The sequence below is a fragment of the Micromonospora sp. NPDC006766 genome (assembly GCF_040636055.1).
Lineage (GTDB): Bacteria > Actinomycetota > Actinomycetes > Mycobacteriales > Micromonosporaceae > Micromonospora.
The window spans coordinates 1-55,251 of the sequence record NZ_JBEYIX010000022.1; the positions used below are offsets into that span (position 1 = coordinate 1).

Here is a 55,251-nt window from a genome sequence, read left to right on the forward strand (position 1 = left end):
ACGCCGGCATCAAGCCCGAGCCCGACGAGCCCACTACAAACGACGCCTCAACGCCGAACTTCAGCCATGATCCCGAACGGCGGCTGCCGTACTAGGCAGACGTCTGTGACGCTTGGGCGTGCCTAGCTCGGGAGATCCTGGGCGGCGCGAACGATGAGCCTGCGGGCGTCTTCTCCGGTGACAGCTTCGTTCCAGAGTCGTTCGCTGGCCTTGGCGTATGCGGCGGCTTCGTCGTCGCGGTGGGTGGTCTCGCCGACGAAGGTTTCCACGATGGCTACGTCGTCGTACATCTGGAAGGAGTTCTGCGGGGTGGTGGCGAGTGGGACGCCGAGCGGCAGGATGCCGAAGCGGATGTTCGGCACGCCGACCACGGTTTGCAGGCGGTCGAGTTGGCCGCGCATGACATCGGACGGGCACAGGAGCCACCGCAGCACGGGTTCGGCTAGCAGGAACTCGAACCGCTTGTTGGTGTCGTAGAGAAGCTGCTGGCGCTGCATCCGGGTGGCTACGGCGGCATCCACGTCCGCGATGTCGAGGCTGTGCAGCTCGACCATCTCGGTGAGGACTCGGCGCGCGTAGTCGGCGGTCTGGAGCAGGCCCGGTACGTACACGGTCTCGAAGTGCCGGATCAGGCGGGACTCGGCGACGAGTTGGTTGTAGCTGTCCTGGACGGCGGCCTGTCCTTGGCGCATCCGGCGACGCCAGTCGCGGTGCACGGCCTGGACTTCACCGAGCATCCGCAGTAGTTCCTGAGCGGCGGTGTCGTCGGCCCCGCAGGCACGCGCCCACGCGTGAATGTCGGCGGGGGCTGGCATCTGTCGGCCGTTCTCCAGCCGGGAGACCTTCGATGGTGCCCAACCGTTCGCCTCGGCGAGCTGCTTGCCGGACAGGCCGGCCTGCGTGCGCAGGGCACGCAGGCGATCGGCCAGTCCTTCGGGCTGGGTCAGCCATTCTTCGATCGGGTTCACGGGATGACTCCCTTGTGCTAGGCGGCTGCGCTCCGTGCGTTGGTCGGAGCGGCGTAGTGGACTGCCAGGTCCCGCCACGCACACGCCTGCACCACGGTCGGCGGGTCGGTCACCAGTTCGTTGCTGATCCGGTGGCCTACCTCGTCAAACCGCATCATGATGAGTCGGCTGGAGTCGAGCAACCACCAGTCGACCTTGCCGGCTGCGGGCAGCAAACCAATCTCGTGCGCCCTCGCCCGTGTGAGGTAGTGGATCTCTTCGCCGGCTTCGACGTTCCACCGGCCGATCCAACGTTCCCACCGCTGGTACTCGGTCGGCGGGTCCTCGTGCACCCGCACGCGTTCGATCCGCTTGCCCTGCTGCGTCAACGCGGTGATCTGTTCGAACCAGGCAGCAAGCCCGGGAACCTCCGTCGGCGGCTCCGGGTCGCCGGCCAGGAACTTCGCCACCGTGTCGTGCTCGCTGGGCTCCAGGTACGCCGGCTGAAGCTCCAGCCGGAACGCGGTGTGGTCGAACGTTCGGAGCTGCTCGGCGAACTCGTCATCGGTGAGCGGGATACCCATGCTCAACCGATCTCGCGCAGTCGGTCGAGCACGTTGGCCGGGACGAACACGCCGTCCTCGTCGTCGGCCAACTGGCGGAGCTGTGCGCGGGTCGCGTCATCCAGCTTGATCCCCTGCACGACGTAGCCGCCCTCGGTCTTGTACAGCGCCGGGCACCCGCCGCCGCCAGAGGTGGCGTCCTTCCACAGGAACTCCAGGTCACGCATCCTCAGACCCCTTCCGTCGCTGCGCCTCGTGGCGCAGATACCTCGATGCTGCACTGTCGCGCATCTTCACGCAATCGCCCCGGCTGCCGATTAGGGCAACCGGGGCGATCTGGTGCGGGTGACGGAACCTGGCGACATCAAGTCTAGAGCAATTGCGCGCAATTGCTTGACGGTGCGCGAGATAGCGAGCATCATCGAAGTGCGCCGGAAACCCGGCGCGCCAGAGGTCAAGGCCGGGGAAGCCGGCCGACTGAACTAGGAGGCAGGGGCATGGCTGTCCCGAACACGATCAAGGTTCCGGTTCCGTTCGACTACGTCTTCCCGCACGGCGCGCTGTGCCTGGGTGTGGAGCCGGTGACGGACTTCGACAAGCGCGGCCAGGGCGACGACCAGGCCCGCGACAAGGACACGGGCGAGCGCCTGTGGGTGGTCAAGGTCCTCGACCTGGACCCCGAGGCCGGGAAGTTCGGCGCGTCCAAGGAGGTCAAGGTGAAGATCGCCGCCCCGGTGCAGCCGGTGCCGCCCGCGTCGAAGATCCAGGGCTATCCGCCGGCGGTGGAGTTCACCGACGTGACGCTGACGCCGTACGTCGACTCGCAGCGGTGCAAGGGCTCGGGGAAGTGCCGGGCGCGTCAGGCGTGGTCGATCCGCGCCGGGGCGATGACCGAGCCCGCCGACGTGAAGCAGGCGGCCTGACCAGATTCGGATGCGCGGGGCGGGCCTCTTCCGCCAAGTCGACACCCGCCCCGCGCTTCACCTGTTCTCCCTCGAAAGGAGTTGGGCTGATGCCCACGCTAGCTGACGCTGCCCGCATCGTCGGGAACCCGCGTCCCGCCCCGCGTCGCAAGACGCACCGTCGCACCGTGATGCGCCTCGCCGGTCCTGGCATCCGGGCCGTCCGTGAGGTCTACACCACTGTTCCCGCCGACGCCGTCCGCGTAGCCGCCTTGGTCGAGATCTCCGCCGCCGCTGCTGCTCTGGCGCGGACGGTGGTGAAGCTGCGCCACCTGGACCCGGATCTGATCGCTCCGCACGTCTCCGACCGGGTGGACCTGCGCGCGGTGCTCGGGCGTGGCCGGTGGCTGCCGACCATGACCCGTCACGTTCCCGCCCCGGAGTCGGGGCCGGTCGACCTGGCCGCGCTCGTCCCTGCCCGTCCGATGCGCCGCCGGCTGGTCCGTCGTGCCAGCGTGCCGGGTCAGGCATCGCTGTTCGCCACGGTGGGGGAGGGCTGAGCGATGCCGTTGGTGAACGTGATCCGTGGTGAGCGGATCGATCCGGCTCCGCTGAACGTGCGGACGCCGTTCGTGCGTATCCCGCTGTGGCTGGCGTTGTCGTGGTGGGGTGCCAAGGCCGTGGGCCGGATGACGGTCCTTGCCGGCCGGTACTGGTACGTGACCGCCCCGGCCACCGGCCTGACCTGGCTCTACGCCGAGTACGGGTGGGCTGGTCCCGCCCTGACCGTGGGCGGTGTCGGGTCGGCCGCTGCCGGCTGGTGGTACGGGCATCGGCCGTCGTTCCTGCGCTTCGGCTGGTGGCCGGTGCTGTCCCGGTACCGGCGGATGGTCTACCGGCACCGCTGGCACGCCGCGATGGCCACCGCCAAACTCGCCGTGGCCTTCGACCGACACACCGTTCTCCCCGTCCTCAAGACGGTCCGCTGCGGTGCCGGCGTCGACGTGGTTACGGTACGGATGGTCACCGGCCAGATTCCCGACGACTTCGCCAAGGTGGCCGAACGCCTCGCCCACACCTTCGGCGTCCGGCAGGTCAAGGCCACGCCCAGCAACCGGCCCGATGTGGTGCTGCTGCACCTGTTCCGCGGTGACCCCCTCGCCAAGCTCGTCCGCCCGCTGCCCGTGCCGGCCGTGCCCGAGTTCACCGCCCTGCCCGTGGGCCGGCGGGAAGACGGCGACTGCTACGACCTGCGCCTGTTCGGCACGCAAGTCCTGGTCGTGGGTGCCACGGGTTCGGGGAAGGGCTCCGTGATCTGGTCCGTGGTCCGGTCCCTCGCCGCCGGGGTCGCCTCCGGCCTGGTGCAGATCTGGGGCCTGGACCCCAAGGGCGGCATGGAACTCGGGATGGGCGCGCCGATGTTCACCCGGTTCGCCCGCAAGGACTACGCCGCGATGTGCGAGCTGATCGAGGAAGCCGCCACCGTCGCCAAGGACCGCGCCGCCAACCTGTACGGCCGGACCCGCCAGCACACCCCGACCCCGGATGAGCCGCTGATCGTCCTGGTGATCGATGAGCTGGCGAACCTGACCGCCTACCTGACCGACCGCCAGTTGAAAGACCGGATCAAGGCCGCCCTGTCCATCCTGTTGTCCCAGGGCCGCGCCGTCGGCGTCCACGTCGTCGCCGCCATCCAGGACCCCCGCAAAGAGGTGCTGCCGTTCCGCGACCTCTTCCCCACCCGCATCGGCCTGCGGCTGGCCGAAGCCGCTCAGGTGGACCTCGTCCTTGGCGACGGGATGCGCGATCGGGGCGCACTGTGCGACCGCATCCCGCAGTCCCTACCAGGTGTCGGGTTCGTGGCCATCGACGGCAACCCGACCCCGATGCGGGTCCGCTTCTCCTACCTGACCGACGACGAGATCCGCGACATGGCCCACACCTACGGCCGACTCCGCGTCATCGACGGCGAAGTCCTGGACGGTGCCGCATGACCACCACGCCTACCACCACCGGTCCGGTCACGGGTGAGCCGCGCATGGCTGCCGCTGCCTCCTGGGCGGTGCTGTCGGCCTCGTTCGGCCTGTCGGCGGCTACCTGGATCGCCATGGCCCGCCTCGCCGGCTTCTCCGCCAAACTCCACCTGCCCTTCCTCGACATGGCGGCCGACCTCGCCTGGCTGATGCCCGTCGCCGTTGACGGCTACGTCGTCGTCGCCCTGGTCCTGTGGATGGCCCCGGTCCCGGCCCGGGTGGCGGAGTTCGCCCGGATCAACACCTACGCCGCTGCCGGCATCGGCGTCGCCGCGCAGTCCGCCTATCACGCCCTGGCCGTCTGGTCGGCGCAACCGGCCACCGACCGGACCATCTGGCAACCGATCCTCGCTGCCGTCGTCGGCGCGCTCCCGCCGGCCGTCGCCGGCCTCGCCGTGCACATGCGCGCCCTCATCCGCCGCGAGAGCCGCCCGGCCGTGCCCGGCCCGGGCCACGTCCCGGCCAACTCGACTACGGTCCCGGTCCCGGCCGACCCGGACCCGATCCCCACCGCCACCGTCCTCACTGCCACCGTCCCCACCGTCACCGTCCCCACCGACCCGGCCCCGGCTGCCCCGGTCATCCCGGTCCTGGCCCCGGTCCCGTCGACCGCGTTCGCCCGCCGCAACGGCACCCCGCTGACCCGGGAGGTCACCCGATGACTGACCACCTGCTGTCCGGCGTGTTCCTGGTCGCCGGCCTCGCCCTGTTCTGCTGGGATCAGTACCGGCTCTCCGTCGCCCGCTACGAACTCGCCGCCCTCCAACGCGCCACCCTCCGCGACCCGCTCACCGGGATCGCCAACCGCGCCGGCCTCGCCGCCGCCTGGACCCAGCTCGCCCCGCACCGCCCGTGGGTGGTCGTGATCGACCTGGACGGCTTCAAGCCCGTCAACGACACCCACGGCCACGCCGCAGGCGACATCGTGTTGACCGTCGTCGCTCACCGGCTGCGCACCGTCCACGGCGTCGCCGCTCGGCTCGGCGGGGACGAGTTCGCCGCGCTCCTGCTCGACTCTGACCCGACGCACGCGGTCCGGCACCTCGCCGCCGCGATCGCCGCACCCGTCCGGCTGCCTTCCGGTGTCGTCGTGTCGGTGACCGCCAGCATCGGCCTTGCCCCCGCCAGCCCGGCCGGCCTCCCGGCTGCCCTCGCCGCCGCTGACGCCGCGATGTACCGGGCGAAGACCACCGGCACGGGCGTCGCCGTGTTCGACCCCCGCCGGGATGACCACGCGACCGCCGACCCCCGTCCCGCCGTCCGGGTCCGCAACCTCGCCTCGGTGGAGGTGGGCCGATGACGCTCGCCCCGACGCTGCCCGGCCTCGGCCCCGCCACCCCGGTGGAGCCTCGGCCGGGCTCCCGGGCCGCCCGGATGCTCATGCCCCGCTCCGTCGACGTGGTCAAGGACCTGGCCGCCGACTACGGCGTCTGCACCCGCCCCGTCTCCCTGCGCCGCACCGATCTCGACTCGGGTCAGACTGAGGTCATCGACATGCCCTGCGGCGCGACGCAGGAAGCCAAGTGCCCAGCCTGCGCCAAGCGGGCGAGGAAGCTACGGCAACAGCAAATCCGGGAAGGCTGGCACCGTACCGACGAACCCGACCCCGGCCCCCAACCCGCCACCGAGGCGCAACGCGGGCTGATCGTGGCCCGGGCTCACCTGGAGTTCGCCCGCGATGAAGCGGCTCGCGCGTCGCAGTGGGATCAGGTCGCGGACCTGGACGACGCCATCGGGGAACTGGAAGGCCAGATCACCACCGAAGGCATGCGCGGCCGACCCGCCCCGCCCCACGCCAGCCACGACCAGGACGACGGCGACGGCGACGGCAAGCGCCGGGTCCGCTCCACCAAACGGCGGCAGGATGCCCCGGACCTGCCCCGCCTCCCCGTCGAAAACCGGACGGTGGGCCGCACCTACGAAGGGCATGGCGGGCAGGTGTTCCGGCCGTCGATGTTCCTCACCCTCACCCTCGGCTCCTACGGCCGGGTCCACTCCGACGGCACCCCCGTCGACCCCGACAGCTACGACTACCGGCGGGCCGCCTGGGACGCCGTGCACTTCCCCCGCCTCCTAGACCGGTTCTGGCAAAACCTACGCCGCGCCGTGGGCTGGAACGTCCAATACGCGGGCGCGGTCGAACCGCAACGCCGGCTTGCCCCTCACGCCCACTTCGCCATGCGCGGCACCATCCCCCGGGCACTCGTCCGCCAGGTGGCTGCCGCGACGTACCACCAAGTGTGGTGGCCACCCGCCACCGAGCTGGTCTACGAACCGGGGATGGCGCCGCAGTGGGACGCGACCGCGGGCGGCTACACCGACCCGGACTCGGGTGAACTGCTGCCTTCGTGGGATGACGCTCTGGACCTGGTCGACGCCGACCCCGACGCCGAACCCGTGCACGTCGTCCGCTTCGGCACCCAGGTCGACGCCAAGGGCGTGCTCGCCGGCACCAAGGACGCCGACCGGTGCGTCGGCTACATCACCAAGTACCTCACCAAGCAAGCCGCCGACTGCCACGACGTAACCACCGGCCGGCAACGCGCCCACCTCGAACGGCTCTGGCAGGAGCTGCGGCACACCCCGTGTTCGGAGCGGTGCGCCAACTGGCTGCTCTACGGCATCCAACCGAAGAAGGCCCGACCCGGGTTGAAGCCGGGCAACTGCAAGAACAAGGTCCACAAGCGGGAAACCCTCGGCATCGGCGGCCGGCGGGTCCTGATCTCGCGGCAGTGGTCGGGGAAGACTCTCGCGGATCATCGGGCCGACCGGAAGGAGTGGGTCAAGGCACTGCTCGGCGTCACCACCGACGCCACCACCGCCCCGCTTGGCGGCGAACAGCGACACGCCTGGGAACTCGCCAAACCCACCGACCCCGACGTACCACCCCTCGGCCACCGAGTCCTCCGCGCCATCTCCGAACGCATCCAATGGCGCGCCCAACTCGACGCCGCGAAACGGGCTGCCGATGCGCCGCCCGATGTTTCGGCAACTGGTTCAGATCGACCGAGCGCGGAAGGGACGACAGCAGCGTGATCGAGAAGAAGAGCGTCCGACCGGCTGAGGCTGCCGCCCTGCTGGGGGTGTGCCGGGACACCGTGTACGTCCTGATGCGGTCTGGGCGTTTGCGGTCGGTGAAGCTCGGTCGGGCTCGCCTCATTCCGGTCGTGGCGATCGAGGAACTTCTTTCAGCAACGGAGGAATTCGCGGCATGAGCGGCAAGCGTCGCCGGTCTCATGGTGAGGGATCGGTCTTCAAGTACCGGGACGGCTTCGCGGCGGTGCTCGATCTGGGCTGGGGTGCAGGCAGGCGGTCCCGGAAATGGGTCTACGGCAAGACGGAGCGGGAAGTGCTCGGCAAGCTGGCTGACCTTCGCCGCCGCCAGGAGCAGGGGCAGAACCTCGCGGCTGCGCCTCGCACGGTCGGGGAGTGGCTGGATGAGTGGGTGCTAATGAAGGAGCGCGACGGTACCCGGCCGTCGACGTTGCAGGGCTACCGAAAGCTCATCGAGAACCACGTCCGTCCCACCGTAGGCAAGCTGGCGCTCGACAAGCTGACTCCGACCGTCATCCGCCGGCTGCTAGCGGAGAAGACGGATGCCGGCCTTTCGGCAACGACGGTCCGCCACATTCACGGCCTGATTCGGAACTCGCTCGGTGATGCGGAGCGGGAGGAACTGGTGCACCGCAACGCCGCGAAGTCGGTTCGCCCGCCGGCCATGCGTCAGGTCGAGCGTCGCGCCCTGGGCGTGGATGAGGCCAAGCGACTGCTCGACGTGCTGCGTGGGCACCGTCTCGAAGCGCTGTACGTGTGTGCCCTGACGGTCGGGCTCCGTCGTGGGGAACTGCTCGGGCTCGCCTGGTCGGACATCGACTTCGACGCCGGCACCCTGACCGTTCGGCAAACCGTTCAGCGCGCCGAGGGCAGGTTGCAGATCGTGGCTCCCAAGACGGAACGATCGCGGCGGACTGTGCCGGTGCCCGCGCAGACCCTTGCCCTGTTCCGTACTCATCGGCGGCAGCAAGCCGCGGACCGACTGGCGGCGGGGGAGCGGTGGCAGGATCACGGCCTGGTCTTCCCGTCCAAGGTCGGCACCCCCATGGACCCGGATCACATCGACCGGACCTGGCACAAGATCCGGGCTGCCGCCGGCCTCGACTGGCTGCGCCTGCATGACCTGCGGCATGCCTGCGCCACGTTCCTGCTCGTCTCCGGGGCGTCGCCCCGGACGGTGATGAAGGTGCTCGGTCACAGCCAGATCGGGCTGACCATGAACACCTACGCACATGTCCTGCCGGAGATCGAGCGGGCCGCCGTCGATGAGGCTGCGAGGCATCTCTTCGGCTGACTTGGCTGTACAAATGGCTGTACGGGAGTCGTGGTGATCTACTGGACCAGGAATGACAAGCCGTTGAGCTGGGGTGACGGTGGTGCGCCCGGCAGGATTCGAACCTGCGGCCTTGGGATTAGAAGTCCCCTGCTCTATCCGCTGAGCTACGGGCGCGCGTGGTGTGTTGCGCCAAGAGGGTACCGCCGCCCCCGGGCGCGTCGGGGGAACGGGTGGTCGCGGCCACGTCGGTGCACAGCGTCGCACGAACTGTCCCTGGTCGGCTGCCGGGTTACGCCCCGCCTGCGGGCCGCCCGGCCCGGTTTGTACCCTCTGCGGGATGTTGCTCGATCAGGAAACCGAGAACGAGATCGTCTACGAGCTGTGTCAGCTGCTCGGGCGTGCCATCTTGCCGCTGAGCCAGTTCGACCGCCCCGGAACGTCCGCCGACGGCTTCGGCACCGCCTTCTTCTACAGCGAGCTGGTCGGCGCCACGGACGACGGGGACGTGGTGCACGAGTGGCTGCTGACCGCCGACGCGATCGCTGACGCGCCGTACGGGGAGATCGGTCTGCGGCCGAGCATCACGGAGCCGGCGGACGCGGGGTCAGAGCACATCGTGCTGCCCGATTTCGCCAACCGGTGGCTGCACCTTCCGGAGGTCGGCGTGGCCGCCATGCCGACCGGCGGGTTGCACGGGTACGCCGAGGACCGGGGCTGGCGGTGGCGTACCCAGCAGGTGACGGACGCGGTGGCCGCGCAGGCCGACGCGGTCGCCCGGGTCGGCGCGGACCCGAGCGCGGCGTTCGTGCTGGCGCTCGGCGTGGCCGACGACGGGTCGCGGCCCCTCGAAGCGGTGATCGAGCGGGTGGTGCGGGACGGCGACGACCTGCGCGTCACCACCGAGCTGCCCGCGGGGTACGTGGGCGCGCCCGTGTTCGGCGCCGAGACGCGCCCCGAGGGGGAGCTGGCGCTGCACTGCCTCGGTCTGGTGCTGCCCGCCGAGGGCGGTGGTCACCGGATCGCGACGTTCGACCGGATCAGGTCAGCCCTCGCGGCGGCGACGGCTGGCTATCGCTGACGTCTCGGCTCAGCCCTCGGCGGCCGCGTCGGCCTGGTCCTCCACCGTCCGGCGCGCCGCTGGCGGGCCGGCCGGCGTCGGGTCGGTCGGCCCCACGCCGAGGAACGCCTCCGCCCACCGCCCGGCCTCGGCGAGAACCTTTTCCCGTACGGCGGGGCGGGAGAGCGTCAGATCGTGCAGCCCACCGTCGAAGCGGGCGAGGGTGACGTGCCGGCCGAGCCGGGGTGCCCAGCGCACCATGTGCTCCACGTCCAGCACGGCGTCGGCGAGGGTGGCGGAATCGTGCCACCTGGTGCCCCGGTAGCTGCGGGTGGAGCAGGCCAGCAGCACCGGCACCGGGATGTCCAGGCCGGCCCGGAGCCGCCGCTGGCCGGCGCGGATCGCGTTGAGCCAGCCGGCCCGCACCGGGAACCCGGCGAGCGGCTTCCAGTCCAGCTCGTACCGCCACTCGCCGCGGTGGTCGGCGTGCAGGCTCTCGCCGTACACGGTGCCGAGCCCGAGCGGAAGGGCGCGGTGCGGCGCCCGGCGGCCCAGCCGGGCGACGGCGGCCGCGAGGGGTCGACGGACCAGCCAGGGGGCGTTGAGGTCGAAGAAGGGGCTGTTGAGGAAGAGCCCGTCGACCGGGCCGGCGTCGCGGCGGGCGTGCGCCCATAGCGAGAGGATCAGGCCGCCGGTGGAGTGGCCCATCGCGAGCAGCGTGTCGTGCCCGTCGTCGCCCCGGATGATTTCGGCGGCGGCGTCCAGCTCGGGGAAGTAGTCGCCCAGGTCGTGGCAGAAGTTCGGGGTCTGGTGCGGGAGCAGGCTGCGGCCGTACTTGCGCAGGTCGAGGGCGTAGAAGTCCCAGCCGCGCGCGGCGAAGAAGTCGGCCACGTGGGTCTGGAAGAAGTAGTCGACGTAGCCGTGCACGTAGAGCACGGCCCGGCGGGTGGGGCGGTCGGCCCGCCGGCGTACCAGGGTCGCGACGACCGGACCCTCGTCGTCGACGCCGAGGTCGATCGTCTGCCGCTCGTAGGGCGGTCCCAGCAGGTCGGGTTCCACGACCGCGACGGTACGCCGCGACGCTACCCGACGGTAGGCCCGGCGCTCCCGGAGGCGGCCTTAGCAGACGGAAGCATGATCAGGCAGTTGTCCACAGCCCGCTCCGTCGTCCACAGGCGCGGGTCGTGCGGCTGGCGACCGGGCTCCCGCCGGTTGAGGCTCGGCCCGACAAGTCGAGTGTCCTGGGAGGGGCGATGTTCGATACCTATGTAACGATCGTCGGTAATGTGCTGACCGCGCCGGAGTGGCGCCGCACCACGCAGAGCAACACCCTGGTGGCCAACTTCAAGGTCGCGTCCACGGCTCGCCGCCTCGACCGGGACAGCGGCCGCTGGGTCGACGGCAACAGCCTGCGGGTGCGGGTGAATTGTTGGCGCAAGCTGGCCGAGGGGGTGGCCGCCTCGGTGATGGTCGGCGACCCGGTGGTCGTCGCCGGCCGGCTCTACACCCGCGACTGGACCGACGACGCCGGCAACCACCGCACCCTCTACGAGTTGGAGGCGGTCGCGGTCGGCCACGACCTGTCCCGGGGCCGGGGCCGCTTTCTCCGCAACCGGCCCGGCATGGCCACCAGCACCGTCGAGGATGCCGAGGCGGAGCGCCGGGTGCACGGCGAGGCGACCGAGTCGGTGCCGGCCGCGCAGGCGCCGGCCTCCCTCGACGACCGGCCGTTCGACGACGAGTTCGAGCCGCCGGAGTTCACCGGCGCGCGCGCCGGGCACGGGCTGCCGGGCACCCCGGACGGGCCGTCGAGTGACTTTGACGGGCTGGTGGACCCGTTCGACGAGCCGGCCGGCGGCGACGATGACGACGAGGGGAACGACGAGCCCGACGAGGACACCGGCGAGGCGGCCACCGGCGGCGACGATGTCACCCCGGCCGGTCCGGGCCGCCGAGGTCGGCGGCGGACGCCGGTGCCGGCCTGAGCCACCGGTTCGTCCTCAGGGGGCGGGGCGGCGACGCCGACGCCGCCCGGCCTGCCGCGAAGGTCACGGATCGCGTGGCGGGTGATCCGGGAGAACTCGGGGATCAGGGTCGCTCGGCGCTCGGCCGTCGTCGGCGCGGCGCGCACCGTCTCGCAGGGCCAGTCCTGGCAGCACTGGGTGCAGACCCAGGCCGGGCCGTCCGCCACGTGCGCGGACAACGGCGCGGGGCGGGCGGGGATCACCCAGCGGATCTCGGGGGCGGCGTCCGGCGGTGACTGTCGGTGTGTCGGCATAACCCCAGCGTGTCCGGTCGTGCGGCACGTACCCCTGACAGGTAGTCTCGCATCAGCCTGTCACGCGACCGGTACCCGTGTGGAACCGTCGCACCGTGGCGCGGCTTCGATTAATGGGCACGCACGAAATCCGCGTGCGCCTGGGAGGGATCAGTCGTCAGCGTGTCTACGAACTGACCATGCGTCGGTCTTTCCCTGAGCCAGTCGCCGAATTGGAACAGGGGCGCGTGTGGCTCGCGGAAGACGTTGAGCGCTGGATTGCCGAGCACCGCCGCGAAGTCGCGGACACCGAGGGCGACGAGTAGCAGTCGCTGCCGCTGAGGCCGACCGGCGGCACGATCGACCAGCCCACCCGTACGACTACGCTGGCCGGCCGGAGGTGGTGACGGGTGCGGCAGACGACCGCCATGGCGAACGCGGCAGGACTGGTGGCGGGTTACGCCCTGGATTCGCTGCTGGGCGATCCTCGCCGGTGGCATCCGGTGGCCGGCTTCGGTCGGGCGGCCGGGGCGCTGGAGCGGCGGATCTACCGGCCGGACCGGTCGGCCGGAGCGGCGTTCACCGCGCTCGCCGTCGGTGCGCCGGTGCTGCTCGGCGTCGCCGCCACGCTCGCCACCCGGCGTCGGCCGCTGGCCCGCGCGGCGGTGGTGGCCGCCGGCACCTGGACCGTGCTGGGCGGGCATACCCTGCGGCACGAGTCGACGGTGATGGCCCGGTCGCTGGACGACGGTGACCTGCCCGCCGCCCGTCGCCGGCTCAATCATCTCTGTGGCCGGGACCCCTCGACGCTGGACGAGCCGGAACTGGCCCGCGCCACCGTCGAGTCGGTCGCCGAGAACACCTCCGACGCGGTCGTCGCACCGCTGGTCTGGGGCGCGGTCGCCGGGCTGCCCGGCCTGCTCGGCTACCGGGCGGCGAACACGCTCGACGCGATGGTCGGGCACCGCTCGCCCCGCTACGCCCGCTTCGGCACCCCGGCCGCCCGCCTGGACGACCTGCTCAACCTGGCTCCGGCCCGGCTGACCGGGCTGCTCACCATCGCGGTCGCGCCGTCCGCGCACGGCGACCGGAGCAGCGCGTGGCGGATCTGGCGTCGGGACCGCAACGACCACCCGAGCCCGAACGCGGGCCAGTGCGAGGCGGCGATGGCCGGCGCGCTCGGTGTACGGCTGGGCGGGCGCAACGTCTACTTCGGGCGCACCGAGACGCGTCCCTTCCTCGGCGACGGGCCCCGGCCCGAGGCGGGGCACCTGCGGCGGGCCGCCCGGATCTCCGGCGCGGTCGGCCTGGCGGCGCTCGGTCTCGCCGCGGCCTACCCGCTGACCGCCGGCCGCCTGGTCAACGCCGTCGCCCGGTCCCTGCTGCACCGGGCCGTGGCCGGCGGGCGTCTGCGCCAAGCCGTGGCCGGTGCGGCGCAACGGGGGTGTGGGCGGTGAGCGGCGGGCTGCTGGTCGCCGGCACCACCTCCGACGCCGGCAAGAGCGTGCTCACCGCCGGCATCTGTCGTTGGCTGCGCCGCCGGGGCGTCCGGGTGGCCCCGTTCAAGGCGCAGAACATGTCCAACAACTCGGCCGTGGTGGTCGGCCCGGACGGGCGCGGCGGCGAGATTGGCCGGGCCCAGGCGATGCAGGCCGCCGCCTGCGGGATCGCCCCCGACCTGCGCTTCAACCCGGTGCTGCTCAAGCCGGGCAGCGACCACGCCAGTCAGGTGGTGCTGCTCGGCGAGGCCGTCGACACGGTCACCGCGGGCAACTTCCGGCAACTGCGTCCCCGTCTCGCTGAGACCGCCTACGGGGCGTTGGCCGAGCTGCGGGCGGCGTACGACGTGGTGATCTGCGAGGGCGCCGGCAGCCCGGCCGAGATCAACCTACGGGCCGGCGACTATGTGAACATGGGGCTGGCCCGGCAGGCCGGGCTGCCCACCATCGTGGTCGGCGACATCGACCGGGGTGGCGTGTTCGCCTCGATGTTCGGCACCGTCGCCCTGCTCGATCCGGCCGACCAGGCCCTCGTCGCCGGCTTCGTGATCAACAAGTTCCGGGGCGACGTGGGGCTGCTCCAACCGGGGCTGGACATGCTGCACCGGGTCACCGGCCGGCCCACGTACGGGGTGCTGCCCTGGGAGCTGGACCTGTGGCTGGACGCCGAGGACTCACTCGCGTACGGCCGGGTGCTCGGCCGTCCGGCGGCGCCCCGGGGCACCGACTGGCTCGACGTGGCCGTGGTCCGGCTGCCCCGGATCAGCAACGCCACCGACGTCGAGGCGCTCGCGACCGAGCCCGGAGTCCGGGTGCGGTTGACGATCGAGCCGGCCGAGCTGGCCGCCGCCGACCTGGTGGTGCTGCCCGGCTCCAAGTCGACCGTGGCCGACCTGGCCTGGCTGCGGGAGACCGGTCTGGCCGACGCCGTCACCGCGCACGCCGCCGCCGGTCGGCCGCTGCTCGGCATCTGCGGCGGGTTCCAGATGTTGGCCCGGGCCATCCACGATCCGGTGGAGAGCGGCCGGGGCAGCGTCCCCGGGCTGGGGCTGCTGCCCATCGAGATCACTTTTGACCCGCGCAAGACGGTCCGCCGCGCCACCGGCACCGCCGCCGGTGACGTCCCCGTCGAGGGTTACGAGATCCACCACGGCTACGTCTCCGCCGCCGACCCGGGCCTGCCGCCGCTGCTGCGGTACGCCGACGGCGTCGGCGAGGGAGCGCTGCTCGGCGCGGTGCACGGCACCCACTGGCACGGGGCCTTCGAGTCCGATGAGTTCCGCCGCCGGTTCCTCACCGAGGTCGCCCGGCTGTCCGGCCGGACCGGCTTCAAGGTCGCCCCGGACACCGCGTTCGCCGCCGCCCGCGAGCGGACCCTGGACCTGCTGGGCGACCTGGTCGAGGAGCACCTGGACACCGACGCCCTGTGGCGGCTGATCGAGTCCGGCGCACCGCCGGGCCTGCCGTTCGTCCCACCCGGCGCACCTCAGTGACGTACGTCGGCGGGGCGGTCGGACATCGGCAGGCCCGACTCCCGCCAGCCCTGGACGCCCCCGATCATGTCCGTGGCCCGGCGCAGGCCGAGCGCCTGCAGGCCGGCCGCCGCCAGGCTGGAGCTGTAGCCCTCGGCGCACACCACCACGATCTGCCGGTCGTACCCGAGCGCCTCCGGGATGCGCCAGGCGCTGGCCGGGTCCAGCCGCCACTCCAGCACGTTGCGTTCGATGACGATCGCGCCGGGCAGTTCGCCCTGCGTGCGGCGCTGGGCTTCCGGGCGCGTGTCGATCAGCAGCGCGCCACGACGGACCGCCTCGACGGCCTCGTGCGGGGTGAGCCGGCGGAGCCCGGACCGGGCCTGTTCCAGCAGGGCGTCAACGCCTGGACATATCACGTCATGGAGCACCACCCGATGATGCCGGTGGCGACGCCGATCCGACCGGCGAACGGCCTGCTCAGCCGCAGGATCCAGCGGACGGGGGACGCCGGGCTACCGTCTGTGCCGTGACGGTGGGGGTGGTCGAGGGGTACGCCGGGCTGGCCCGGCGGGTGCTGGCCGGGCCGGCGCGGTTGGGGCGTACCCGACTGGTGGCGGTCGACGGGCCGAGCGGCGCGGGCAAGAGCGTCTTCGCGGCGCGCCTCGCGGACGCCTTCGCCGGGTTGCCCGGCAGCGACCGGCCACCGGTGGTCCGTACCGACGACCTGTTGGACGGCTGGGACGACCAGCTCACCTTCTGGCCCCGGCTTGAGCAGTGGGTGCTCGGGCCGGTACGCGCGGGCCGGCCCGGCGCGTACCGCCGCTACAGCTGGGTGCGGCGCTGCTTCCTGGACCGGGAGGTGCCGGTGCCGGCCGGGCCGGTGCTGATCATCGAGGGGGTGAGCGCCGCGCGGGCCGCGATCCGGCCGGAGCTGACCTTGTCGGTCTTCGTCACCGCGCCGGCGGAGCTGCGGCTGGCCCGGGCGCTCGCCCGCGATGGCGCGGAGATCCTGCCCGAGCTGCGCCGCTGGCACGCCGGTGAGCGGGCGCACTTCGCGGCCGACGACACCGAGGCCGTGGCGGACCTCGTGGTCGACGCCGCCCCCACGTTGCCGCACGCCCCCGACCACTACTACGTGCGCCGTCCTTGAGCTGGGCACGGACTCGGCAGGTGGAGCCCGGTAAGGCCGGCATACGATGCCGGTCATGACCACACCGATCATGTCCGAGTCCGAGCTGCGGGCCGCCGTCGAGCGTGAGCTGCCCGGAGTCCGTGCCGACCTGGAACGCCTCGTCCGTATCCCGGGCATCGCCTTCGACGGTTTCGACCACTCGCACGTGGAACGCTCCGCCGAGGCGGTGGCCGAGTTGCTGCGCGGCTGCGGCCTCGACACCAAGATCGTGCGTTCCGGCGGGCAGCCGGCGGTGATCGGAACGAAGCCGGCCCCGCCCGGCGCGCCGACCGTCATGATGTACGCCCACCACGACGTGCAGCCGGTCGGCGACCTGACGCTCTGGCTGTCCGACCCGTTCGAGCCGGTGGAGCGGGACGGCCGCCTCTACGGCCGGGGCGCCGCCGACGACAAGGCCGGCATCATGGCGCACATCGCCGCGCTGCGCGCGTTCGGTGACCAGCTGCCGGTCGGCGTGGTCCTCTTCATCGAGGGCGAGGAGGAGTTCGGGTCGGACTCGCTGGAGCGGCTGCTCGCCGAGCACCGCGACGAGCTGGCCTCGGACGTCATCGTGATCGCCGACTCGACCAACTGGGACGTCGGCGTGCCCGCGCTGACCACCTCGCTGCGCGGCATCGTCAACTGTTTCGTGGAGGTGCGCACCCTCGATCACGCCGTGCACAGCGGCATGTTCGGCGGCGCCGTGCCGGACGCCCTCACCGCGCTGGTCAGGCTGCTGGCCACGCTGCACGACGACGCGGGTGACGTGGCGGTCGAGGGGCTGGTCGGCCGGGAGGGCGCGACCGTCGACTACCCGGAGGACCGGTTCCGCGCCGAGGCCGGCTTGGTCGAGGGGGCCGAGTTCTTCGGCACCGGCCGGATCACCGACCGGCTCTGGACCAAGCCGGCCCTCGCGGTGCTCGGCATCGACGCTCCGGCCACCGCCGAGGCGCCGAACGCGCTCGTCCCGTCGGCGAAGGCGAAGCTGAGCGTGCGGCTGGCGCCGGGCGACGACCCGAAGAAGGCGTACGCCGCGCTCACCACCCACCTGGAGAAGCACGCGCCGTGGGGCGCGCGGGTCACGGTGACCTTCGAGCACGACGGTTTCCCCTGCGTCATCGACGCCACCGGGCCGATGTTCGAGGCGGCGCGGGCGGCCTTCCGGGGCGCCTGGGACGGCGTTGACCCGGTCGACATCGGCGTGGGCGGCTCGATCCCGTTCATCGCCACCTTCCAGGAGATGTTTCCGGAGGCGGCGATCCTGGTGACCGGGGTGGAGGACCCGCACGCCCGGGCGCACGGGCCGAACGAGAGCCTGCACCTGGGCGAATTCGCCCGCGTCTGCCTGGCCGAGGCGCTGCTGCTGGCCAAGGTCGCCGAGGCGGGCGCGAAGCCGGAGTAAGGTGTCGAAACCGTAACTTCGGCCCGGATGTCGGAGTTTGCGGTGTGTCGGGCGTAGGGCTGTTATAGCCTCTCGAACATGCGTACGAACGACGAGATGGTGCGGCTCCAGGCCGCCGTCAGTGCCCTGGGGGACGTCGATGTCTCCGCGTGGTCCGAGGACACGCTCAAGGATCAGCTCGGCGATCTCTCCGCCACGCTGGTTGCACTCGACGCGCTGCTCACCCGGGTCGCCGACGAGGTCCGCGCCCGCGGCCTCCGGATCGAAGAACCGGTCTCTGCCTGACCGCCCGGCCCCGCACTGCGGGATCGGCCAGGCATGTCCCTTCGCCGACTACAACGTGATGACGTGAACGAATCGCTGATCGTGCGGTGCGGGACTGGGGCCGCTGACTCGTTTACGTCATCACGTTCGTAGCGTCGCGGCACCCGACCGGTACGCGGCGGCCCTGTGCGCGGACCGGTCGGGGTCAGCCGACCGACAGGGACCGGGCGTAGTTGACCTGGTTGTTGATCTGCTGGACCTGGAACTGATCGAATACCGGGATTCGGGCCACGTACTGGTGGCCGCCGTTGGTCACCGTGATCTGCACGGTCCCGTGATGCCGGGTCTCCTTGATCAGCAGGAAGAGCAGACTGAACACGGTCAGGCAGAAGAAGCCGAGAATGGCGCAGACCAGCGCCCAGGTCGCCACCTTCTCCTCCTTCTGCCAGTAGTCGACCACGTGCCAGGAGGCGCCGGTGAGAGGCAGCACGCCGGCCGGCGTACGGATCACCGGCGGCGTCACCATGATCTCGCCGATCTGTACGGCCACCACGGACTGCGGCGCCGGCGGCGCGGAGAACTGTGCGGTGGCCGGCGGCGCGGAGAACGGGGACGCGGCCGGCGGCACCGGGAACCGCTCGGTGGGCGGCGCGTCAGCGGGCGGCAGACCGGTCCACGGGTCGTACGTCGGCTGAAGCGGTGGCTCCGCAGGCGGCGGAGGCGTGGGATCAGAGGTCACCGGGACCCCTCACGGTTGCTGACCATGGCCGGGACCCTACCCGCGTTCCCGATGTCCCGGGTGCCCGCCGAACCCCGGCCGCGGCCGGGCTCCGGGCCGGTCAGGTCGAGGCGCTGGGGGCCGGCTCCGCGGCCCGGTCGACGGGCGTGCGCGGCTTGTCCAGGCCGGCCGCCTGCCGCGCCTCCCGGCGCGCCACCCAGCCGTAGCCGACGAGGCTCATGCCGGCGAAGAGCCACCACTGGACCACGTAACCGAAGTTCTGCCAGTTGTTGGTGTGCCCGATCGGGACCGCCTGGAACGCCGGGTCGGCGGCGGGTGTCTGCTGGTCGAGCAGCAGGTAGCCGCCGGCCACCGGGTACGGCAGCTGGCCGGCGATGCGGGGGATGTTGATCCGCCGGCTCTCCAGCTTGCCGTTGCGGCGCTCGACCGTGCCGCCGCCGCTCTCGCTGGACACCACCCGGCCGGTGACCGTCACGTCGCCGGTCGGCGCGGCGGGCACCGACGGCTGGACGGTGGCGCCAGCGCCCGGAACGGGCGGGATCCAGCCCCGGTCGACCAGCACGGCGGTGCCGTCGGCGAGGACCAGCGGGGTGAGCACCTCGAAGCCCACCTCGGTGTCGACCGTCCGGCCACGGACCAGCACGAGGTTCGCGGTGTCGTACCGGCCGGTGGCGGTGGCCATGGTCCAGGTGACCCGCTCGGCCGGGGCCGGGCCGGTGCTGCCGGGGCCGCCGGCCGGGGCCGGCAGGGCGTCGCGTAGCGGCGTGGGGGTCATGGTGGTGCCGGCGTCGATCCGCTCGTTGATCGCCGTACGGCCGCGGTAGCGGTCCAGCTGCCAGTTGCCGAGGAACACCATCACCGCGGCGGCGACCAGGGTCAGCGCGAGATAGCCCAGCCAGCGCGGGGTCAGCAGGAACCGGTACACGTTTGCCAAGGCTACCCGTACGAGCGCGGCCACTGACCTGGGCCGGGCGGAACCGGCCGGTTAGCCGACGATCTGGTCGGACGGCGGGGTGAACTGGCGGACCGGCTGGCTCTTCAGCGCGTCGCGCAGGGTGTTCGCCACCGCGGCGACCGGCACCTCGGACATGCCGTCGCCCACCGCGTTGAACGGATTGTCCGGGTCGGCGACGAAGCTCGCCGCCGCCAGTTCCGGGGTGTAGCCGACGAACCAGGCCGACCGGGTGCTGTCGGTGGTACCCGTCTTGCCGGCGACCGGGCGGCCGACCGTACCCCGGACGCTGTCGGCGGTGGACCAGCCGCCACAGCCTCCCTTGGCCGGCGTGTCGCCGGTCGGGCAGCGGGCGGCGTCGGTGGCGGCCCGGGCCGCGTCCGCGCTGACCACCTGCCGGCAGCGCGGCTTGGCGACCTCCCGCTGCACGCCGCCGGCCGTGGTGTACATCGCCGGCGTGCCGTCCCGGTTCAGGATCGAGTTCACCGGGATGGCCTCGCAGTATCGGCCGTCCGCGGCCACGGCGGCGTACGCGTTGGCCATCTCCAGCGGGGTGGCGTCGGAGACGCCCAGGGTGAACGCGCCCCACTTGTTCGCCTGGTCCGGCGCGGCGTGCTCGCGGTCCACGTCGGTACGCCAGCGCAGCCCGAGCTGCTCGGCCAGGCGCACCCCCTTCTCCGCGCCGACCTTCTCCTCCAACTGCACGAAGAAGGTGTTCACCGACTTGCCGAAGCCGGACCACATGGTCTGCACGCCGGTCATGGCGCCGCTGGCGTTGACCGGCGCCCACCCGTCATAGATGGCCGACTGGTATTTGAACGGCGAGTTGATGGTGTCGGAGAGCTTCGTGCCTGAGTTGAGTGCGGCGAGCATCGTGAACATCTTGAACGTCGATCCGGCCTGGTAGCCGGGGAGCGTGCCCCCGCCGAGCAACGGCGCGACCGTGTTCGGATAGTTGGCCTTCACGTTCGGGTCGGCCTCCGGGTTGGAACTGTTCGGGTTCTCGGCCACGTCCAGTGAGTAGTTCCGGTTCACCGCCATCGCCTTGATCCGTCCGGTGCCCGGCTCGGCGACCACGATGCCGTTGGCGAACGGGCTGCCGGTGGCGTCCTTGGCCCCCACGTTCTTCTCGGCCGCCTCCTGGATCTTCGGGTCGATGGCGAGCACGATCCGGTAGCCGCCACGGCGCAGCTTGTCCATCCGTTCCAGCCGGTTCTCCCCGAACGCGGGCTGAGAGCTCCACCAGTTCTTCAGGTAGTCGCAGTAGAAGCCCCAGGTCGCTTTGTACTTCTCCACCATCGCGGCGCAGTCGTTCGGCGGGTTGGTCAACTTCAGCTGGATCGGCTCGGCCTTGGTGGTGGCGACGGCGTCCGGCGACAGGTAGCCGAGGCGGGCCATGTTGTCGAGCACGTAGTTGCGCCGGGCGGTGGCATCCTTCTGGTCCGAGGTGATCGGGTCGTACTCGGACGGGGACTTGACCAGGCCGGCCAGGGTGGCCGCCTCGACCGGGGTGAGGGTGGCCGGCGTCTTGGAGAAGAAGATCTGCGCGGCCGCGTAGATCCCGTACGCCCGGTGGCCGAAGTAGGCCGAGTTCAGGTAGCGCTCCAGGATCTGTTCCTTGCTGAGCTGCTTCTCGATGTCCAGGGCCATGCGCATCTCCTTGACCTTGCGCAGGCTGGTCTGCTGGGTGGCTTCCTGGACCTCTTTCGGTGTCTGCGCGCTGTCCCGCAGGGCCATCCGGACGTACTGCATGGTCAGCGTGGACGCGCCCTGTGACACGCCACCGGAGCGGGAGTTGGCCACGAAGGCGCGGGCCACACCCTTCGGGTCGACGCCGTGGTGCTGGTAGAAGCGGTTGTCCTCGGCGGCGACGATCGCCTGCTGGACGTTCGGCGAGATGTCCTCGATCTTGGTGTACTTCCGGTACTCCTCGTAGAACATCGTCAACACGGTCGTGCCGTCCGGCGCGTACAGGTACGAGGTCTCGGCGGGTAGGGCGGTCTTCAGGATGTTCGTCTTCTGTGCCACTTCGTGCGCGGTGGCCTTGGCCCCGAGGCCGGTGAGGGCGGCGAGCGGGAACGCCGCGGCGGCGATCACGATGCCGGCGATCAGCCCGGCGCGGAGGAGGGGAACGGCACGACCAGTGGAGGCAAGGGGTCGGTTGCTCACGAGGCCAAGCTATGACATTTCCGATTCGGAAATGAGAAAAACTCATAAACCGGCGATCGGAGCCCTACCTGGTGACGCGACCCACGCCGGCATCCGCTGTCCCCGGCGGCGGCTTCCCGGCAGGATCGCGGACATGCGGCAATCGGAGCCCGACCTCGCGCACCACGGGGACGCCGAGGCGACCCCCGGGCTGGTCGACCTGGCGGTCAACGTCCGTCGCGCCCCGATGCCCGACTGGCTGGCCGACCCGCTGACCGCGGCCCTGGGCGAACTGGCCGCGTACCCGGATCCCGGCCCGGCCCGGGCCGCCGTCGCCGCCCGGCACGGGCGTCCCCCGGAAGAGGTCCTCCTCACCGCCGGCGCGGCCGAGGGCTTCGTGCTGATCGCCCGGGCGCTGCGCGACGCCCGCCGCCCGGTCGTGGTGCACCCGCAGTTCACCGAGCCCGAGGCCGCCCTGCGGGCCGCCGGGCACGCCGTCGACCGGGTGCTGCTCGACCCGGCCGACGACTTCCGGCTCGACCCGGCCCAGGTGCCCGCCGACGCCGACCTGGTGCTGATCGGCAACCCCACCAACCCCACCTCCGTGCTGCACCCGGCCGGAGCGCTCGCCGCGCTGGCCCGCCCCGACCGCGTGCTCGTGGTCGACGAGGCGTTCGCCGACACCACCGGCGCTCCCGGCGTCGACGGCGAACCCGAGTCCCTGGCGGCCCGCCGCGACCTGCCCGGCCTCGTGGTGGTCCGCAGCCTCACCAAGACCTGGGGGCTGGCCGGGCTGCGCATCGGCTACCTGCTCGGCGAGGCCCCGCTGCTCGCCCGGTTCGCCGCCGCCCAACCGCTGTGGGCGGTCTCCACCCCGGCGCTCGCCGCCGCGACCGCCTGCGCGTCACCGGCCGCCGTCGCCGCCGAGCGCGCCATCGCCGCCGAGCTCGCCGCCGACCGCGACCACCTGGTGGCCCGCCTGTCCGGCCTGCCCGGCGTACGCGTCGTCGGCCGTCCGGCCAGCGCGTTCGTGCTGGTCCACCGGCCCGGCGCCGCCGCCGTGCGGGAACGGCTGCGCGAGCGCGGCTGGGCGGTACGCCGGGGCGACACCTTCCCCGGGCTCGGCCCGGACTGGCTGCGGGTCGCGGTGCGCGATCCGTCAACGACCGACGCGTTCGTCGACGTGCTGACGAAGATCCTGGAGGGATGATGTTCGAGTCCACACTGGCGGCGATCCGGCCGTTGGACGAGCCCGCGATGGCCGCGGCCCGCGACCTCCAGAGCCGGCTGACCAAGCCGGCCGGCTCCCTCGGCGCACTGGAACCCCTCTCCGTACGCCTCGCCGGGCTGGCCGGGGCCTGCCCCCCGCCGCTGCCCGAGCCGGCCGCGGTGGCCATCTTCGCCGGTGACCACGGCGTGCACGCCCAGGGCGTCAGCCCCTGGCCGCAGGAGGTCACCGCCCAAATGATCGGCAACTTCCTGGCCGGCGGCGCGGTGGTCAACGCGTTCGCCCGGCAGGCCGGTGCCTCGGTCACCGTGGTCGACGTCGGGGTGGCCACCCCGCTCCCGGTCGTTCCGGCAGCCGTCGTCGAGCTCCCGGTCGACCCGGCGGTGCTCAGCAACGCGGCCGGCCCCCGCCTGATCGCGGCGAACGTGCGGGCCGGCACGCGCGACATGACGGTCACCGCCGCGCTCACCCGGGACGAGGTCCGAACGGCGGTGGAGACCGGCATCCGGGTCGCCGGTGCGCTGGTCGACGGTGGCGCGGGCATCCTGCTGACCGGGGACATGGGCATCGGCAACACCACCCCGGCCGCCGCGCTGGTCGCCGCGTTCACCGGCGTCGACCCGGCCGAGGCGACCGGGCGGGGCACCGGGGTGGACGACGAGACGTACGCCCGGAAGGTGTCCGTCGTGCGGGCCGCGCTCGACCGGCACGCGCCCGACCCGGCCGATCCGCTCGGCGTGCTGGCCGCGGTCGGCGGGCTGGAGCACGCGGCGCTGGCCGGGCTGGTCCTGGGCGCCGCCGCCCGCCGGGTGCCGGTGCTGCTGGACGGGGTGATCGCGGTCAGCGGCGCGCTGGCCGCCGCCGCGCTCGCGCCGGACGCGGTCGGGGCGATGGTCGCCGGGCACCGCTCCGCCGAGCCCGGGGCCACCGCGGCACTGCGCCACCTCGGCCTCGACCCGCTGATCGACCTCGGGCTGCGCCTCGGCGAGGGGACCGGCGCGCTGCTCGCCCTCCCGGTCGTCACCGGCGCGGTCCGGGTGTTGCACGAGGTGGCCACCTTCGACTCGGCCGGGGTGGCCGAGAAGTGAGCGAGGAAACGAGCCTCGGGAATCCGTACCCGCTCGGGCTCCGGCTGGCCGGCCGGCGGGTGGTCGTGGTGGGCGGGGGAGCGGTCGCCACCCGGCGGGTGCCGGCACTGCTCGACGCCGGGGCGGACGTGCTGCTGGTCGCGCCGGAGCTGACCCCGGCGCTGCGGAGTCACGTCGACGCCGGCCGGCTGCGCTGGGAGCCGCGCCGGTTCGTTTCCGCCGACCTGGACGACGCCTGGCTGGTCCAGGTGGCCGTCGACGACCGGTCCGCCGCGGCCGAGGTCAGCGCCGCCGCCGCCGAGCGCCGAATTTTCTGCGTACGGGCCGACGACCGGGCGGCGGCCACGGCGTGGACCCCGGCCGTCACCCGGCACGGCTCGGTCACCGTCGCCGTGCTCGGTGGCGGCGACCCCCGCCGGTCGATGACCGTCCGCGACGCCATCCGCGCCCTGCTCGCAAGGAAGGGCCCCCTGTTAACGTCTCCGGTAGAGCAGGGGCCCCCTGTTAACACCGGCGGGCGGGTCGCGTTGGTCGGGGCGGGGCCGGGCGACCCGGAGCTGATCACCGTGAGAGGGTGGCGGCTGCTCACCGAGGCCGACGTGGTGGTCGCCGACCGTCTCGTCCCGGGGCTGCTCCTCGACGAGCTGCGCTCCGACGTCGAACTGGTGGACGCCTCGAAGATCCCCTACGGGCCGTCGCGCACCCAGGAGGAGATCAACCGGATCCTGGTGGAGCGGGCCCGGGCCGGCAAGGCCGTGGTCCGGCTCAAGGGCGGCGACCCGTACGTCTTCGGCCGTGGCGGCGAGGAGCTGCTGGCCTGCGCCGAGGCGGGCGTACCGGTGACCGTGGTCCCCGGGGTGACCAGTGCGATCGCCGTGCCCGCGGTGGCCGGTGTCCCGGTCACCCATCGGGCGGTGGCGCACGAGTTCACGGTGGTCTCCGGGCACGTCGGGCCGGACTCGCCGGACTCGCTCGTCCGCTGGGAGGCGCTCGCCGGCCTGCGCGGCACGCTGGTGATCCTGATGGGGCTGAAGAACCTCGCCGCGATCAGCGCGACCCTGGTCGCCCATGGCCGCCCGGCGGACACCTCCGCGGCGGTGATCCAGGAGGGCACGACCAGCAGCCAGCGGATGCTCCGCTCGACGCTTGGCGACGTCGCGGCCGACGTCACGGCTGCGGGTCTCCGTCCGCCCGCGATCGTGGTGGTCGGCGACGTGGTCGGCGCCCTGGTCGGCTGACCGGCCGCCGGCCGCCTGAACCGTTTGCGACATCAGCTCGAAAGGGGGTGACAGGGAGGTCCTCCCGGACACGACGGCGGCCCGGGACCTGTCGTCCCGGGCCGCCGTTTTCGCCGGTCAGGTCACTGCTTGATTGCTTCGTCCAGGAGGAGGGCGCAGCGGATGAGCCCCAGGTGGCTGTACGCCTGCGGGTGGTTGCCCAGGCCGCGCTCGGCGAGCGGGTCGTACTGCTCCGGGAGCAGCCCGGTCGGACCCGCCGTGTCGACCATCTGGGCGAACAGCTCCTCGGCGTCGGTACGCCGGCCGGTGCGCAGGTACGCCTCGATCAGCCACGACGTGCAGATGTGGAAGCCGCCCTCCCGGCCGGGCAGTCCGTCGTCCCAGTGGTACCGGTAGACGACCGGGCCGCTGCGCAGGTCTGCCTCGATCTTGAGCACGGTGGACAGGAAGCGTGGGTCGTCCCCGGGGAGCAGCCCGGACAGGCCGATCCAGAGGGACGAGGCGTCCATGTCCTCGTGCCCGTACGCGACGCTGTACGCCTCGGCCTCGGAGTGCCAGCCGTACTCCAGCACGTTGGCGCCGATCCGGTCGCGCAGCTCCACCCACTCCGGCCGGTCCTCACCGCCGTGCTGCCGCACCACGTGCAGCGCCCGGTCGACGGTCATCCACAACATGACCTTGGAGAAGACGTGGTGCCGGGGCGGAAGGCGGGCCTCCCAGATGCCGTGGTCGGGCTCGTGCCAGCGGCGGCGGACCGCCTCGACCATGTTCTCCAGCACCCGCCACTCGTCCTCCCGAACCGAGCCACGGGCGTCCGCCACGGCGGCGATCAGGTCCGCGACCGGGCCGAAGACGTCCAACTGGAGCTGGTGGTTGGCGAGGTTGCCGACCCGGACCGGCCGGGAGCCGGCGTACCCGGGCAGGGTGTCGATGACCGCCTCGGCGCCCAGCTCGTACCCGTCGACGGTGTAGAGCGGGTGCAGGCGCTCCGGGTGACCGCCGGTGCGGTCGACGACCCCGTCGATCCAGCGCAGCAGCCCCTCCGCCTCCTCCGTGGAGCCGAGGTCGACCAGCGCCCGCGCGGTCATCGCCGCGTCCCGCAGCCAGCAGTAGCGGTAGTCCCAGTTTCGGACGCCGCCCAGCTCCTCGGGGAGCGAGGTGGTCGCCGCGGCGAGGATCGAGCCGGTGGGCTCGTGGCAGAGCCCACGCAGGGTGAGCGCGCTGCGGGTGACCAGGTCGCGGGCCGTGCTGGGCAGCCGAAGCCCGGCCACCCAGTCCTTCCAGGGCCGCTCGGCGGCGGCCTGCCGCTCGTGGATCGGCACCCGATGGTGCTCCAGGCTCTGCGTACCGAAGCGCAGCTCCAGCACCACCTGCCCGCCCGCTGCGGCGAGGTCGACCACGGCCTTCGCCGTCTCGTTGACCCCGTCGCTGGTGACGTCCCACTCGACGCCCGGCGAGTAGAGCGCCATCGGCTCGTTGGAGCCGAGCACCAGCAGGCCGTCGTCGATCGGCTGGAGCTGCACCGCGACCTGACCGAACTCGGGACGCGGCGCGAAGTCGACCCTGGCCCGGCCGGTGCCGGTGAGCAGCCGGACCAGCGCCGAGTCGCCGGTGACGACCGCCGGGCCGTCCGGGGTGGTCTCCTTTGCCGGCAGGTCCAGCCAGTCGGTGACGGTCAGGCCCGACCACCGGGTCTCCACGGTCATCGTGCCGCTGCGGTAGCGCTGGCCGAGCGGGATGCCGCCGCGCTCGGGGCCGACGGTGAAGTGCCCGGCCGGGCTGCCGCCGACCAGGTCGGCGAAGATCGCCGCCGAGTCCGGCTTCGGGTGGCAGAGCCAGGTGATCTTCGCTTCGGGGGTGACCAGCGCGACCGTCCGCCCGTTGGCCAGCATCGAGTGGCGCTCGATCGGCACCGCCCGCTCGCCGAAGAGCCAGTGCCGGCGGGTTTCCAGCAGCAGACCCAGCGCCCGGGCCGCCTCGATCGGCTCGGCCACCCGGTAGCCGGCCTGGGTGTCCCCAGGGCCGATCTTGATGCCGACGTCCGGGCCCTGGAGGTTGCCGAAGGCGTTCTCATCGGTCACGTCGTCGCCGATGAAGAGCACGGCGCTCGCCGCGAGCTGGGTCCGGAGCTGGTCGACCGCAGTGCCCTTGTGGGTGGCCACCACCGACAGCTCGATGACCTCCTTGCCCTGGGTGACGGTCACGTCCGCCCAGGTGGCGGGGCCGTTGCGGACCGCTTCGACGGCCGCGGCGGCGATCTGCGGGTCGACCCCGCGGGTGTGCATGGCGACGCTGGCCGGCTTGCGCTCGAGGCGTACGCCCGGGTGGGCCGCGGCGATCTCGCGCAGCGCGTCGCGCAGCCGGGTGCGTACCTCGATCAGCTCGGGGGTGAGCCGCTCGACGAAGCCGATGTCGAACTCGGAGCCGTGGCTGCCGACGAGGTGGACCTCGCTGGGCAGGCGGGAGAGCGCGGCCAGGTCGCGCAGCGCGCGACCGGAGACCACCGCGACGGTGGTCTGTGGCAGCGAGGCCAGCGCGCGGACCGCGGCCACCGACTCGGGCAGCGGTACGGCCTTGCTCGGGTCCTCGACGATCGGCGCGAGCGTGCCGTCGTAGTCGCAGGCGACCAGGAGCTGCGGTACGCGGGCGATCCGGCCGATGGCGGCGCGCAGTTCGGGGTCCAGCACCCCGGCGGGCAGGGCGGTGGTGGCGGTGGAGTTCACGCGGCCTCCGCATCGGACACGCCGAGTTCGGTCAGGAAGGACGTGGCCCAGTGGCCGACGTCGTGGGTACGCAGGTGGCGTTGCATTATCCGCATTCGCCTACGGGCCTCCGGTCGTTCGACGTGTACGGCGCGCAGCAGCGCGTCCTTGACCGCGTCGGGGTCGTGCGGGTTGCACAGAAACGCCTGGCGCAGCTCTGTCGCGGCGCCGGCAAACTCACTGAGCACGAGCGCGCCGCCCTGGTCGGCGCGCGATGCGACGTACTCCTTGGCCACCAGATTCATTCCGTCTCGCAGCGGGGTCACCATCATCACGTCCGCCGCGACGTACATCGCGGCGAGTTCGGAGCGACTGTACGACTGATGCAGATAGTGCACTGCCGGTAGGCCTACTCGCCCGAATTCGCCATTAATCCTGCCCACCTCGCGCTCGACCTTCACTCGAAGCGCCTGGTAGTGCTCGACCCGTTCGCGGCTCGGGGTGGCGACCTGAACCATGACCGCGTCGGGAACTGTCAACTTTCCGTCAGCGAGAAGTTCGCGGAAGGCCTTCAGCCGGAGCTCGATGCCCTTGGTGTAGTCGAGCCGGTCGACTCCCAGGATGAGCGTCTTCGGGTTGCCCAGCTCTTCGCGGATCTGCTTGGCCCGGGCCTGGATCGCCGGGTCTTCGGCCAACCGCTCCATCTCGGCGGTGTCGATGGAGATGGGGAAGGCGCCGGCCTTGACCCTCCGGCCGTCGACCTGGATCATCTGCCCCTCGTAGCGCAGGCCGAGCAGGTGCCGGGCGAGCCGCACGAAGTTCTGCGCCGCCAGCCGCTGCTGGAAGCCGACCAGATCGGCGCCGAGCAGGCCGCGCAGGATCTCGGTGCGGAACGGCATCTGCATGAACAGCTCGATCGGCGGGAACGGGATGTGCAGGAAGAACCCGATCCGCAGGTCCGGACGCAGCTCGCGGAGCATCGCCGGTACGAGCTGGAGCTGATAGTCCTGCACCCAGACCGTCGCGCCCTCGGCCGCGACGTCCGCCGCGGCCTCCGCGAACCGGGCGTTGACCAGCCGGTACGCCTCCCGCCACCGGCGCTTGTACGTCGGCGTCTCGACGGCGTCGTGGTAGAGCGGCCAGATCGTCGCGTTGGACTGGCCCTCGTAGTAGCGCTCCAACTCCTCGGCGCTCAGCGGCACCGGATGCAGGCGGATCCCCTCCAGGTCGAACGGCTCCGGCGCGGCGCCGGTGCCGCCGGCCCAGCCGACCCAGGTGCCCTGCTGCGCGGCCAGGACGGGATGCAGCGCGGTCACCAGCCCGCCCGGGCTGCGCCGCCACTGCCGCCCCTCGGGTGTGCTCACCTCGTCGACCGGCAGGCGGTTCGCCACTACGACAAAGGAGCTACGGACGGTCACGATCGGCCACCTCCGGGTGCTGACGGGTCCACCGCGATGAGCGTAATGAGCCTAGCTGCGGCGTCTGTTCCCCCGTGCCGCAGTCACCTACCCGTCCCACGATCACCGAACCGCAGACGTGATCTTACTGACAACTGCTGGTCAAAGCTCGCTGATCGGCGAGTCCAGCCAACGGCACGGTGGCGCGCCGCGTATCCCGGAAGGCGGGGTGATGTGGGCAGAGCGGGGCGTACCTGTCAGGATTGACGATGGCGTGCGCGTGGCCGGCTCCCGGCCGGCGGCGGCGGGCGGAAGAGCAGCCCGCGCCCGCGCGCCGCAAGCTCGCGATCGCAACCGACGGAGGTAGCCCGCACCGTGGCCCAGTTCATCTACGTCCTGGAAAAGGCGCGCAAGGCGCACGGCGACAAGGTCGTGCTCGACAACGTGACGCTGAACTTCCTGCCGGGGGCCAAGATCGGTGTGGTCGGTCCGAACGGCGCCGGTAAGTCCAGCCTCCTCAAGATCATGGCAGGCTGGGACCAGCCCAGCAACGGCGAGGCCCGGCTGATGCCCGGCTACACCGTCGGCATGCTGGCGCAGGAGCCGCCGCTGAACGACGCCAAGACCGTCCTCGGCAATGTCGAGGAGGCGGTCGCCGAGACGAAGGCCAAGCTGGAGCGGTTCAACAAGATCGCCGAGCAGATGGCCACCGACTACTCGGACGAGCTGATGGAGGAGATGGGCAAGCTCCAGGAGGAGCTGGACAACGCCGACGCGTGGGACATCGACTCCAAGCTCGAGCTGGCGATGGACGCGCTGCGCTGCCCGCCGCCGGACGCCGACGTCACCATGCTCTCCGGCGGTGAGCGCCGCCGGGTGGCGCTGTGCAAGCTGCTGCTGGAGGCCCCCGACCTGCTGCTGCTCGACGAGCCCACCAACCACCTGGACGCGGAGAGCGTGCAGTGGCTGGAGCAGCACCTGGCCAAGTACGCGGGCACCGTCATCGCCATCACCCACGACCGGTACTTCCTCGACAACGTGGCCAACTGGATTCTCGAGCTGGACCGGGGTCGCGCCTACCCGTACGAGGGCAACTACTCCACCTACCTGGAGAAGAAGGCCGCCCGGATGGCCGTCGAGGGGCGCCGCGACGCCAAGCTGAAGAAGCGCCTCGACGACGAGTTGGAGTGGGTCCGCTCCAACGCCAAGGCCCGGCAGACCAAGTCCAAGGCCCGGCTCGACCGGTACGAGGAGATGGCCACCGCGGCGGAGCAGACCCGCAAGCTGGACTTCGAGGAGATCCAGATCCCGCCGGGCCCGCGCCTGGGCAGCACGGTCATCGAGGTCAACAACCTCGTCAAGGCCTTCGGCGACCGGGTGCTGATCGACGGCCTCAGCTTCTCGCTGCCGCGTAACGGCATCGTCGGCGTCATCGGCCCGAACGGCGTCGGCAAGACCACCCTGTTCAAGACCATCGTCGGGCTGGAGGAGCCGACCACCGGTTCGGTGAAGGTCGGCGAGACCGTCTCGCTGTCGTACGTCGACCAGAGCCGGGCCGGCCTCGCCGGCGACAAGACGGTCTGGGAGACCGTCTCCGACGGGCTGGACCACCTCCTGGTCGGCAAGGTGGAGATGCCCTCCCGGGCGTACATCGCGGCGTTCGGGTTCAAGGGGCCGGACCAGCAGAAGCCGACCAAGGTCCTCTCCGGTGGCGAGCGGAACCGGCTCAACCTGGCGCTGACCCTGAAGATCGGCGGCAACGTCATCCTGCTCGACGAGCCGACCAACGACCTGGACGTGGAGACCCTCTCCAGCCTGGAGAACGCGCTGCTGGAGTTCCCCGGCTGCGCCGTGGTCATCTCGCACGACCGGATGTTCCTGGACCGGGTCGCCACGCACATCCTGGCCTGGGAGGGCGACGACCAGAACCCGGCCAAGTGGTTCTGGTTCGAGGGCAACTTCGAGGCGTACGAGAAGAACAAGATCGACCGGCTTGGCGCCGAGGCGGCCCGCCCGCACCGGGTGACCTACCGCAAGCTCACCCGTGACTGATCGGTGCTGACCCGTGTCTGACCGGTTTGTCTATCACTGCACGCTGCGCTGGTCTGACCTGGACGCGTACGGCCACGTCAACAACGCGCGCTTCCTCACGCTCTACGAGGAGGCGCGGGTGGCGATGATGTTCGCCGGCGGCCGGGCGTGGGGGGTGGGCTCGTTCGCCGACGGGGTGGTCATCCGTCGGCACGAGGTCGACTATCTGCGCCCGGTCGACTACGCGCTGGGCCGGGCCAGTGCGGAGGCGGCCCCGACGGTCCGGATCGAGCTGTGGGTGGAGGAGATCCGGGCCGGATCGTTCATCGTCGCCTACGAGCTGTACGACGGCGACGTGCTGGCCAGCACGGCCCGGTCGGTCCTCGTCCCGTTCGACCTGGCCGCGCAGCGTCCCCGCCGGGTCTCCCCGGAGGAGCGCGCCTTCCTGCTCCGGTACGCGCCCGGGCTGCCGGCATGACCACCGGGCACGGGCTGGACGGGGTGGCCGACGCCGGTGCTTTCCTGGCCCGGCTGGTCCGGCTGGACCCGGCCACCCTGGTCCGGCTCCGGCCGGTCCCGGGAATGGACCGGACCGCTCTCTGGGCCCGGCTGCCGTGGGACGTCCTCGTGGTCCGTACGGTCACCGGGACGGCCCCGGGGGACGTCACGGTCGTCGGCGGGGAACTGCTGGCCGAGTTGGCGGCCGGCGGGGCCAGGCTGCCCCGGCGCCGCGACGACGGGTGGCGCTGGGCGCTGCCCCCGGTGGCGAGCCGGGCGGTGGAGACGCTGCCCGCCGAGGACGTACGCCGGATCGCCGCCGCGGCGGCCGGGACGCTGAGCGAGGCAGCCGCCCACGGTGTGGCGGGCCGGGCGGTGGGGCAGCGCGTGCTGCGGGACGCGCTGCTGGATCACGTCGCGGTCGTGGTCACCCCGGACGACGCGCCGGACGTGCCGGTGGAGGTGCCGCAGCGGTTGATCCAGGGCCTGGTCCGGATGGGCTTCCTCGGTGCCGGTGACGTTCAGGTGCGCGTTGCCGGCCGGTGGGTCGGGCTGGTGGGACCGTACGGAGCGGCATGGTCGCGTAAGGTTGCCGAACTTGCCCTAAAGCCCGTGTCGGTTCATCCAAACGGGTGACCAGCTCTCATCCTTCCGGTTCGGGGCGACCGTTGGGGGGGTGCCTCAGCTCGGCTGTCCGGGTACCGTCCATCCTCGGATCCAACGCACCGTAGGCGAGTGGATCCGCTGGGGAGTGAGGTGCGCGAGCGATGCCGTGGTGGTCATGGCGCCCAGGTTCCGCCGCTGGCGGCGACCCGGAAACTCGAAGCGGGATCACAATGGAGGAGAGCGTCCGGGTCGGGCCACCGACCCCCCGTCAGCCGGAGGACGATCCACCGGCCGCCGAACGGCCTGTGATCGCGGAAATGCCGGCCATCGTCGCCCCGGTCACCCTCCGCCGGGTGTGCGACGCGCTCGACCTGCTCGACGTGCGCTACCTGGCCGACGGTGACGGCAACCTGCTGGCCATGTGGGAGCGGCACGCGGTGCTGGTCACCCTGGAAGGCCCGGACGACGAGATCCTGGTGATGCGGGCCCGTCCACACGCGACTGTGCCGCCGGACTGGGTCGACCGGGCCTATCGGGTGGTCAATGAGTGGAACCACACCCGACGGTTCTGCAAGGCGTACGTTGGCGACCCGACCGAGCGGGGCCAACTGCCGATCTATGCGGAACTCCAGGTCCCGCTCGGTGCTGGCACCCACGATGCCTTGCTGGTCGAGATGCTCGACTGTGGCGCGGCGGTGGCCACCACCTTCGTGGATTGGCTGCACGACGAGGGTGCCCTGCTCTGACCGCCCCGGCCGAGGCCGCGAGCCCCGGCCGAGGCCGCGAGCCCCGGCCGTTGCCGTGCGGCCGGCCGCCGTCAGGCCCCGGCGGCCGGGTCCTCCACGACGTTGACCATGAAGTACGCGGCCCGCTCCAGATAGTCCCAGAGCGCGGTGGCGATCTCCGGCGGCAGGTCCAACCGGTCCACGGCCCGGCGCATGTGGTGCAGCCAGGCGTCCCGCTCGGCCGCGCCGATCCGGAACGGGGCGTGCCGCATCCGCAGCCGGGGGTGGCCGCGCTGCTCCGAGTAGACGCGCGGGCCGCCCCAGTACTGCATGAGGAAGAGGGTCAGCCGGTCGGCCGCCGGGCCGAGGTCCTCCTCCGGGTACATCGGCCGCAGCAACGGGTCGGTGGCGACGCCGGCGTAGAACTCGTCCACCAGCTTTCGGAATGCGGGCTCGCCGCCGATCGCCGCGAAGAGGGTCATCGACTCGCCTGAGGAAGTCACCGTTCCATCCTGCCAGGTACGGCCGGCGTGCCGCTGCCGGCCACCGCCCGCAGGGCGTCAGGTCACCGCCTGCCGGCTCCGTTCGTCGACCGCCGCGCGGGCCGCCGGGACGGCCGCCCGAGCCGCGGGGGGCGGGTGATGGCCGGCGGCCGTTCCGGCCTGGGCGGCCTTGACGGCTGCCTCCACCGTCTGGGGACGGGGCCAGGCGGACGCCGCCACGAGCATCAGGAGCACCCCGGCGGCGCTCCAGCCGCCCACCACCACGGGAATGGCGAACCGCTCGGCGAGCGCCCCGGTGGCCAGCACGGCCGCACCCTGGATGACCTGCGTGCCGCTGGCCATCACGCCGAACGCCCGGGCGCGGTAGCCCTCCGGCAGCGCGCGGACGAAGAGACCGTTGGCCATCGGCATCAACGCGCCGACCGCGAAGCCGCAGGCAGCCGCGAGGAGGGCCACCATGAGCGGGGGCGGGTCGAGGATCGCGGGGACCAGCACCACCGGGGCGAGGACCGCCAGCGGTCGGATCAGCGCCAGCCGGCGGGCCGGGGCTACGAGCCGACCGATCAGCAGGCCGCCGAGGATGTAGCCGACCGGGTTGGCGGCCATGATGACCGCCTGGGCGACGCCGGTGTCCAGGTTTCCGCTTCGCTCGGCGGCCCACGCCGCGGCGAGCCCCTCGGGCACGATGGAGAAGACCATCGCGCTGAACACGAGCACGGCGATGGCCCGCAGGACCGGCCGACCGAAGACGAGCCGGAAGCCCTGGGCGGTCTCCCGCAACAGGTGGCTGCGGTGCGCGGAGGTCATTGTGGGCGGCCGGTCGCGGAGCCCGAACCGGACGAGCGCCGCCGAGAGGGCGAAGGTGCCCGCGTTGATCAGTAGTGCGGCGGCAGGGCTGGCCGAGGCGATGGCCGCGCCGACCATGTAGCCGACGACCTGGGCGGCCTGACCGGAGCTCGTGGAGATCGACAGGCCCACCATCAGTCGGTCGCCGGTGAGGATGTGCGGGAGCAGCGCGGACCGGGCGGCCTGGCTCGGCGGGTTGGCTAGCGTGGCGGCGAAGATCAGGGCGAGGATGGCCCAGGGGGGCATCACCGGCAGGGCCACCAGCACCATCATCGCCATTCGGAACAGGTCACAGGCGATCATGACCTGCCGGTACCGGTATCGTTCGGCGAGCGCGGAGAGCAGCGGGCCGCCGAGCAGCCAGGGCAGATAGCTGGCGGCGAACGCGGCGGCGGAGAGCGCCACCGACTCGGTCTCCCGGTAGACCAGAACGGTGACCGCGGCCTTGGCGATGTAGTCGCCGATCCAGGAAAGAGCGTTGGCCGTGAGGAGGGCGCGGAACTCGGCGAGGCCGAAGACGTCGCTGAAGGTGGCGGGGCCCTCCTGGGCGGGTCGCTCGTCGGACACCGTCGCCTCCATCGTCCCTGGAGCCAGAAGCCACTCGTGATGGCCCTACCGGGGACCGTCGTCAGATGTACGGATCAGCGAGGACGTGAGCACGGCTTCACTTTCGCCGGGCGTGCTCACCGGATTCTGCCCGATCGTCCGACAACTGGCTAGGGCGAACGGGTTGATCGTCGCATCTCCGACTGAACGAACGGACGATACCCGAGGGGCCGGCCGGCGCGCGACCCCCCGAAATCGTCTGCCCGTACGGGACCGGGTGGAGCACCTCAGGTCGCTCCTCCGGTGCCCGTCTCGCCCGGGGCGCGGGTCGGCATTCCCGGAAATCGCCGGGCCGCCGCAATCTGCGCGGTGATGCCGGAGTTCTCCAGCGCCTCCGCCAGCCGGCGGCGCAGCTCGCGGCCGACCGCGAACTGCCCGCTCGCGGTCGTCTTGACCACCGTACGGATCACCGCGCCGTCAACCGTGATCTGCTCGACGCCCAGCACCTCCGGTTCCTCGACGATCTGGGGTGCCATCTCGGGATCCATCGCCAGGGAGGCCGCCGCCGTACGCAGCACCGCGGTGGCCTCCTCGGTGGAGGCGAAGCCGATCGGCAGATCCACCATCACGCGGGCCCAGCCCTGGCTCTTGTTGCCGACCCGGACGATCTCGCCGTTGCGGATGTACCAGAGCACGCCGCGCCCGTCGCGGACGGTGGTGACCCGCAGCCCGACGGCCTCCACCACGCCGGTCGCCTCGCCCAGGTCGACGGTGTCGCCGACCCCGTACTGGTCCTCGATCAGCATGAACAGGCCGGCGATCAGGTCCTTGACCAGGCTCTGCGCGCCGAAGCCGAGCGCCACGCCGGCGATGCCGGCGCTGGCCAGCAGCGGGGCCAGGTCGAAGCTGAACTCCTTCAGCACCATCAGCAGCGCGATGCCGAAGATGAATGCGCTGACCATGCTGCCCAACACGGAACCGATCGCCTCGGCGCGCTGCCGCCGGCGCTCCGGCACGAACTGCTCCGGGTTCGACGCGGCGCTGGGGATCCGCTCGCGCAGCGGCTTGAGCAGGGTGGGCATCGCGCCCTCGCTCGTCGTGCGCACCAACCGGTTGATGGTCCGGTGCAGCGCCCAGCGGGCGACGAAGGCCAGCAGCAGGATCAGGATGATCCGCAGCGGCTTCAGCACGATCCAGTAGCTGCCCTCGGCGAACCACGCCGAGTGGGTCAGGTCGTAGACGTTCTTGCACCACAGGTTGGCCCGGCACTCGTCCGATGGCATCGGGTCGTCGGCGGCGGCGGTCAGGGCGCGGAGGATCAGGTTGGCGGCACTCACCCTGCTTTCGTACCGCACGGTCGCTGCGGGGTGGCGGCTGGCCCGCCGCCGCGCGGCCGTGGCCACCGGTCAGCGGTACGGAACCGGTCATCTTGGCACGCGCACCGAAGGTGCCTGAGGGTACCCCGGATTAGTGCGTGCAATCCGGGGCCCGATCAGGGACGATTGGCGCAGCGGACGTCGGTGATCCGGCCGGCGTCGGTGCGGCTCCCCGTTGCCTGCGGGGCACGCCCGGCGCGACAGCGGCAGGAGCGGCTGGACCGGGAGGGTGAGCACGATGCCTGACATACGACCCACAGCAGGCTCTGGTGCCCTGGTGCTCAACGCCACCTACGAGCCGCTGTGTGTCGTGTCGGTGCGTCGTGCCGCGATCCTCGTGCTGTCGGCCAAGGCCGTCTGTGTCGCCGACGGCGACGGCCTCCTGCACAGCGCACGCAACGTGCTCCCGGTTCCCTCGGTGGTCCGGCTCACCCGCTACGTCCGGGTGCCCTACCGCACCCACATCGGGCTCTCCCGCCGGGCGGTGTTCGCCCGGGACGGGTGGCGCTGCGCCTACTGCCGCGGCCCGGCGGAGACCATCGACCATGTCTTCCCGCGCAGCCGGGGTGGCCGGCACGCCTGGGAGAACGTGGTCGCCGCGTGTGCCCGCTGCAACCACACCAAGGGTGACAAGACCCCGGCCGAGCTGGGCTGGCGGCTGCACTGCCTGCCGGCCGCACCGAAGGGGACGGCGTGGCGGGTGCTCGGCCACCGTGCGCCGGATCCGCGCTGGGCAAACTGGCTGGATCTGCGCGAGCCGGAGCCGGAGGCCGCCTGAGCCCGGCTCACGGGCCACGGGCCTGGACCAGGGACGCGTAGACCACGAGGTTGTCGGCATAGCCGGTGGCACCGCCCACCCACCGCCCACCACAGGTGATCAGGCGCAGGTTCGGCCGGCTGAAGTCGCCGAAGACCTCGTCCGCGGGCAGTTTCTCCTTGTCGTACCGCTGCACCGAGGTGACCTCGAACACGGCCACCGAGTGGTCTTCGCGGGCCACCTCGACCCGGTCGCCGTCCTTCAGTTTCTTCAGGTCGTGGAAGACGGCCGGCCCGGTGGTGGTGTCGACGTGCCCGACGATCACCGCCGGGCCGTACTGTCCGGGGGTTGGCCCCTGGTCGTACCAGCCGGCCTCGTCGGCCTTCTCGAGCTCGGGTACGGCGATGCTGCCGTCCGGGGCGAGGCCGACCCGGTGCACCGGCGCCCGCAGGCCGAGCTTGCTGATGGCGATGTCCGTCGGCGGGCTCGCCGGCAGCACCGGGAACTTCTTCGGGGGCGGCCGGATCCCGGCGAAGAGCCGGTCCGGCAGCACGGTGACGCCGGTCACCCGCTCGACGCCGAGCATCGCCACGATCAGCACCATCAACGTGGCGATCACCAGCACCGGGGCGCCGGGGCCGCGCCGGGCGGCGTACCGCCAGCGGGCAGCGGCGCTGGTGGGCCGCACGGGCGCCGGCGGGCCGGTGCTGGTGCGGGCAGCGGCCCTGGTGGGCCGCGCTGGCACGGGCGCCGGTGAGCCGGCGGTGGCGACGCTGGCCGTGGAGGCGTGGCCAGCGGCGCGGACGAACCGGCGGGACACCCGGGCGGCCAGCCGGAGCGCCGTCCGGAGCCCACCGCACCCGGTCTCCGGCCCACGTCCGGCCCGGCCGTCGCGACGGGCCGCGGTGGCCTGGTCGGTCAAGCGGCCGGGCCGGTGACTGTCGCCGTGGATGCGGCTGGCGGGGTCGTCGTGGCTTGCCGCGGTCCGGCGGCCGGGCCGGTGGGAGTCACCGTGGATGCGGCCGGCGTGGCGATCGCCCTGGTCCCGTTGGCGGACGACTCGGGTCAGTGTGCGGGCCATGGGCCCCACCTCGTCAGTCGCGCGGCCCGGTCCTGCGCCGGGCGCCGACGCCGGCGACCACCGTCACCGCGACCAGGCCGCCGACCAGCAGCAGCGAGCCGACGCCCCGGCCGCCCGCAGTGCCGCCACCACCGGTGGCCGGGCCCTTGCTCGGCTGCGTCATGTTCAGCACGGTCAGCACGGTCGACGCCGTGTTCCCGTTCGAGCAGCGCAGGTCGACCGGGTAGTCACCGGCCTGCTTGTTGCTCGGGATGGTCACCGCCCCGGTGAGGAAGCCGTTGTCCGGTCGGAGCATCACCCGCCCGAAGGCATCCGAGTTCACCTCGGCCTGCCGGTTGTTCGCGTTGTCGCAGCTGGCCCGGATGCTCACCCGGGAGCCGGCCTGCGCGGGATTCGGCGTGACCTCGATGAAGACATTCTCCCCGGCCCGTGCCGGGCTGACGGTCATGAGGACGAACATCGCGACCAGTCCGAGGACGCTCAGGACTGCGGACAGGGCGCGGTGCGACACGGGCCCTCGCATGATTTCCCCCCTCCCGGTGCGACGCGGCACCGGAATCCTGCTGACGGGCAGCCCGGCCTGCTTTCCCGATCCCGTCCGGGCAAACCCGGCCGGCGTGCCCGGGCGGGTGGTTAACAGGGGGCCCCTGCTATGCACCGAGGCGTTAACAGGGGGCCCGTCCTTACCGGCGGGGGAGGGGGGTGACCGGGTGCCATTCCAGCGGGGTGGAGAGGACCATCGTGCTGGACGGCTGGCCGTACGGGGCCAGACGGTCGATGACTGCCTCGAACTCCTCGATCGAGCCCGCGGCAACCTTGAGCATGCTGCACGCGTCGCCGGTGATCCGGTGGACCTCCATGATCTCCGGCCAGCCCGCCACCGCGGGGTCGTTGAGGATGCAGCGCGACCCGTAGCAGGACATCCGGATCAGGGCCACCACGGTCCGCCCGGCCCGGGTCAGGTCGACGTGCGCGTGGTAGCCGGTGATCACCCCGGACTCCTCCAGCCGGCGGACCCGCTCGGCCACCGCCGGCGGCGACAGGTGCACCCGGCGGGACAGCTCGCTGAACGAGAGCCGGGCGTCGGCCTGGAGTTCACGCAGCAGCGCCCAGTCCATGTCGTCCACTGCGTGACCTTTCGTTCGGCAACCGGTGGGCCCAGCGGCTTTACGACCGGCAGGTTGAACCACGATACCGCCGTTGAACAGGCATTCCATTTGCGGATCCACTGGCGGGATCATGTCGTCTACCCGAGTTCGAAGGGACATGACGGTGAAACAGACTGCGGCGGTACGGCCGGCCACCCCGCGCCAGCGGGCGGCCCGGGCGGCGCGTAACGGCGGCGAACCGACGCTGGAGTTCGCCGACCGGGTGCCCTACGACGCGTACGTGCGGGCGAGCACGCTGCACCGGCTGCAGCAGCCGCTCAGCGACGACCCGGGCGAGATGTCTTTCCTGATGGTCAGCCAGATCATGGAGCTGTACTTCGGGCTGACCTGCCACGAGCTGCGGCACGCCCAGCGGGAGCTGCGGGCGAACCGGATCTGGGAGGCGCTTCCCCCGCTGCGTCGCGCGGCCCTGCACCTGGAGGGGCTCAACGCCGCCTGGCAGGGGCTGCGCTGGATGACCCCGGCCGACTTCAACCGCTTCCGCGACCGGCTCGGTGAGGGCTCCGGCTTCCAGTCCGCGATGTACCGCCAGCTGGAGTTCCTGCTCGGCCTCCGCGACCCGGCGCTGATCCGCCCGTTCCGCCGGCAGACCGAGGTGTACGCGGAGCTGACCGCGGCCCTCGCCGCGCCGAGCCTCTGGGACGATGTGGTCGCTCTGCTCGCCCGGCGGGGCTTCGCCCTGCCCGCCGAACTGCTCGACCGGGACGTGACGACCGAGCACGAGCCGCACCCGGCGGTCGAGGCGGCCTGGGTGCGGATCTACGCCGACGGTGGCCCGGACAATCACCTGCGGCTGCTGGGCGAGGCGCTGACCGAGGTGGCCGAGCGGTTCGGCGACTGGCGCTGGCACCACGTCAAGGCGGTGCAGCGCACCATGGGCGCCAAGGTCGGCAGCGGCGGCTCCGCCGGGCTGGCCTGGTTGCAGCGCAGCATGGCCCGGGTGGTCTTCCCGGAGCTGTGGTCGGCCCGGACCGCGATGTGAGCGGAAAGAAGAAGGACATGCACACCGAAGACGAAGCTCGCCAGCTCGACGCGGCCGATCCCGGGCACCGGCACCTGTTCCACGTGCCGCCCGCCGAGGGTGGGCGCTACCCCGAGGTGGCGTACCTGGCCGGCAACTCGCTGGGCCTGCAACCCCGGGCCACCCGGGACGAACTCCTCGCCGACCTGGACGCCTGGCACCGGCTGGGCGTGGAGGGGCACCTGGAGGCGGAACGGCCCTGGCTGCCGTACCACGAACTGCTGACCGCGCCGGCCGCGCGACTGGTCGGCGCGCTCCCCACGGAGACCGTGGTGATGAACTCCCTCACGGTCAACCTGCACCTGCTGATGGTGAGCTTCTACCGCCCGGCCGGGGAGCGGACCCGGATCGTCATCGAGGACAGCGCCTTCCCCTCGGACAGCTACGCGGTGCGCAGCCAGGCCCGTTTTCACGGGCTGGACCCGGACGCCACGGTGGTGCGGCTCAAGCCGCGTCCCGGTGAGGACACCCTGCGCACCGGCGACGTGCTGGACTTCCTCGCCGCCGAGGGGCACACGGTCGCGCTGGTGCTGCTCGGCGGGGTCAACTACCTGACCGGCGAGCTGATGGACATCCCGGCGATCACCGCCGCCGGGCGGGCCGCCGGCGCGGTGGTCGGCTGGGACCTGGCGCACGCGGCCGGCAACGTGCCCCTCGCGCTGCACGACTGGGACGTCGACTTCGCCGCGTGGTGCTCCTACAAGTACCTCAACTCCGGGCCGGGTGCGCTGGCCGGCGTCTTCGTCCACGAGCGACACCTCGGCGACCCCCGGCTGCCCCGCTTCGAGGGCTGGTGGAGCACCGAGGCGGCGACCCGGTTCGAGATGACCCCGGTGTCCCGGCCGCCGGCCACCGTCGAGGCGTGGCAGATCTCCAACCCGCCGATCTTCGCGATGGGGCCGGTGCGTACCTCGCTGGAGCTGTTCGACGCAGTCGGCATGCCGGCGCTGCGGGAGCGCAGCCTCCGGCTCACCGGCTGGCTGGAGCGGCTGCTGGACGAGGTGACCGCCGACCGGCCGCTGACCGTGATCACCCCACGCGACCCGGCCCGCCGGGGCTGCCAGCTGTCGGTGCGGATCGGGGTGGGCAGCGCCAACGACCTGACCAAGCGGCTGCGCCACGAGCACGGGGTGATCGCCGACGCGCGGGAGCCGGACGTCGTCCGGTTCGCCCCGGTGCCGCTCTATTCGACGTACCACGACTGCTGGCGGGTCGCCGACGCGCTGGCCGCCACCGTGGAGGTGACCCGATGACCGAACGCGAGGAGATCGCCGTCGTCGGGGCCGGGCTGGCCGGCTGCCTGCTGGCCTGCTACCTGGCCCGGCGCGGCTACCCGGTGGCCCTCTACGAGCGGCGGCCGGATCCGCGTACCGGGACAGCCGAGCGGGGCCGCTCGATCAACCTGGCGCTCTCCGAGCGCGGCCTGGACGCGCTGCGCCGGATCGGGCTGGAGCGGCAGGTGATGGCGGACGCGCTGCCGATGCGCGGCCGGATGATCCACCCGGTCGAGGGGGAGCAGCAGTTCCAGTCGTACAGCGGCACCGGCGAGTGGGCGATCAACTCGATCGGGCGGGGCGCGCTGAACAACGCGCTGCTCACCGCCGCCGCCGCGCTGCCGGGCGTGCGGATCGCCTTCGACCACCGGCTGGTCGGGCTCGAACCGGCCACCGGCGAGATGACCTTCGAGACCCCGCAGGGCAAGGTCACGGCCACCACGTCGGTCGTCCTGGGCGCCGACGGCGCCGGGTCCGCCGTGCGCGGGCAGCTGCTCGGGCACGGGCTGCTGACCGAGAGCCTGGACTTCCTCGACTACGGCTACAAGGAGCTCACCATCCCGCCGCTGGGCGGCGAGTTCGCCCTCGATCCGGGCGCCCTGCACATCTGGCCGCGCGGCACGTCGATGATGATCGCGTTGCCCAACCCGGACCGCTCCTTCACCTGCACGCTCTTCTGGCCCACCCACGGCACCGCGAGCTTCGCGTCGCTGGGCAGCCCGGCCGCCATCGAGCGATACTTCGCCACCCACTACCCGGACCTGATCCCGCTCGCCCCGAACCTGGTCGACGACTACCAGCACAACCCCGTCGGGGTGCTCGGCACGGTCCGCTGCACGCCCTGGCAGGTCAACGGCAAGGTCGGCCTGCTCGGCGACGCGGCGCACGCCATCGTGCCGTTCTACGGCCAGGGCGCGAACTGCGCGTTCGAGGACGTGGTCGAGCTGGACCGCTGCCTGGACGAGTGCGGCGACGACTGGTCCGCGACGCTGCCGCTGTTCCAGCAGCGGCGGCAGGCCAACGCCGAGGCGATCGCGCGGATGGCGCTGGCCAACTTCGTGGAGATGCGGGACAAGGTCGCCTCCCCGGTGTTCCAGACCCGTAAGAAGATCGAGCACGCCCTGGAGCGGGCCCTGCCCGGCAGGTACGTGTCGCAGTACGAGCTGGTCTCCTTCTCCACCACCCCGTACGCCCGGGTGCGCCGCCGGGTGCGCCGGCAGTACCAGGTGGTCGGTGCGGTGGCGGCCGGCGCGCTGGCGGCGCTGGCCGGCGCGGCGGTGGCGCTCGGCCGAAGGAGGCGCGGATGACCCGCTGGGATCCCCGGCTGATGGCCGGGCACGCGCCGGACGGCCCCGGCCTGCTGCGCAACTTCGTCGGCGGTTCCTTCGTGGATGCCGGCTCGCGCTTCACCAAGCGCAGCCCGGTGACCGGTGAGCCGGTCTTCGAGGTGGTCGAGGCGTCGGCGTCCGTGGTGGACGACGCGGTGGCCGCCGCCCGGGCGGCGCTGCGCGGCCCGTGGGGCCGGATGGGGGAGCGGGAGCGCGCCGAGGTGCTGCGCCGGGTCGCCGACGAGCTGGAACGGCGCTTCGACGACCTGGTCGCCGCCGAGGTCGCCGACACCGGCAAGAGCATCTCCCAGGCCCGTACGCTGGACATCCCGCGCGGTGCGGCCAACTTCCGGGCGTTCGCCGAGATCGTGGCGACCACGCCGACCGAGTCGTTCACCACGGTCACCCCGACCGGCGGCCGGGCGCTGAACTACGCGGTCCGCAAGCCGGTCGGCGTGGTCGCGGTGATCGTGCCGTGGAACCTGCCGCTGCTCCTGCTCACCTGGAAGGTCGCCCCCGCCCTGGCCTGCGGCAACGCCGTGGTGGTCAAGCCCAGCGAGGAGACCCCCGCCTCGGCCACCCTGCTCGCCGAGGTGATGGCCGCCGCGGGCGTGCCGGAGGGCGTGTTCAACCTGGTGCACGGCTTCGGCCCCGACTCGGCCGGGGAGTTCCTCACCCGGCATCCGGGCGTCGACGCGATCACCTTCACCGGGGAGTCGGCCACCGGCAGCGCCATCATGCGGGCTGCGGCGGACGGGGTGAAGGCGGTCAGCTTCGAGCTGGGCGGCAAGAACGCCGGCCTGGTCTTCGCCGACGCCGACCTGGACGCCGCGGTTGCCGGGTCGGTGCGGTCCAGCTTCACCAACGGCGGCCAGGTCTGCCTCTGCACCGAGCGGATCTACGTGCAGCGGCCGGTCTTCGAGGAGTTCACCGCCCGGCTGGCCAAGCGCGCCGACGAGTTGGCGTACGGCTGGCCGGCCGACGAGGCCACCGTCAACATGCCGCTGATCTCGCACACCCACCGGGACAAGGTGCTCGGGCACTACGACCTGGCCCGCGCCGAGGGCGCCGAGGTACGCGCCGGCGGCGGGGTGCCCCGCTTCGGCGACCCCCGCGACGGCGGCGCGTACGTGCAGCCGACGGTGCTGACCGGGCTCGGGCCGGACGCCCGGACCAACCTGGAGGAGATCTTCGGCCCGGTGGTCCACGTCGCCCCGTTCGACGACGAGGACGAGGCGTACGCGCTGGCCAACGGCACCGACTACGGCCTGGCGGCAACGGTCTGGACCCGCGACGTGGGCCGGGCGCACCGGGCCGGGTCGCGGCTGGACGCCGGCATCGTCTGGGTGAACACCTGGTTCCTGCGCGACCTGCGCACCCCGTTCGGTGGGGTGAAGGCGTCCGGCATCGGCCGGGAGGGCGGGGTCCACTCGCTCGACTTCTACTCCGAGCTCACCAACGTCTGCGTGGATCTCTCATGAGCGGTCAGAATGGCCGGCGTCGTCAGCGAACGCAGCGAGGAGCGGGAATGACCACCGTCGACATCGAGGCCGCGAACCGGGAACTGGCCGTGGCCCGGCAGGAGGAGAAGCCCTGCCCGCCGCTGCGGGGCCGACTGCTGCCGGAGGGCGACATCGAGTCGGCCTACCAGGTGCAGCAGGTCTACGTCCGGCAGCGACTCGGCAAGGGCCACCGCCGGGTGGGGGCGAAGATCGGGCTCACCTCCCGGGCGGTGCAGGAGAGCTTCGGCGTCTTCCAACCGGACTTCGGGGTGCTCTTCGACGACATGGCGGTCGGCGACGGCGTCGAGGTGCCGCTGGGCCGGCTGCTCCAGCCCCGGGTCGAGGCGGAGATCGCCTTCGTGCTCGGCGCGGACCTGCCCGACGAGCGGGTCACCACCGTCGACCTGGTGCGGGCCGTCGACCATGTGCTGCCGGCCATCGAGATCGTCGACTCGCGGATCGCCGGCTGGGACATCTCCATCGTGGACACCGTCGCGGACAACGCCTCCAGCGGGCTGTTCGTGCTCGGCACCGCGCCGCGCCGGCTCGCCGACGTGGACCTGCGACTGTGCGGGATGGTGCTGGAGCACGCCGGTGAGCCGGTGTCGGTCGGGGCCGGGGCGGCCTGCCTCGGCAACCCGCTGCACGCGCTGGAATGGCTCGCCGCGACGATGGCCCGCGCCGGTGACCCGTTGCGCGCCGGGGACGTGGTGCTCTCCGGTGCGCTCGGCCCGATGGTGCCGGTTACCCCCGGCGCGGCGTACGAGGCGCGGATCTCCGGGCTCGGCTCGGTGCGTACCTGTTTCTCTTCGTCCGAGGGGGCGGCATGACAGTCGGGGTGGCGGTGCTTGGGTCGGGCAACATCGGCACCGACCTGATGATCAAGGTGCTGCGGCTGAGTGACAGCCTGCGCATGGTGGCGATGGCCGGCATCGACCCGGCCTCCGACGGCCTGGCCCGGGCCCGGCGGCTCGGCGTGGCGACCACCGCCGAGGGCGTGGACGGTCTGGTGGCGCTGCCCGAGTTCGCCGACGTCGAACTGGTCTTCGACGCCACGTCGGCCGGCGCGCACCGGCACCACGACGCGGTGCTGCGGGCGCACGGCCGGACCGTGGTCGACCTGACCCCGGCCGCGATCGGCCCGTACGTGGTGCCCCCGGTCAACCTTGACGAGCACCTGCACGAAGCGAACGTCAACATGGTGACCTGCGGCGGGCAGGCCACCGTGCCGATCGTGCACGCCGTCGGCCGGGTCACCCCGGTCGCGTACGGGGAGATCGTCGCCTCGATCGCCTCGAAGTCGGCCGGGCCGGGCACCCGCGCCAACATCGACGAGTTCACCGAGACCACCGCCCGGGCGATCGAGGTGGTCGGCGGCGCCGAGCGCGGCAAGGCGATCATCGTGCTGAACCCGGCCGACCCGCCGCTGCTGATGCGCGACACGGTCTACTGCCTCTGCCCGGACGCCGACGCCGACCGGGCCGCCATCGCCGCCTCGGTGGCCGAGATGGTGGGCACGGTGCAGGAGTACGTGCCGGGCTACCGGCTCAAGCAGGATGTGCAGTTCGACCGGGTCGAGGCGTACGTGCCGGCGTTGGGGCGGCCGTTCACCGGGCTCCAGGTCTCGGTCTTCCTGGAGGTCTCCGGCGCCGGGCACTACCTGCCCGCGTACGCCGGGAACCTGGACATCATGACCTCGGCCGCGCTGCGTACCGCGGAGCGGCTGGTCGCCCTGCGTTCGAAGGGGATCCCGGCGTGACCGACCTCTACATCCAGGACGTGACGCTGCGGGACGGCATGCACGCCATCGCGCACCGGTACACCGTGGACCAGGTGCGGACCGTCGCGGCCGCGCTCGACGCGGCCGGGGTGGCCGCGGTCGAGGTGGCGCACGGCGACGGGCTGGCCGGCTCCAGCGTCAACTACGGTCACGGCGCGGCCGGCGACGCCGACTGGATCTCCGCCGCCGCCGAGGTGCTGACCAACGCGAAGCTCACCACCCTGCTGCTGCCCGGCATCGGCACCATCGCCGACCTGAAGGCGGCCAAGGCGCTCGGGGTGACCAGCGTCCGGATCGCCACCCACTGCACGGAGGCGGACATCTCCGCCCAGCACATCTCCTGGGCCCGGGAGAACGGCATGGACGTCTCCGGGTTCCTGATGATGTCGCACCTGAACGACCCGGCCGGGCTGGCTGCCCAGGCCAAGCTGATGGAGTCGTACGGGGCGCACTGCGTCTACGTCACCGACTCGGGCGGCCGGCTGCTGATGTCCGACGTGGCCGCGCGGATCGACGCGTACCGGCAGGTCCTGGAGCCGGAGACGCAGATCGGCATCCACGCTCATCACAACCTGTCCCTCGGCGTGGCCAACAGCGTGGTCGCCGTCGAGCACGGCCGGGTCCTCGGGTCCGCGCCGCTCGGCTCCCCGTCCGGTCGTACCGTCCGGGTGGACGCCTCCCTGGCCGGGATGGGCGCGGGCGCCGGCAACGCCCCGCTGGAGGTCTTCGTCGCGGTCGCCGAGCTGCACGGCTGGCAGCACGGCTGCGACGTGTTCGCGCTGATGGACGCCGCCGATGACATCGTCCGCCCGCTGCAGGACCGGCCGGTCCAGGTGGACCGGGAGACCCTCTCCCTCGGGTACGCGGGGGTCTACTCCAGCTTCCTGCGGCACGCCGAGCGCGCGTCGGTGAAGTACGGGGTGGACGTCCGTTCGATCCTGGTGGAGCTGGGCCGGCGCCGGATGGTCGGCGGCCAGGAGGACATGATCGTCGACGTGGCGCTGGACCTCGCGAGCAAGGAGAATTCATGATCGGGCCGGATATCGCGGGGATCGCCGAGCAACTGGGCGTGGCGGCCGACACGGCCACCGCGATCCCGCAGCTCGCCGCCGAGGCCGGCCTCGACGTCGACGCCGCGTACGCGGTGCAGACCGCGCTGCTGCAGCGCCGCCTCGACCGCGGCGAGCGGCTGGTCGGGCTGAAGATGGGGCTGACCAGCAAGGCGAAGATGGCCCAGGTCGGGGTGGACGAGGTGATCTGGGGCCGGCTCACCGACGCGATGCGGATCCCCGACGGCGGCACACTCGATGTCGGCGGGTTCATTCACCCCCGGGTCGAGCCGGAGGTGGCGTTCCTGCTGGATCGCCTCCCCGAGCCTGGCGAGCCGATCGGCGTGTTCGCCGAGGCGGTCCGCGCGGTCGCCCCGGCGCTTGAGCTGATCGACTCCCGGTACGCCAACTTCACCTTCTCCCTGCCGGACGTCATCGCCGACAACACCTCGGCCGCCGCGTTCGTCGTCGGGCCCTGGTCGCCGGTGCCCGAGGGGCTGGACAACCTCGGCGTGCTGCTGGAGATCGACGGGCGGGTCGCGCAGGTCGGGTCGACCGCGGCGATCTTCGGCGACCCGCGCCGGGCGCTCGACGAGGGCCTCCGCCTGGCCGGCCGGCACGGCGTGCGGCTTCGCGAGGGCTGGGTCTTCCTCGCCGGCGCCGCGACCGCTGCCGTTCCGCTGCGTCCCGGTGCCCACGTCCGCGCGGTGGTGGAGAAGCTCGGCACCGCTTCTCTGCGGGCATCCTCATGACCGCCCGGGTGGTGGCCGGGAAGGCCGTGCCGCGCGGGGCGTTCCCGCACGTCAAGGTGGCCGGGGGGTTCGTCTTCGTCTCGGGTACGTCGTCCCGGCGGCCGGACAACACCTTCGCGGGCGTGTCGGTGGACGAGTTCGGCACGACCGACCTCGACATCCGGGTCCAGACCCGGGCGGTGATCGAGAACATCCGTGATCTGCTGCGGTCGGTCGGCGCGGACCTGGCCGACCTGGTCCAGGTGACCAGCTATCTGGTCAACATGAATGACTTCGGTGGCTACAACGAGGTGTGGGCGGAGTTCTTCGACGCCACCGGGCCGACCCGGACCACGGTGGCGGTGCACCAACTGCCGCATCCGCACCTGCTGATCGAGATGCAGGCCGTGGCACTGTTGCCGAGAGGAGCACAGTCGTGAGTGAGATCGCCGAGCCGTTCAGCTTTCCCGGGTGGATCGCCGACAACCAGCATCTGCTGAAGCCGCCGGTGGGCAACAAGGAGATGCTGCCGGGCAGCGACGACTTCATCGTCATGGTGGTGGGTGGCCCCAACCAGCGGACCGACTTCCACGTCGACCCGTACGAGGAGTTCTTCTACCAGGTCAAGGGCAACATGCACGTCAACCTGATGCTCCCGGAGGGGCCGCGTACGGTGCACATCCGCGAGGGCCAGATGTGGATGTTGCCGCGTAACACCCCGCACTCCCCGCAGCGGCCGGAGGCCGGCTCGATCGGCATGGTGATCGAGCGGGTACGCGAGGAGGGCACGCTGGAGAAGTTCCAGTGGTACTGCCCCGAGTGCAGCCACCAGGTGCACGAGGTGGAGCTCCAGGTCCGGGACATCGCCGCCGACCTGCCCCCGGTCTTCGCGGCGTTCTACGCCGACGAGAAGGCCCGCACCTGCACGAACTGCGGCGCGCTGCACCCGGGCAAGGGCTGATGGTGGCACCCGTCGAGGGCGCGCCGGGGCGCGTCGTGGACGTGCACACGCACGTCGTACCGAAGGGGTGGCCGGACCTCGCCGCGGCGTGCGGCGGGTCCGGCTGGCCCTGGCTGCGGGTGGACTCCGAGCGCGCGGCCATGATCATGGTGGGGGAGACGGAGTTCCGGCCGATCGGGGCCGAGTGCTGGGACGCGGAGACCCGGCTGGCCGACATGGCCGCCGACGGCGTCGACGTGCAGGTGGTCTCGCCCACCCCGGTCTTCTTCAGCTACGACCGGCCGGCCGAGCAGGCGGTCAGGGTGGCCCGGATCTTCAACGACCTCACCCTGGAGGTCACCGCCGCCGGAGGCGACCGGCTGGTGCCGTTCTGCCAGGTGCCGCTGCAGGACGCGGACCTGGCCTGCGCCGAGCTGGACCGCAGCCTCGCGGCCGGCCACGTCGGAGTGGAGATCGGCAACCACGTCGGCGACCGCGACCTCGACGACGCCGGCATCGTGCAGTTCCTGACCCACTGCGCGCAGGTGGGCGCGCCGGTCTTCGTACACCCGTGGGACATGCCGGGCGGGCCGCGACTGGACCGGTGGATGGCCCGCTGGCTGACCGGAATGCCGGCCGAGACCCACCTGTCGGTGCTGGCGCTCATCCTCGGCGGCGTCTTCGACCAGGTGCCGGAGACGCTGCGGATCTGCTTCGCGCACGGCGGCGGCAGCTTCCCGTTCTGGCTGGGCCGCGCCGACAACGCCTGGCACCGCCGCGGCGACCTGGTACGCGGCGCCTCCACCGCCCCGCCCAGCTGCTACGTCGACCGGTTCTGCGTCGACTCGGTGGTCTTCGACCCAGCCGCGCTGCGGCTGCTGGTCGACACCATGGGCGAGGACCGGGTGCTGCTCGGCAGCGACTACCCGTACCCACTGGGGGAGCGGCCGGTCGGGCAGGTGGTCCGCAAGGCCGACTTCCTCACCGCCGACCAGCGCGACAAGCTCCTCTCCCGCAACGCCCTGCGCTTCCTCGGCCGCTGACCTGTGTCGGGTCGGGCGTACGCCGACCCGGCACGGCAGGATGAGGGCATGGGCGAGCCGCACGACCTGACCGCGCTGGAGCAGGCCGCCGCGATCCGCCGGGGCGAGCTGTCCAGCGTGGAGCTGGTCGAGCATCACCTGCGCCGGGTGGACGCGCTCGGCGACACGGTCGGCGCGTTCGTCACCGTCACCCCGGAGCGGGCGCGGGCGGCGGCCCGGGCCGCCGACGCGGTGCCGGTGGACGAGCGGGGGCCGCTGCACGGCGTACCGACCGCCATCAAGGATCTGACATTGACCGCCGGGGTGCGGACCACCTTCGGCTCGGCCGCCTTCGCCGACTTCGTGCCCCCGGTGGACGCCGACGTGGTGCGGTTCATGGCCGCCGCCGGGCTGATCAGCCTCGGCAAGACCACCACCTCCGAGCTGGGCTGTTCGCTCTACTCCGAGGGGCTCGTCGCGCCGCCCGCGCGCAACCCGTGGGGCCTCGCGTACACGGCGGGTGGCTCCAGCGGCGGCGCGGCGGCGGCGGTGGCGGCCGGGCTGGTGCCGGTGGCGCAGGGCTCCGACGGCGGCGGCTCGCTGCGTATCCCGGCCTCGCTCTGCGGCCTGGTCGGCTACAAGCCGAGCCGGGGGCTCGTATCCGGCGGGCCGCTCGGCTTCGGCGCGTTCGGGCTGCCCACCAACGGCCCCCTCGGGCGGACCGTGACCGACGTGGCCGCGCTGCTCGACGTGCTGGCCCGGCCGGTGCCCGGCGAGCCGTACCTGCCGCCGGCCGCGCCCGCCGACGGCTACCTGGGCGTCGCCCGCGCCGCCGCTCCCGGCCGGTTGCGGATCGGCCGCTTCACCACCCCGATGCTCGCCGACGAGCCGGTGCACCCCGAGTGCGTGGCCGCCGTCGACCGGGCCGCCACGCTGCTCACCGCCGCCGGCCACGAGGTGGTCGACGTGCCCGCGCCGCTCGGCCCCGAGGCGTGGCCGCTCTTCGAGACCATCTGGTACGTGCTGGCGCTGTCCCCGGTGCCGCCCGAGCGGGAGGGCGAGCTGCTGCCGCTCACCCGGTTCCTGCGGGCCCGGGCCACGTCGGTCGGCGCCGGCCAACTGATGGCCGCCCTCGGTGAACTTCAGGCCCAGGTACGCCGCGGCGTGTCTCGCACCGCCGGCTGTGACCTGCTGCTCTGCCCGACTCTCGCCGCGCCGCAGGCGTCGGTGGGCGCGTTCGCCGCGCTCGAACCCGCCGAGGACTTCGACCGGCAGCGCCGCTTTTCGCCGTACTGTGCCATTTTTAACGTGACTGGAGATCCGTCCGTTTCGCTCCCGGTCGGTCGCACTGCCGACGGCCTGCCGGTCGGCGTGCTGCTCACCGGCCGGTACGGGGACGACGCGACATTGATAGCCACTGCTGTGCAACTGGAGCACGGCTGTGGCGGGTGGGATCAGCACCCCGCAATCTGGCGGGCGGCTGACTCCGCTAACGTGAACAGCACAAGCTGAGTCGGGCGCTCGTCGTCATGATCGTCCACCCGACCCGAACATTCCTGGTCTCTCTTACCGCCTGGGGGCGTTGGGATTGTCTGTTACCGATACGTTGCTGGTCTTCGTCGGTGCCCCGGCGGCTGCGGTGCTGGTGATCGCCGCGCTGGCAGCCATCGGCAACCGCAGGGGCGGTGGCGGCGACAAGCGCTACCGGCCGGGCCGGCCCTTCAACTTCACTCCGGTCTGGTTCCTGGGCCGACCGGAGCAGCTGGCCGACTCGGCCGGCACCGCGCTGGCCGCCGGGGCGCAGGCGCCGGCGCTGACCAGCCGCAAGCAGCAGCAGGCCGGCCGCGAGGCGCCGGCCGGTGGAACCGGAGGCGCAAGTGACCGTTGGTGAGAAGCAGGCCGAGACGGGCACGGCAGTCCCGCCCCAGGTCCTGGACGGGCCCTTCTCGACCCGTCAGCTGCTCCGCATCGACGAGGCGCTCCGCCTGGCCGACCAGGGCACCGGCCTGGTCTTCTCGGTCTACGTGGGCCATTTCGACGAGGACGAGCCGACCCGGATATACACCGAGCGGCTGCACCGCCAGCTCGCCGAGCCGGACAAGTCCGTGCTGATCGCGGTGTCGCCCAACCAGCGGCAGCTGGAGATCGTCACCGGCAAGTACGCCCGCAAGCGCATCCCCGACACGTACGCCAGGCTCGCCGCGCTCTCCATGGTGGCGTCCTTCGGCGGCGGCGACCTGGCCGGCGGCATCATCCAGGGCCTCGACCAGCTCGCCAGCCACGCCGGCAAGGGCTGAGCCCTCCCATACGACGAAGCCCGCCCCCGCGAACTCGCGGCGGCGGGCTTCTCGTTGTCTCAGCGGGGCCAGGCGGAGGGGTCGAGCCGCATCGGCCACGGCTCGGTCACCTCGACGGGATCGTCCGGCCCAACGGTGCCGAGTAGCTGAAAGTGGTCACCTTTGCCGAGCTCATACCGGTACACCACCGGTCCGAAGTCGCCTCGTTCTACCCGCCAGTAGAAGGGGATACCCGCCTCAGCGTAGAGCCCGGGCTTGGTGAACCGGTCGTGGCGGCGGCTGTTGGGCGACTCCACCTCGACGACAAGGGCGATGTCTCCCGGTTCCGCCCACATTCCGTCCTGCGGCGCACTGGGCTTGAGGACCGTAATGTCCGGGATCAGGTTGCCTGCTGGCACCCGCACTCCGATCTCCCGGATCACCCTCCACCCGTCCGGCGCTACTTGCCGCATCGCCATCCGAATGTCATCCGCCAGCTCGTGGTGGTAACGCCCGGCCGGAGGGGTCACGTGCAGGCTCCCGTCGATGATCTCGTAGCGGTTCCCGTCTTCTGGCAGGTCGAACAGATCCTGCTCGCGCCAGCTCCGCTCGGGCGGGCGCCACTCGTAGCTCGGCTGTGCCATCACGACCACCTCCATCCGCAACCATAACGGCCCGGGGTCGGCGTGGGCTGCCACCCACGCCGGCCCCGGGCCGCGTACTCCTCGGGTCAGGCGGTGCGGGCGTCCCGGGCGCGGGCCTTCAGCGCGCGGACCACGCCGTCGCGGCCCTCGGCCACCAGGCGGCGCAGCGGCGCCGGGTGGCCCTCCTGCGCCAGCCACGCGTCGGTGGCCGCCACCGTGTCCTCGTCGACCAGGTACGCCGGGTAGGCGAGCTGGGTGAACTCCTGGGCCGGCTCGCTGTCCCGGCTCGCCCAGACCTGGTCCACCGTGGCGAAGAACTTCTCCCGGTACGGCGCCACCAGCTCGACCTGGGCCGGGTGGGTGAAGCCCTGCAGCAGGGCCCGGTTGCGCCAGTTCGGCAGCGCCTCCGCGCCGGTGAGCTGCGCCCAGACCGCCGCCTTGTTCTCCGCCGTCGGCACCAGCGCGTGCGCGTACGCGGCCTCCCGCTCGCCGCTGGCGGTGCGGTCCTGGGCCAGCTCAGCGTCCACCTCGGCCGCCCCGGCGGCGCCGTTGGCCACCAGCGACTGGAGGACCGTCCAGCGCAGCTCGGTGTCCACGGTCAGCCCGGCCGGCACATCGCCGCCGTTCAGCCAGCCGCGCAGCACCGCCAGATCTTCGCCGGAGCGGGCCGCGGACGCGTACGCCCGGGCCCAGGCGAGCTGGAAGCCGCTGCCCGGCTCGGCCGCCGCAAGGGCCGTCTTGGCGGTGCGGGCCAGCTCGGCCCAGCCGGTCGGCGCCCACGCCGGGTCGACGTAGAGGGTGAGCGTGGTGGTCGCCTGGCGCAGGGTGGCGGTGACCAGGTTGATGTCGGTCTCCGCGGGCAGCCCGGCCAGCACCAGCGCCACATAGTCCCGGGCAGCCAGCTCGGCGTCCCGGGTCATGTCCCAGGCTGCGGTCCAGCACAACGCCCGGGCCAGCGACGACTCGAAGCCGGAGATGTGCTGCACCACGGTCGACATGGACTGCTCGTCCAGCCGCAGCTTGGCGTACGTGAGGTCGTCGTCGTTGAGCAGCAGCACGTCGGCGGCGGGCTTGCCGTGCAGCGCGGACAGCTCGGTCGCCTCACCGGTCACGTCCACCTCGACCCGTTCCCGGCGGACCAACCGGCCGTCGGTCAGGTCGTAGAGGCCCACGCCGATCCGGTGGGTGCGCAGCGTCGGGTGCCCGGCCGGCGCCTCCTGCCGGACCAGCACCCGCTCGTACGCGCCGTCAGCGCCGATGGCGACCTCGGGGCGCAGCGTGTTGACCTGCGCGGTCTCCAGCCACTGTGCGGCGAACTTGCGCAGCTCCCGGCCGGAGGCCGTCTCCAACTCGGAGAGCAGGTCGTCGAAGGTGGCGTTGCCCCAGGCGTGCTTGGCGAAGTATGCCCGCAGACCGGCCAGGAACGGCTCCTCGCCCACGTACGCAACGAGCTGCTTGAGCACGCTGGCGCCCTTGGCGTACGTGATGCCGTCGAAGTTGACCTCGACCGCCTCCAGGTCCGGCATCTCACAGTAGACCGGGTGGGTGGAGGAGAGCTGGTCCTGCCGGTAGCCCCAGTTCTTCCGGATCGACAGGAACGTCGTCCACGCCTCGCTGAACCGGGTGGCGTGGGTGTTGCACCAGTGGCTGGCCCACTCGGCGAACGACTCGTTCAACCACAGGTCGTTCCACCAGCGCATGGTGACCAGGTCACCGAACCACATGTGCGCCATCTCGTGCAGGATCGTGTTGGCGCGCTGCTCGTATTCGAAGTCGGTGACCTGCGACCGGAAGATGTAGTGCGACTCGGCGTGGGTGACGCAGCCGAAGTTCTCCATCGCGCCCGCGTTGAAGTCCGGCACCCAGATCTGGTCGTACTTGGGCAGCGGGTAGCGGACGCCGAACTTCTCGTGGAAGAAGTCGAAGCCCTGCTTGGTGATCAGGTGGAGATCATCGGCGTCGAGGTGGGCGGCCATGCTCGCGCGGCAGAAATACCCCAGGTCGATGCCGTCGTGGCTGTCCCGCACCTCGTGGTACGGGCCGGCGCACAGCGCGGTGATGTAGGTGCTCATCCGCACCGACTCGGCGAAGTGGACGGTCTTGAGCGCCTCGCCGGCCGACTCCTCCCGCTCCACCGGCATGTTGGAGATCACC

Annotated in this window: 55 protein-coding genes, 1 tRNA gene and 1 pseudogene (1 of these 57 only partly in view); 38 read left to right on the forward strand and 19 right to left on the reverse strand. The window is 72.2% G+C overall.

Features of this window, described 5'->3' with window-relative positions; all coding sequences use genetic code 11:
* Positions 1 to 122 precede the first annotated feature (122 nt).
* The 3 genes from ABZ671_RS19005 to ABZ671_RS19015 are packed head-to-tail and all read right to left on the reverse strand — an operon-like array spanning position 123 to position 1,737.
* On the reverse strand, positions 123 to 968 hold the full coding sequence (locus ABZ671_RS19005) for a helix-turn-helix transcriptional regulator (RefSeq protein ID WP_357859381.1): 846 nt from the start codon (positions 966 to 968) through the stop codon (positions 123 to 125).
* A 17-nt stretch (positions 969 to 985) separates the two neighbouring features.
* Positions 986 to 1,531, reverse strand: coding sequence for a DUF6879 family protein (locus ABZ671_RS19010; RefSeq protein WP_357859384.1), 546 nt, complete (start codon positions 1,529 to 1,531; stop codon positions 986 to 988).
* Positions 1,532 to 1,533: 2 nt separating this feature from the next.
* The gene (locus ABZ671_RS19015; protein ID WP_357859387.1) at positions 1,534 to 1,737 is read right to left on the reverse strand and encodes a lipid A biosynthesis lauroyl acyltransferase; all 204 of its coding nucleotides are present in this window, start codon (positions 1,735 to 1,737) and stop codon (positions 1,534 to 1,536) included.
* A 270-nt stretch (positions 1,738 to 2,007) separates the two neighbouring features.
* Between ABZ671_RS19015 and ABZ671_RS19020 the strand changes: the two genes are divergently transcribed.
* The 8 genes from ABZ671_RS19020 to ABZ671_RS19055 all read left to right on the forward strand — a co-directional run bounded on the left by ABZ671_RS19020 (position 2,008) and on the right by ABZ671_RS19055 (position 8,793).
* Positions 2,008 to 2,433 carry a hypothetical protein gene (locus ABZ671_RS19020; protein WP_357859389.1) on the forward strand — a complete coding sequence of 142 codons (426 nt, stop codon included), beginning with the start codon at positions 2,008 to 2,010 and terminating at the stop codon, positions 2,431 to 2,433.
* An 89-nt stretch (positions 2,434 to 2,522) separates the two neighbouring features.
* Positions 2,523 to 2,972 carry a hypothetical protein gene (locus ABZ671_RS19025; RefSeq protein WP_357859392.1) on the forward strand — a complete coding sequence of 150 codons (450 nt, stop codon included), beginning with the start codon at positions 2,523 to 2,525 and terminating at the stop codon, positions 2,970 to 2,972.
* 3 nt (positions 2,973 to 2,975) lie between these two features.
* Positions 2,976 to 4,406, forward strand: a complete 1,431-nt coding sequence (locus ABZ671_RS19030; RefSeq protein WP_357859395.1) for an FtsK/SpoIIIE domain-containing protein — start codon at positions 2,976 to 2,978, stop codon at positions 4,404 to 4,406.
* Entirely contained in the window at positions 4,403 to 5,107 is a 705-nt protein-coding gene (locus tag ABZ671_RS19035; RefSeq protein ID WP_357859398.1) for a hypothetical protein, read from the forward strand. Before ABZ671_RS19030 ends, ABZ671_RS19035 begins: the two co-directional genes overlap by 4 nt.
* Positions 5,104 to 5,745 carry a GGDEF domain-containing protein gene (locus tag ABZ671_RS19040; RefSeq protein ID WP_357859401.1) on the forward strand — a complete coding sequence of 214 codons (642 nt, stop codon included), beginning with the start codon at positions 5,104 to 5,106 and terminating at the stop codon, positions 5,743 to 5,745. Before ABZ671_RS19035 ends, ABZ671_RS19040 begins: the two co-directional genes overlap by 4 nt.
* Entirely contained in the window at positions 5,742 to 7,481 is a 1,740-nt protein-coding gene (locus ABZ671_RS19045) for a replication initiator (RefSeq protein WP_357859404.1), read from the forward strand. Before ABZ671_RS19040 ends, ABZ671_RS19045 begins: the two co-directional genes overlap by 4 nt.
* Entirely contained in the window at positions 7,481 to 7,660 is a 180-nt protein-coding gene (locus ABZ671_RS19050) for a helix-turn-helix domain-containing protein (protein WP_357859608.1), read from the forward strand. The genes ABZ671_RS19045 and ABZ671_RS19050 overlap by 1 nt, the downstream gene beginning before the upstream one ends.
* 134 nt (positions 7,661 to 7,794) lie before the next feature.
* Complete coding sequence (locus ABZ671_RS19055; protein WP_357859407.1) at positions 7,795 to 8,793, forward strand: site-specific integrase; 999 nt, start codon at positions 7,795 to 7,797, stop codon at positions 8,791 to 8,793.
* 80 nt (positions 8,794 to 8,873) lie between these two features.
* Here ABZ671_RS19055 and ABZ671_RS19060 read toward each other — a convergent pair.
* Positions 8,874 to 8,949, reverse strand: a tRNA-Arg gene (locus tag ABZ671_RS19060).
* Between the two features lie 163 nt (positions 8,950 to 9,112).
* Between ABZ671_RS19060 and ABZ671_RS19065 the strand changes: the two genes are divergently transcribed.
* A complete protein-coding gene (locus tag ABZ671_RS19065; protein WP_357859410.1) occupies positions 9,113 to 9,853 on the forward strand; it encodes a hypothetical protein in 741 nt (246 codons plus the stop codon).
* 9 nt (positions 9,854 to 9,862) lie between these two features.
* Here ABZ671_RS19065 and ABZ671_RS19070 read toward each other — a convergent pair whose 3' ends face one another.
* A complete protein-coding gene (locus ABZ671_RS19070; protein WP_357859413.1) occupies positions 9,863 to 10,891 on the reverse strand; it encodes an alpha/beta hydrolase in 1,029 nt (342 codons plus the stop codon).
* 194 nt (positions 10,892 to 11,085) lie between these two features.
* Between ABZ671_RS19070 and ssb the strand changes: the two genes are divergently transcribed.
* The 4 genes from ssb (at position 11,086) to ABZ671_RS19090 (ending at position 15,081) form a co-directional block, all read left to right on the forward strand.
* Positions 11,086 to 11,817, forward strand: a complete 732-nt coding sequence (ssb, locus tag ABZ671_RS19075) for a single-stranded DNA-binding protein (RefSeq protein WP_357859416.1) — start codon at positions 11,086 to 11,088, stop codon at positions 11,815 to 11,817.
* A 406-nt stretch (positions 11,818 to 12,223) separates the two neighbouring features.
* Entirely contained in the window at positions 12,224 to 12,415 is a 192-nt protein-coding gene (locus tag ABZ671_RS19080; RefSeq protein WP_357859611.1) for a DNA-binding protein, read from the forward strand.
* Between the two features lie 102 nt (positions 12,416 to 12,517).
* Positions 12,518 to 13,546, forward strand: coding sequence for a cobalamin biosynthesis protein (locus ABZ671_RS19085; RefSeq protein WP_357859614.1), 1,029 nt, complete (start codon positions 12,518 to 12,520; stop codon positions 13,544 to 13,546).
* Positions 13,543 to 15,081, forward strand: a complete 1,539-nt coding sequence (locus tag ABZ671_RS19090) for a cobyric acid synthase (RefSeq protein ID WP_357859419.1) — start codon at positions 13,543 to 13,545, stop codon at positions 15,079 to 15,081. The genes ABZ671_RS19085 and ABZ671_RS19090 overlap by 4 nt, the downstream gene beginning before the upstream one ends.
* Here ABZ671_RS19090 and ABZ671_RS19095 read toward each other — a convergent pair.
* The gene (locus tag ABZ671_RS19095) at positions 15,075 to 15,476 is read right to left on the reverse strand and encodes a rhodanese-like domain-containing protein (RefSeq protein WP_357859617.1); all 402 of its coding nucleotides are present in this window, start codon (positions 15,474 to 15,476) and stop codon (positions 15,075 to 15,077) included. The two genes, ABZ671_RS19090 and ABZ671_RS19095, sit on opposite strands and share 7 nt — an antisense overlap.
* Between ABZ671_RS19095 and ABZ671_RS19100 the strand changes: the two are divergent.
* The 3 genes and pseudogenes from ABZ671_RS19100 to ABZ671_RS19110 all read left to right on the forward strand — a co-directional run bounded on the left by ABZ671_RS19100 (position 15,411) and on the right by ABZ671_RS19110 (position 17,921).
* Positions 15,411 to 16,321: pseudogene (locus tag ABZ671_RS19100) on the forward strand (hypothetical protein). The gene ABZ671_RS19095 and the pseudogene ABZ671_RS19100 overlap by 66 nt on opposite strands.
* Complete coding sequence (locus ABZ671_RS19105; protein ID WP_357859620.1) at positions 16,284 to 17,636, forward strand: dipeptidase; 1,353 nt, start codon at positions 16,284 to 16,286, stop codon at positions 17,634 to 17,636. The pseudogene ABZ671_RS19100 and the gene ABZ671_RS19105 overlap by 38 nt, the downstream one beginning before the upstream one ends.
* Before the next feature lie 78 nt (positions 17,637 to 17,714).
* Entirely contained in the window at positions 17,715 to 17,921 is a 207-nt protein-coding gene (locus ABZ671_RS19110) for a hypothetical protein (RefSeq protein ID WP_357859422.1), read from the forward strand.
* 184 nt (positions 17,922 to 18,105) lie between these two features.
* Here ABZ671_RS19110 and ABZ671_RS19115 read toward each other — a convergent pair whose 3' ends face one another.
* From ABZ671_RS19115 to ABZ671_RS19125, 3 genes are all read right to left on the reverse strand, one after another.
* Positions 18,106 to 18,639: a hypothetical protein gene (locus tag ABZ671_RS19115; RefSeq protein WP_357859426.1), complete on the reverse strand. Its 534-nt coding sequence runs from the start codon at positions 18,637 to 18,639 to the stop codon at positions 18,106 to 18,108.
* A gap of 100 nt (positions 18,640 to 18,739) precedes the next feature.
* On the reverse strand, positions 18,740 to 19,564 hold the full coding sequence (locus ABZ671_RS19120; protein ID WP_357859429.1) for an SURF1 family protein: 825 nt from the start codon (positions 19,562 to 19,564) through the stop codon (positions 18,740 to 18,742).
* A gap of 60 nt (positions 19,565 to 19,624) precedes the next feature.
* Positions 19,625 to 21,760 carry a transglycosylase domain-containing protein gene (locus ABZ671_RS19125; protein ID WP_357859432.1) on the reverse strand — a complete coding sequence of 712 codons (2,136 nt, stop codon included), beginning with the start codon at positions 21,758 to 21,760 and terminating at the stop codon, positions 19,625 to 19,627.
* A 133-nt stretch (positions 21,761 to 21,893) separates the two neighbouring features.
* Between ABZ671_RS19125 and cobC the strand changes: the two genes are divergently transcribed.
* Genes cobC through cobA form a run of 3 tightly spaced genes read left to right on the forward strand, consistent with a single transcriptional unit; the run spans position 21,894 to position 25,293 of the window.
* Entirely contained in the window at positions 21,894 to 22,949 is a 1,056-nt protein-coding gene (cobC, locus tag ABZ671_RS19130) for an Rv2231c family pyridoxal phosphate-dependent protein CobC (protein WP_357859435.1), read from the forward strand.
* On the forward strand, positions 22,949 to 24,055 hold the full coding sequence (cobT, locus tag ABZ671_RS19135) for a nicotinate-nucleotide--dimethylbenzimidazole phosphoribosyltransferase (protein WP_357859623.1): 1,107 nt from the start codon (positions 22,949 to 22,951) through the stop codon (positions 24,053 to 24,055). The genes cobC and cobT overlap by 1 nt, the downstream gene beginning before the upstream one ends.
* Positions 24,052 to 25,293 carry a uroporphyrinogen-III C-methyltransferase gene (gene cobA / locus ABZ671_RS19140; RefSeq protein WP_357859437.1) on the forward strand — a complete coding sequence of 414 codons (1,242 nt, stop codon included), beginning with the start codon at positions 24,052 to 24,054 and terminating at the stop codon, positions 25,291 to 25,293. Before cobT ends, cobA begins: the two co-directional genes overlap by 4 nt.
* A gap of 122 nt (positions 25,294 to 25,415) precedes the next feature.
* On the opposite strand, the gene otsB is transcribed toward cobA, so the two are convergent.
* The gene (gene otsB / locus ABZ671_RS19145) at positions 25,416 to 28,016 is read right to left on the reverse strand and encodes a trehalose-phosphatase (RefSeq protein WP_357859440.1); all 2,601 of its coding nucleotides are present in this window, start codon (positions 28,014 to 28,016) and stop codon (positions 25,416 to 25,418) included.
* Positions 28,013 to 29,413: a trehalose-6-phosphate synthase gene (locus tag ABZ671_RS19150; protein WP_357859443.1), complete on the reverse strand. Its 1,401-nt coding sequence runs from the start codon at positions 29,411 to 29,413 to the stop codon at positions 28,013 to 28,015. Before ABZ671_RS19150 ends, otsB begins: the two co-directional genes overlap by 4 nt.
* A 354-nt stretch (positions 29,414 to 29,767) precedes the next feature.
* Here ABZ671_RS19150 and ettA point away from each other — a divergent pair, with 354 nt between their 5' ends.
* The 4 genes from ettA (at position 29,768) to ABZ671_RS19170 (ending at position 33,273) form a co-directional block, all read left to right on the forward strand.
* On the forward strand, positions 29,768 to 31,444 hold the full coding sequence (gene ettA / locus ABZ671_RS19155) for an energy-dependent translational throttle protein EttA (RefSeq protein WP_357859446.1): 1,677 nt from the start codon (positions 29,768 to 29,770) through the stop codon (positions 31,442 to 31,444).
* A gap of 13 nt (positions 31,445 to 31,457) precedes the next feature.
* Positions 31,458 to 31,901, forward strand: coding sequence for a thioesterase family protein (locus ABZ671_RS19160; RefSeq protein WP_357859450.1), 444 nt, complete (start codon positions 31,458 to 31,460; stop codon positions 31,899 to 31,901).
* Positions 31,898 to 32,557, forward strand: a complete 660-nt coding sequence (locus tag ABZ671_RS19165) for a hypothetical protein (RefSeq protein WP_357859453.1) — start codon at positions 31,898 to 31,900, stop codon at positions 32,555 to 32,557. The genes ABZ671_RS19160 and ABZ671_RS19165 overlap by 4 nt, the downstream gene beginning before the upstream one ends.
* A gap of 131 nt (positions 32,558 to 32,688) precedes the next feature.
* The gene (locus tag ABZ671_RS19170) at positions 32,689 to 33,273 is read left to right on the forward strand and encodes a YbjN domain-containing protein (RefSeq protein WP_357859456.1); all 585 of its coding nucleotides are present in this window, start codon (positions 32,689 to 32,691) and stop codon (positions 33,271 to 33,273) included.
* 71 nt (positions 33,274 to 33,344) lie between these two features.
* Here the strand turns inward: ABZ671_RS19170 and ABZ671_RS19175 are convergent, their stop codons facing one another.
* The 3 genes from ABZ671_RS19175 to ABZ671_RS19185 form a co-directional block, all read right to left on the reverse strand.
* Entirely contained in the window at positions 33,345 to 33,734 is a 390-nt protein-coding gene (locus ABZ671_RS19175) for a globin (RefSeq protein WP_357859626.1), read from the reverse strand.
* Between the two features lie 78 nt (positions 33,735 to 33,812).
* Entirely contained in the window at positions 33,813 to 35,180 is a 1,368-nt protein-coding gene (locus ABZ671_RS19180; RefSeq protein WP_357859459.1) for an MFS transporter, read from the reverse strand.
* A 254-nt stretch (positions 35,181 to 35,434) separates the two neighbouring features.
* Positions 35,435 to 36,484 (reverse strand): mechanosensitive ion channel family protein, encoded by a 1,050-nt coding sequence (locus ABZ671_RS19185; protein ID WP_357859462.1) that lies wholly within the window; start codon positions 36,482 to 36,484, stop codon positions 35,435 to 35,437.
* Between the two features lie 277 nt (positions 36,485 to 36,761).
* Between ABZ671_RS19185 and ABZ671_RS19190 the strand changes: the two genes are divergently transcribed.
* A complete protein-coding gene (locus tag ABZ671_RS19190) occupies positions 36,762 to 37,301 on the forward strand; it encodes an HNH endonuclease (protein ID WP_357859465.1) in 540 nt (179 codons plus the stop codon).
* A 7-nt stretch (positions 37,302 to 37,308) separates the two neighbouring features.
* Here the strand turns inward: ABZ671_RS19190 and ABZ671_RS19195 are convergent, their stop codons facing one another.
* The 3 genes from ABZ671_RS19195 to ABZ671_RS19205 form a co-directional block, all read right to left on the reverse strand.
* Positions 37,309 to 38,112, reverse strand: a complete 804-nt coding sequence (locus ABZ671_RS19195) for a class F sortase (protein WP_357859629.1) — start codon at positions 38,110 to 38,112, stop codon at positions 37,309 to 37,311.
* Positions 38,113 to 38,374: 262 nt separating this feature from the next.
* Entirely contained in the window at positions 38,375 to 38,884 is a 510-nt protein-coding gene (locus tag ABZ671_RS19200) for a hypothetical protein (RefSeq protein ID WP_357859468.1), read from the reverse strand.
* Between the two features lie 160 nt (positions 38,885 to 39,044).
* Complete coding sequence (locus ABZ671_RS19205) at positions 39,045 to 39,488, reverse strand: Lrp/AsnC family transcriptional regulator (protein WP_357859471.1); 444 nt, start codon at positions 39,486 to 39,488, stop codon at positions 39,045 to 39,047.
* Positions 39,489 to 39,627: 139 nt separating this feature from the next.
* Between ABZ671_RS19205 and ABZ671_RS19210 the strand changes: the two genes are divergently transcribed.
* The 14 genes from ABZ671_RS19210 (at position 39,628) to ABZ671_RS19275 (ending at position 52,474) form a co-directional block, all read left to right on the forward strand.
* Positions 39,628 to 40,512 (forward strand): tryptophan 2,3-dioxygenase family protein, encoded by an 885-nt coding sequence (locus ABZ671_RS19210; protein WP_357859474.1) that lies wholly within the window; start codon positions 39,628 to 39,630, stop codon positions 40,510 to 40,512.
* Positions 40,513 to 40,529: 17 nt separating this feature from the next.
* Positions 40,530 to 41,804 (forward strand): kynureninase, encoded by a 1,275-nt coding sequence (gene kynU / locus ABZ671_RS19215; protein ID WP_357859477.1) that lies wholly within the window; start codon positions 40,530 to 40,532, stop codon positions 41,802 to 41,804.
* A complete protein-coding gene (locus tag ABZ671_RS19220; RefSeq protein ID WP_357859480.1) occupies positions 41,801 to 43,132 on the forward strand; it encodes an NAD(P)/FAD-dependent oxidoreductase in 1,332 nt (443 codons plus the stop codon). The genes kynU and ABZ671_RS19220 overlap by 4 nt, the downstream gene beginning before the upstream one ends.
* A gap of 20 nt (positions 43,133 to 43,152) precedes the next feature.
* The gene (locus ABZ671_RS19225; protein ID WP_357859630.1) at positions 43,153 to 44,634 is read left to right on the forward strand and encodes a 2-hydroxymuconic semialdehyde dehydrogenase; all 1,482 of its coding nucleotides are present in this window, start codon (positions 43,153 to 43,155) and stop codon (positions 44,632 to 44,634) included.
* A 47-nt stretch (positions 44,635 to 44,681) separates the two neighbouring features.
* Positions 44,682 to 45,485, forward strand: coding sequence for a fumarylacetoacetate hydrolase family protein (locus tag ABZ671_RS19230; protein WP_357859483.1), 804 nt, complete (start codon positions 44,682 to 44,684; stop codon positions 45,483 to 45,485).
* A complete protein-coding gene (locus ABZ671_RS19235) occupies positions 45,482 to 46,414 on the forward strand; it encodes an acetaldehyde dehydrogenase (acetylating) (protein ID WP_357859486.1) in 933 nt (310 codons plus the stop codon). The genes ABZ671_RS19230 and ABZ671_RS19235 overlap by 4 nt, the downstream gene beginning before the upstream one ends.
* Positions 46,411 to 47,466, forward strand: coding sequence for a 4-hydroxy-2-oxovalerate aldolase (gene dmpG / locus ABZ671_RS19240; protein WP_357859489.1), 1,056 nt, complete (start codon positions 46,411 to 46,413; stop codon positions 47,464 to 47,466). Before ABZ671_RS19235 ends, dmpG begins: the two co-directional genes overlap by 4 nt.
* Complete coding sequence (locus ABZ671_RS19245; protein ID WP_357859492.1) at positions 47,463 to 48,236, forward strand: 4-oxalocrotonate decarboxylase; 774 nt, start codon at positions 47,463 to 47,465, stop codon at positions 48,234 to 48,236. The genes dmpG and ABZ671_RS19245 overlap by 4 nt, the downstream gene beginning before the upstream one ends.
* Positions 48,233 to 48,655: a RidA family protein gene (locus ABZ671_RS19250; protein WP_357859495.1), complete on the forward strand. Its 423-nt coding sequence runs from the start codon at positions 48,233 to 48,235 to the stop codon at positions 48,653 to 48,655. The genes ABZ671_RS19245 and ABZ671_RS19250 overlap by 4 nt, the downstream gene beginning before the upstream one ends.
* On the forward strand, positions 48,652 to 49,176 hold the full coding sequence (locus tag ABZ671_RS19255) for a 3-hydroxyanthranilate 3,4-dioxygenase (protein WP_357859498.1): 525 nt from the start codon (positions 48,652 to 48,654) through the stop codon (positions 49,174 to 49,176). The genes ABZ671_RS19250 and ABZ671_RS19255 overlap by 4 nt, the downstream gene beginning before the upstream one ends.
* Positions 49,176 to 50,198 carry an amidohydrolase family protein gene (locus ABZ671_RS19260; RefSeq protein WP_357859501.1) on the forward strand — a complete coding sequence of 341 codons (1,023 nt, stop codon included), beginning with the start codon at positions 49,176 to 49,178 and terminating at the stop codon, positions 50,196 to 50,198. Before ABZ671_RS19255 ends, ABZ671_RS19260 begins: the two co-directional genes overlap by 1 nt.
* A 48-nt stretch (positions 50,199 to 50,246) precedes the next feature.
* Positions 50,247 to 51,689 carry an amidase gene (locus tag ABZ671_RS19265; RefSeq protein ID WP_357859504.1) on the forward strand — a complete coding sequence of 481 codons (1,443 nt, stop codon included), beginning with the start codon at positions 50,247 to 50,249 and terminating at the stop codon, positions 51,687 to 51,689.
* A gap of 94 nt (positions 51,690 to 51,783) precedes the next feature.
* Positions 51,784 to 52,068 (forward strand): hypothetical protein, encoded by a 285-nt coding sequence (locus tag ABZ671_RS19270; RefSeq protein ID WP_357859633.1) that lies wholly within the window; start codon positions 51,784 to 51,786, stop codon positions 52,066 to 52,068.
* Positions 52,055 to 52,474, forward strand: a complete 420-nt coding sequence (locus ABZ671_RS19275) for a DUF5130 family protein (RefSeq protein WP_357859507.1) — start codon at positions 52,055 to 52,057, stop codon at positions 52,472 to 52,474. Before ABZ671_RS19270 ends, ABZ671_RS19275 begins: the two co-directional genes overlap by 14 nt.
* Positions 52,475 to 52,533: 59 nt before the next feature.
* Here the strand turns inward: ABZ671_RS19275 and ABZ671_RS19280 are convergent, their stop codons facing one another.
* Both ABZ671_RS19280 and pepN read right to left on the reverse strand, forming a co-directional pair.
* Entirely contained in the window at positions 52,534 to 53,097 is a 564-nt protein-coding gene (locus ABZ671_RS19280) for a Uma2 family endonuclease (RefSeq protein ID WP_357859510.1), read from the reverse strand.
* Between the two features lie 86 nt (positions 53,098 to 53,183).
* A protein-coding gene (gene pepN / locus ABZ671_RS19285) for an aminopeptidase N (RefSeq protein ID WP_357859513.1) crosses the window boundary here: on the reverse strand, positions 53,184 to 55,251 show its 3' portion. The gene runs 479 nt beyond the window's last position; only the last 2,068 of its 2,547 coding nucleotides appear in the window; its start codon lies off the right edge, out of view — the gene reads right to left on this strand; it ends in the stop codon at positions 53,184 to 53,186.

What these genes read in the sequence shown, in the direction of transcription:
- ABZ671_RS19010 (WP_357859384.1), bottom strand. Translation starts at nt 1,531, where the DNA reads ATGGGTATCCCGCTCACCGATGACGAGTTCGCCGAGCAGCTCCGAACG.
- ABZ671_RS19015 (WP_357859387.1), bottom strand. Translation starts at nt 1,737, where the DNA reads ATGCGTGACCTGGAGTTCCTGTGGAAGGACGCCACCTCTGGCGGCGGC.
- ABZ671_RS19020 (WP_357859389.1), top strand. Translation starts at nt 2,008, where the DNA reads ATGGCTGTCCCGAACACGATCAAGGTTCCGGTTCCGTTCGACTACGTC.
- ABZ671_RS19025 (WP_357859392.1), top strand. Translation starts at nt 2,523, where the DNA reads ATGCCCACGCTAGCTGACGCTGCCCGCATCGTCGGGAACCCGCGTCCC.
- ABZ671_RS19030 (WP_357859395.1), top strand. Translation starts at nt 2,976, where the DNA reads ATGCCGTTGGTGAACGTGATCCGTGGTGAGCGGATCGATCCGGCTCCG.
- ABZ671_RS19035 (WP_357859398.1), top strand. Translation starts at nt 4,403, where the DNA reads ATGACCACCACGCCTACCACCACCGGTCCGGTCACGGGTGAGCCGCGC.
- ABZ671_RS19040 (WP_357859401.1), top strand. Translation starts at nt 5,104, where the DNA reads ATGACTGACCACCTGCTGTCCGGCGTGTTCCTGGTCGCCGGCCTCGCC.
- ABZ671_RS19045 (WP_357859404.1), top strand. Translation starts at nt 5,742, where the DNA reads ATGACGCTCGCCCCGACGCTGCCCGGCCTCGGCCCCGCCACCCCGGTG.
- ABZ671_RS19065 (WP_357859410.1), top strand. Translation starts at nt 9,113, where the DNA reads ATGTTGCTCGATCAGGAAACCGAGAACGAGATCGTCTACGAGCTGTGT.
- ssb (WP_357859416.1), top strand. Translation starts at nt 11,086, where the DNA reads ATGTTCGATACCTATGTAACGATCGTCGGTAATGTGCTGACCGCGCCG.
- ABZ671_RS19080 (WP_357859611.1), top strand. Translation starts at nt 12,224, where the DNA reads ATGGGCACGCACGAAATCCGCGTGCGCCTGGGAGGGATCAGTCGTCAG.
- ABZ671_RS19085 (WP_357859614.1), top strand. Translation starts at nt 12,518, where the DNA reads ATGGCGAACGCGGCAGGACTGGTGGCGGGTTACGCCCTGGATTCGCTG.
- ABZ671_RS19105 (WP_357859620.1), top strand. Translation starts at nt 16,284, where the DNA reads ATGTCCGAGTCCGAGCTGCGGGCCGCCGTCGAGCGTGAGCTGCCCGGA.
- ABZ671_RS19110 (WP_357859422.1), top strand. Translation starts at nt 17,715, where the DNA reads ATGCGTACGAACGACGAGATGGTGCGGCTCCAGGCCGCCGTCAGTGCC.
- cobC (WP_357859435.1), top strand. Translation starts at nt 21,894, where the DNA reads ATGCGGCAATCGGAGCCCGACCTCGCGCACCACGGGGACGCCGAGGCG.
- cobT (WP_357859623.1), top strand. Translation starts at nt 22,949, where the DNA reads ATGTTCGAGTCCACACTGGCGGCGATCCGGCCGTTGGACGAGCCCGCG.
- ABZ671_RS19165 (WP_357859453.1), top strand. Translation starts at nt 31,898, where the DNA reads ATGACCACCGGGCACGGGCTGGACGGGGTGGCCGACGCCGGTGCTTTC.
- ABZ671_RS19170 (WP_357859456.1), top strand. Translation starts at nt 32,689, where the DNA reads ATGCCGTGGTGGTCATGGCGCCCAGGTTCCGCCGCTGGCGGCGACCCG.
- ABZ671_RS19175 (WP_357859626.1), bottom strand. Translation starts at nt 33,734, where the DNA reads ATGACCCTCTTCGCGGCGATCGGCGGCGAGCCCGCATTCCGAAAGCTG.
- ABZ671_RS19180 (WP_357859459.1), bottom strand. Translation starts at nt 35,180, where the DNA reads ATGGAGGCGACGGTGTCCGACGAGCGACCCGCCCAGGAGGGCCCCGCC.
- ABZ671_RS19190 (WP_357859465.1), top strand. Translation starts at nt 36,762, where the DNA reads ATGCCTGACATACGACCCACAGCAGGCTCTGGTGCCCTGGTGCTCAAC.
- ABZ671_RS19200 (WP_357859468.1), bottom strand. Translation starts at nt 38,884, where the DNA reads ATGCGAGGGCCCGTGTCGCACCGCGCCCTGTCCGCAGTCCTGAGCGTC.
- ABZ671_RS19210 (WP_357859474.1), top strand. Translation starts at nt 39,628, where the DNA reads ATGACGGTGAAACAGACTGCGGCGGTACGGCCGGCCACCCCGCGCCAG.
- kynU (WP_357859477.1), top strand. Translation starts at nt 40,530, where the DNA reads ATGCACACCGAAGACGAAGCTCGCCAGCTCGACGCGGCCGATCCCGGG.
- ABZ671_RS19220 (WP_357859480.1), top strand. Translation starts at nt 41,801, where the DNA reads ATGACCGAACGCGAGGAGATCGCCGTCGTCGGGGCCGGGCTGGCCGGC.
- ABZ671_RS19225 (WP_357859630.1), top strand. Translation starts at nt 43,153, where the DNA reads ATGGCCGGGCACGCGCCGGACGGCCCCGGCCTGCTGCGCAACTTCGTC.
- ABZ671_RS19230 (WP_357859483.1), top strand. Translation starts at nt 44,682, where the DNA reads ATGACCACCGTCGACATCGAGGCCGCGAACCGGGAACTGGCCGTGGCC.
- ABZ671_RS19235 (WP_357859486.1), top strand. Translation starts at nt 45,482, where the DNA reads ATGACAGTCGGGGTGGCGGTGCTTGGGTCGGGCAACATCGGCACCGAC.
- ABZ671_RS19245 (WP_357859492.1), top strand. Translation starts at nt 47,463, where the DNA reads ATGATCGGGCCGGATATCGCGGGGATCGCCGAGCAACTGGGCGTGGCG.
- ABZ671_RS19250 (WP_357859495.1), top strand. Translation starts at nt 48,233, where the DNA reads ATGACCGCCCGGGTGGTGGCCGGGAAGGCCGTGCCGCGCGGGGCGTTC.
- ABZ671_RS19260 (WP_357859501.1), top strand. Translation starts at nt 49,176, where the DNA reads ATGGTGGCACCCGTCGAGGGCGCGCCGGGGCGCGTCGTGGACGTGCAC.
- ABZ671_RS19265 (WP_357859504.1), top strand. Translation starts at nt 50,247, where the DNA reads ATGGGCGAGCCGCACGACCTGACCGCGCTGGAGCAGGCCGCCGCGATC.
- ABZ671_RS19280 (WP_357859510.1), bottom strand. Translation starts at nt 53,097, where the DNA reads ATGGCACAGCCGAGCTACGAGTGGCGCCCGCCCGAGCGGAGCTGGCGC.